The sequence below is a fragment of the Conexibacter sp. S30A1 genome, assembly GCF_023330665.1.
In the GTDB taxonomy this organism is placed as follows: domain Bacteria; phylum Actinomycetota; class Thermoleophilia; order Solirubrobacterales; family Solirubrobacteraceae; genus Palsa-465.
This window is the reverse complement of sequence record NZ_CP097127.1, coordinates 448,709-504,010: the sequence shown is the minus strand read 5'-3', so window position 1 is coordinate 504,010 and position 55,302 is coordinate 448,709. Positions and strand designations below refer to the sequence as shown.

The following is a 55,302-nucleotide window of genomic DNA, read 5'->3' as shown; positions in this document are numbered from 1 at the left end:
AACGCGTGGCGGGCCTTGACCTTGCCGGTCGCGGTCAGCTTGAAGCGCTTCTTAGCGCCGGAATGGGTCTTCATCTTGGGCATGATCGGCCGCTCAGTAAAGCAGATCGCGTCAGTCGCCGCTGGCGCCGTCCAAGCCGCAGCGGTTCAGGCGCGCGCTGAAGGCGTGGCCGACGCGGACTCGCTTTCGGCGGCCATCGCGTCTCGCTGCTGGCGGCGCGGCTTCTTCTCGCCCGCCTCGGCGTGCGCGGTCTCGGCGTGCGCCTCCTCGGCCGCCAGGATGGCCTTGGAGGGCGAGAGCATCATCGTCATGTTGCGCCCGTCCTGCACCGGCGTCTGCTCGACGACCGCCAGCTCCCCGAGCTCCTCGGCCAGGCGGTTCAGGAGCGCCACGCCGCGCTCAGGGTGCGTGACCTCGCGACCGCGAAACATGATCGTCACCTTGACCTTGTCCTTGGCTCGCAGGAAGCGCTCGACATGCCCCTTCTTGGTGTCGTAGTCAGCCTGCGCGATCTTCGGCCGCAACTTGATCTCGCGGATCGTGATCTGCTGCTGATGCTTGCGTGCAGCCTTCTGCTTCTGCGCCTGCTCGTACTTGTACTTCGAGTAGTCGAGCACGCGGCAGACGGGCGGGCGGGCCTCCGGGGCCACCTCGACAAGGTCGAGGTCACGCTCTTGTGCGTAACTGAGCGCCTCGCTGGTCTTGACCACGCCGATCTGTTTCCCGTCGTCGCCGATCAGGCGTACCTCGGGAACGCGGATGCGATCGTTGATCCGTGTCTGGTCACGCTCCGGCATGCGCCGGTCGAACCTGCGTGGAACCGGCACTAGCTGTTGTTGCGGCGCTGCGTCAAGCGGGGCCGGGCCGGTCTCGGTGAAGCTTCTCTATCAACGCCTGCGAAGTATAGCCGCGCCGCGGTCAAGTCAAGCTACGGCTTGTGATCAGATCGTGGACCATGGCGAGGAAATCCTCGATCGGGACCGATCCCTTGTCGCCACCGCGGTGCTCGCGCACGCCAACCTCGCCGGCCTGCTGCTCCCGATCGCCGACGATCAGCATGAACGGGACCTTGCGCAGCTCCCCTTCGCGGATCTTGCGGGCGACCGACTCGCTGCGATCGTCGAGCTCGGCCCGTACGCCGGCGGCGACCAGCCGCTCGCGCACACTCTCGCCGTAGGCGTTGTGGCGGTCTGAGATCGGCAGTACCAGCGCCTGCAGCGGAGCCATCCAAAAGGGCAGCTGACCCCCGAAGTGCTCAAGCAGGATCCCGATGAAACGTTCATATGAGCCCATCAGCGCACGGTGGATCATCACCGGCCGGTGCGCTGCGTTGTCGGCGCCGGTGTAGGTGAGGTCAAAACGCTCCGGGAAGTTGTAGTCGAGCTGACAGGTGCCGAGCTGCCAGGAGCGGCCGAGCGAGTCGGTCATGTGGATATCGATCTTCGGGCCATAGAAGGCACCGTCACCCGGGTTGACCGTGTACTCCAGCCCCAGGCTCGCGAGTGCGTTCTCGAGTGCCAGCTCGCTCCTGTCCCATAGCTCGTCGGAGCCGATCCGCTGATCAGGCCGGGTGGAGAGCTCCAGGCGCAGGTCGAGCCCGAATAGACCGTAGGTTTCGAACGCGAACCGCAGCACAGCGGCGACCTCATCCTGGATCTGGTCCTCGGTGCAGAAGATGTGCGCGTCGTCCTGAGCGAAGTGACGCGCGCGCAGCAGGCCGTGCAGCGTGCCGCTGGGCTCGTTGCGATGCAGCAACCCTGGCTCGGAGTAGCGGATCGGCAGGTCGCGATAGGAGTGCGCCTGCATCAGATACAGCTGGCAGTGGCCGGGGCAGTTCATCGGCTTGATCGCCAGCTGCCGGTCCTCTGACTCCGTGACGAACATCTCCTCGCGGTACTTGTCCCAGTGGCCTGAGGTCTTCCACAGCGAGCTGTCGAACAGCTGCGGCGTCTTGACCTCCGTGTAGCCGCGCGTCAAGCCCATCTCGCGGCTGAGACGGACCAGCTCGTTGTATACGGCGGTGCCGGCCGGAAACCAGAACGCCGAGCCCGGCGCCGTCTCTGAGAAGCCAAACATGCCGAGTTCGCGGCCAAGCTTGCGATGGTCGTTGCGGCGCGCCAGCTCCAGGCGCTCGAGGTGCACGTCAAGGTCCTTGGCGGAGAAGAACGCGGTCCCGTACACGCGCGTCAACATCTTGTTGTGCGAGTCACCGCGCCAATAGGCGCCGGCCACCGATTGCAGCTTGAAGGCTCTGATGCGGCCCGTGCTGGGCGCGTGCGGGCCGCGGCAGAGGTCGACGAAATCGCCGTTGCGATAGAGGCTCACGGTCTCAAGCGGCGCGTCGGCGGGGGCATTCTTCACGAGATCCTCGATCAGCTCCACCTTGTAGGACTGGCCTTCAGCCCGGTAGCGGTCGAGCGCGACCGCTACCGGGACGTCCTCGCGCACGAAGCGCTCGTCCGCAGCTATGTGCTCGCGCATCCGCGCTTCGATCGCGGGCAAGTCCTCCTCCCCCACGCTGACACCGGCCGGCAGCTCGAGGTCGTAATAGAAGCCGTTCTGGATCGGCGGCCCGATCGCGATCTGAACCCCCGGGTAGAGCTCGAGCATCGTCTCGGCGAAGACGTGCGCAGCATCGTGGCGGATCAGCGCCAGGGCGTCATCGCCGCTGCGCTCGGTGATGATCTCGATGCGACGCTCCCCGTCCGTGGGCAGCTCGCGCGCGAGGTCGTAGGTGACACCGTCTACCTTCACGGCCAACGCCGCCCGAGCGAGCCCGGGGCCGATCGCAGCGGCTGCGTCAGCGCCGGTGGCGCCATCGGGCAGGCTAAGCCGGTCGTCATTGGGCAGCACGTATTCCATAGCGCTGGATCGTAGGGGCCAGCGAGCGCCTTCGCGTTACCGCCCAAGCCAGACGCAGTATGGCGCCGATCATTGATCCCGCCGATAGCGACTGCTAACTTCGCGCCGGTGCACATCCCTCCACGCCGCGCCCGTTCACGCGTGTCCCTGGCGAGCGGCGCGCTTGCCGGAGTTGCCGCCCTCGCGATTGCGGGGTGCGGGGCCGCTGCTCACAGCGCTGGTTCCTCTGGCGGTTCAGGCAAGCGCACAAAGCCTGCGGTCACGCCGGCAGCGGCAATCGCGCGTGCCGCCGATATCTCTGGTTCGACCAGCGGGTTCGCGCTGCGCTTTTCCACGGTTGAGAGCATTCCAGGCGCGGGCACCGAGCGGGTCTCTGGCTCGGGTGCGTTCTCAACGCCCAATCACGGAGGCACACTGAACCTGGTCGTCCACGCCGCCGGACAGAGCTACTCGATGCAGGAGATCGTCCGCGGCAAGACGTTCTACTTCAAGCTGCCGAGCGCGCTGTCGGCGCGCATCCCGGGAAGCAAGCCTTGGTGGAAGTTCGATCTCAGCCAGCTCGCCGGCCATTCGCCACTGTCGAGCTTCTCATCGATCACAAACAGCTCGTTCAGCAACCCCGCCGACACGCTGGACTACCTGAAGGGCGAAGCCAGCAGCGTCCAAGACCTCGGGCCGACCACCGTGGACGGGGTAGCGACCACCGAGTACCGGTTGAAGCTCGACCTTCATAAGGCAGGCGTCGGCGAGCCCACAGCAACCCGCGCGGCGCTGCAGCGCGTGCTGGACAGCGCTGCCGGCAAGTTGGTCAACGCCACGTCCATCCCGGCGACAGTGTGGGTGGATGGCGCCCAGCGGGTGCGCAAGCTGACGGTGTCGGTTGCCATCCGGCCACCGGGTAGCGGTCAAGCCATCACGACGACGACCACGCTCGACATCACCGACTACGGCCCACAGCCGGCGCCGGCGGCTCCACCCGCAGGTCAGACCGTCAACCTGCTGTCGCTGTTGCAGTCTGCCTCGAGCACCGCTTCAGGCGCCGTTACGGGCGCCACGCCGGGCGGCTGAGCGGCCGCTGCCGTCTCGACGGGGCGCCGCGCGCCCCGCTGACATCTTGCGGCGCGCGTGGCTATCTCCCGCTACATTTACCGCTCCCAGGGCGATTAGCTCAGCTGGGAGAGCGCCACCTTGACATGGTGGAGGTCACTGGTTCGAGCCCAGTATCGCCCATCGGCGAAGTTCCTGTATATAGGCGCTTTTTGAGCTGCAGTGGCAGCGTCGAGAGGCCAAGATAGGTCCATGGCTACCAAACGCTTCGCGAATCGGGCGGCCGGCGGCGCTGGCTGCTGATCGGTCCTCGCCCATGATCGCCGATACAACCCGACCCAGCGAACTCATCCAGCGGGTCCGGTGCTGCGGGCTGCAATGGCCGTATGACGCGATCCTCCCTTATCTCCACGACCCATCGCCCGCGGGCACCGATCGGCGATTCCGCCAACACAAGTGAAAGACGCGCGCAGGCTCGTGATCAACGCACCCGTGACCACCACCGCCAGCGGTCTGGTGAGCGCCGCACTGAAGCTCGAGACGATCCGCCTCAGACGAGCTGCTGCTCGGCACGATCGCGCTGACGCTGCCGTTCGCGCTCGGGATCACCACCCAGGACGTGCGCGCCCGCCTGCACCGATCGGCGACGGTCCGCGCCGAAGAGCGCCGTCGCGGAGTTGAGAATCGTCGCCAAGGCTCAAGCCCGTCAAGTCAGGGCGCGGTGTGAAAGCGATCATGTGCCCCGGAGCGCGGCCGCCACATCAGAGGCCTTGCGGAACAGGCGTGCGGGTCGACTTGGGGCGGCGCGGAATCCGTGATGCTCGTAGAAGCGCCGTGCGCGTTCGTCGATCGCGTCGACGACGATCAGTCTGCCGCCGGCGATCTCGATCGCGTCCGTGGCTCGGGTGAGTGCATCGAGCAGCAGGCTGGCGCCCAGTCCCTGACCGTGGAGTCGGCGGTCAAGCGCGAGCCGCGCGAGCAGGATCGCTGGGATGCTGCGCAGAGCGCCGTGGCTGAGCTTTGAGGGCAGATCGTCGCGGCGGACCTCATGCGGGCAGAGGCTGAAGTAGCCGATGACCGTGTTCGTCTCTGTCCAAACATAGGTCCGGGCGATTCCCATCGCGTCCGCCGTCAGCGCGGAGCCCGCGAGCCAATGATCGAGCGTTTCATCGCCGCACGCGAAGGCGGCCAGGTCATGCCGCTCCGCGATCCGCTCCGAGAGGTACACGACTGTCTGGTGTGCTCAGGCGCGCCGGAAACGCGGTCGGTCCTGCTCGCGGCGGGCGGCCGCTGCCAGTTCGGGCATCGGCTCCGCGGGCGCATCAAGACTCTCGAGCAGCCGGTCAAAATAGTCGCTGGGGACCGACGTGTAGGCGTGCTCGGCGATCACCCGCTCGGCCTTCTCCGCTGCCGCAGCGACCATGAAGCCACTCACGGACGTGCGCTCGAGCGTGCTTGCGTACCGGATTCGCTCGGCGCTGTCCGGGTCGATCCGCGCCTCGATCCGCTCTGTACGAGAAGCCATACCGGACATTGTACGGCAGTGCCGAATGAGAGGCAAGCCGACCGACAGATGCGGCGACGGATGGTCGCAAACGCGATAGCGGGCCGCCAGCCGTCCGGATCACGAAAGCGACTGTCATGAAGGCGGTGGCTGCAGCGGTTCGGTGAGACATCGGGCCTCCCGCGAAGAATCTGTGCTTCGGCGAGAAGTAATCCTCGAAGGAGGCCTCATGCAGTATGTCGGGATCGATTGGGGCACCCGCAGGGCGGCGAGGTGTGCGTTTGATGAGCGTGGCGAGATGCTCGAGGGAACGGTGTCCGCGAACGTTGACGGGCTTGCTCGCATCGTCCGCGCCGTCGGCCCTGAGGCTTATGGGTGCGTGGAGATGATGAGCGGCGCGGTGCGGGTGCGTGAGCAGCTACGGGCCTGCGGCTGGCGGTTCGCGGTCGCCGACGCACGGAAGGTGAAGGCGATCGCTCCGTTGGCGTGCAAGACCGACAAGGTCGATGCTCGTGTGTTGGCACAGCTCGCAGCGCGTGACTTGGTGGCCGAGCTGTGGGTCCCGTCACTTGGTGATCGCGAGTTGCGTGAGCGCCTGAGACGCCGTGAGCATCTCGTGCACCTGCGCACCTCGGCGCGTAACCGGATGTTCGGGTTGCTGACGCAGTGGGGTTTGCGTGGCAGCCTGACCACGCTGCGCAAGCCCGGTGCGCTTGAGCGCCTGGCGGAGCGTGACGTGCCGGCGGTGTGGATCGGATCGATCCGCACTTTGCTTGAGGTCGTCGACGATCTCGACCGTCAGATCACCCAGATCGCGCTCGAGCTGCGTCCGATTGCTCGCACTGACCCGCGGGTCCGGTTGCTGGTCACAGTCCCCGGGCTCGGCTACCTGCTCGCGCTCACGATCGTCGCGGAGATCGGTGACATCTCACGCTTACCCAGTGCCCGGAAGCTGATCGGCTACGCCGGGCTGGCGCCGACGATCAAGCAGTCCGGGCAGAGCTCATGGGTCGGCCCGATCTCCAAGGCCGGCTCACCGATGCTGCGCTGGGCCGCAGTCGAAGCCGCCCAACACGCATGGCGGCCGACCAACCCTTGGAACCAGCTTTGCATCAAGACCAAGGCCCGGCATGGCAAGGCCAACCCGGCCAAGAGTGCCACGGTGTCACCGGTCCACGATCGTGGGCAGCCCGCTATTGGGCCCACGATCCCGCTACTTGGCGTGTGGGGATGTTGAGGCGGTTGAAGAGGTTGGTCGTGGCGATTGACAGAAGAAGCGCGGCGAGTCCCTTCTCGTCGTAATGCTCGGCGGCGTGCTCCCAGATGGTGTCCGAGACGGGGTCGGCTCGGTCCGCCAGTCGGGTGACGGCTTCGGTGAGAGCCAGCGCGGCCCGTTCGTCGTCGGAGAAGTAGGGTGCGTCTCGCCACGCGGCCACGGTGGCGAGACGGTCCTCGGTCTCGCCCGCCTTTCTGGCTTGCGCGGCACCGGATTGCACGCACGAGCTGCAGCCGTTGATCTGGCTGGCCCGGAGGTGAACGAGGGCCAACGTCGTGGAAGGCACGCCACCCCTGTGAGTGGCGCGAGCCAGTTCCTGAATGGCCGGCATTTCCTCGGGAATGAGTCCGACTGGGTTGTTCATACGTTGCTGCATCATGGTTCCCTCTTGGTGCGGTGAGTGCATGTGGAGATCACCGACCGACATCGCGGGTCGGTGGTGTACTGGCGCTCGGATGGCCGAACCATCGGTCGCCTGCGCCGGATGGGAGGTTGGTTTGTCGGGCTGCCGACCGGCCTCGGACGGCGGAGCGGTTACCGCGCCAGCCCGTCGGCTCCGAGGCCGGGACGCCTGGTCTCGTGTTAGTTGCGCTGAACGAGGCCGAGGATGGTGCCGTCGGGGTCGCTGACGGTCGCGACGAGATTGCCGCCGCCGACGTCTCGCGGCTGATCGACGAGCGTGGCGCCCGCGTCCTGGGCTTGCTCCAGGGCGGCCTGGATGTCAGGGACGCGGATGTGCGCGACCGGCACGGTCGGGCCGTCCTCGGTTCGGGGGGTGAGGCCGATCTCGACGCCGTTCACGTTGAAGCCGACGTAGTAGGGCTGATCGGTGTGCGGCTCGGTGCCGAGCAGCGCGCGGTGGATGGTCTTAGCGGCATTGAGGTCGCTGACCGTGTAGAGGATGTTGTCGAAGGTGTTCATGCCTAGCTGACGTGTGCCGCGGCGTGAATGTGACAGCGGCCGGGTTGTCACATTCCCGGGCTGGCGCACGTCTAAGGTATGTGGACCCCATGAATCCGGCGGATTTCGATGCGCAGCGGCCGCGGCTGGCGGCGATCGCGAGTCGCATCCTCGGCTCCTCCACCGATGCTGAGGACGTGGTGCAGGAAGCGTGGCTGCGCCTGTCGGTGACCGACGGCGTGGAGGACCTTCCGGCCTGGTTGACGACCGTGACCACGCGGCTGTGCTTGGACCATCTCCGTAAGCGACACACCCGAACGAGCGTCGAGGAGCAGGTCTCGGCCGAGGTCGCGACCGCGGACCGCGCCAGCGACCCGGAGGGCGACGCAGTGATCGCCGAGCGGGTCAGCGACGCGATGCAGGTCGTGCTTGACACCCTCGCGCCGGCGGAGCGAGCCGCCTTCGTGCTGCACGACGTCTTCGGGTATCCGTTTGAGGAGATCAGCATCGTGCTGGGACGCTCCGGCGCGGCCGTGCGCCAGATCGCCAGCCGCGCCAGGCGCAAGGTCCAGGGCATGCCCGAGTCCGCGACAGAGCACGTCGCGAGAGCCGAGAGCAGCCAGGTGGTCGAGGCGTTTCTGGACGCGGCGCACGGCGGCGATCTCCCGACCTTGCTGTCCCTGCTGGCACCCGAGGCGATCATGCACACCGACCTGGCCGGCCAGGACCTCGGTGCCAACCCCGTCTACGAGGGCGCGGCCGCGGTGGCGGCCCGCTTCGACGGTGCACAGGGAGCCTCCGCCGTGACCATCGACGGTGAGCGCGCCGGGGCGTGGATCGTTCGCGGTGCGGTCAAAGTCGCCTTCCTGTTCCAGGTCGAAGCAGGCTTGGTGCGGGAGATCGAGCTGATCGCCGATCCCGAAGTGCTCGCCACGTTGGAGATGGCTTCCGTTGCCGGACAGGGATGAGCGGGACGGTCGCGTGATCAGGGTCTCCTGCACCGTCGAGCCGCCCGAACCGATGCGAGGCCTGGAGATCCCCGCCGACCTCGTCGACGCGCTCGGCGCCGGCAAGCGACCGCGCGTGACCGTGACGATCAACCACCATTCGTGGAAGACCAGGGTCGCGATCATGCGCGGCCGGTACCTGATCGGCCTATCCAACGCCAACCGCCGGGCCGCCGGCGTCGCGACCGGCGATGTCATCGAGGCCGAGATCGAGCTCGACACCCAGCCCGCGGTCGTCGTTGAACCGCCTGATCTCGCGGACGCTCTCACCGCCGACCCGGCAGCCCGGGCCGCCTATGACCGCCTCACGCACAGCCGCCGGCGTGCCCTGGTCCATGCGATCGACACCGCCAAAAAGCCCGAGACGCGTCAACGACGGATCGAGCAGACCATCTCCGCCCTACACGCTCCAACGCCTGAGGCACGCTGACGGGCAGCGCTCGCGTCCCAGCCGGAGGCTTCCCTCTGCCTCCCTGCTCGGAGTCAGACCAGCCAGCGTCCCTCCCTCATGAGATCCCGACCGGCGATCTCGTTGGCTTCGCGCCATGCCTGCACCCTGATCGGCCGCAGCACGAACAACACAAATCCGGGGCTCTGGCGCGGATCCCAGTCAGCCTGCACGGCATAGACCGTTCCCAGCGCCTCATCGACCGTGGCGGCGAGCTCGCGCTCACGGACGGCATCCATCATCACCACGTTCCTCGTCGGTCCAAGCCCGAGACGCGCGTTGGGACGATCCCTGAGGTCACGGGCGGTAGCCGAGTTGCTCCGCACCGCGATGACGGCACGCTCGTCGATCCACGCCAGCGACAACGGAACGAGATACGGAGCTCCATCGTCCGAGGCCGTCGCGACCCACACGTCCACGACGGCGCCGCGCAGCATCGTCAGCGTGTCCGTCTTGCGAGCCGCCCGACTGCGAGCCTCCGCCGTCGCTGCGGGCAGCTCTCGGATCCGAACGATGTTGCCCGCAGGATCCAAGAACGCGCAGTCGCGTCCTCCGAACGAGCGCTCGATCAGATACTGCGACTGATCGGAGTCGGTGTTTGGGACACTCGTGCGCGTGGTCAATCAGCCGCCAGCCTTCGCGCGCGACATAGCGACAGGCGACTACTACGAACAGCGCGCCGATGAGTACGACGAGTGGTATCTAGGCGAGGGCCACTTCGCCGCACGTGATCGCCCCGGCTGGCACGAGGAAGTCGGCCACATCGTCCGCCTCGTCGACGATCTGCCAGCAGGTCGCACCCTGGATGCAGCGTGCGGGAGCGGGTTCCTGACGCGTCATCTTCACGGCCTTGTTGTCGGCATCGACCAGAGTCCCGCGATGGTGTCCCTAACGCAATCGCGCTTGGCAAACGGTGTCGCAATGGTCGGTGACGCCCTCAGCCTGCCGTTCGCCGACACGGCCTTTGATCGCGTCCTGACCGGCCACTTCTACGGTCATCTCCCCGATGATGAGCGCGCCGCGTTCCTGTCTGAGGCAAGCCGCGTAGCCAGCGAGCTGATCGTCATCGACTCTGCGATGCGGCCAGGAGTTGCGGCTGAGCAGTGGCAAACCCGAGTTCTCAACGACCGCTCAGAACACCGGATCTTCAAGCGTTACCTCACAGGGTCCCAACTATCCGAAGAGCTCAACGGAGCCGAGATCCTCTTTGACGGGAGCTGGTTCATCGTCGCGCGCACGACGTGGGCGTAAACCGCTTCCGATCGACACCTGCATCGCGCATGAGACAGGCATCCAGGCTGGTTCCTCGAACCACCTGCTTTGCGCGGGATGCGCGTCTCAGCCGCCCCTGCCCGGCAGTCATTCAGGTCTCGAGCGGCCACCGGTCTCGAGCACCGCGCAAGGCAGGGCACTTGTCGATCCCGAGGAGATGCACGGAGGTGGGTAAATGCAGGTCTTTGCCGGTAGCGCTGCGCGACCGAGTTAACGGTTCGTCTTGCTTTCGCCCGACATTGCGGAAACGGGTTCTCCATCTCGGTGCAGTAGCAGGACCCACCGCTCACGGATCGTCATAGACGGCTGTGGCGCGTGAGAGCCTATCTGCCGCCTTGCCGAGCGGCGCGACGGCCATCACTCACCTCGAGGAAGGCGCTGTCCTGCGTCGGGCCAATGCTGATGCTTGGGACGCTTACTGCACTGAGATGGAGGACCCGTTTGCGGAATGCGTTCTCGGTGAGAGCAGGGGTCCGCGCGCGGCCTCCGGTTGGTGCTCGCGGCTGTCGGCCGGTGTTGCTTGCTGACCGCGCCCCAGCGCCTCGGGCAGGCCTGCGCGCGAGCTGATGTTGAGCTTCATGTACACGTGTCCGAGATGCGTCTCGACCGTCTTTCGGGTCACGAACAACGCTTGGGCGATCTCCGTGTTAGACATTCCTTCGGCGGCCATGCGTGCCACCCTCCGTTCGCTCGCCGTCAGCGAATCAAGGCCAGAGACCACGAGCTTGCGCGGTCGAGCGCCGCACGCGAGCAGCTCCTCGCGAGCACGCTCAGCCAGCGGCCTGGCGCCGCAGCGATGCGCTAGGTCCATCCCAGTGGTCAACGGAACGCGGGCCTCCGAGCGGCGATTGGCACGGCGAAGCGCCGAGCCAAATTCGACCAGGGCGTAAGCCAACTCGAGCTTGCGGGGACCCTGGCCGAGTTTGTCGACCGCGGTCCGCAGGTGGTGGAGCCCGTCCTCGCCACCCTTGACGGTACCGAGCACGGTGAGCGCGATGCCCTCAGTACTGGGAAGCTGGAACGAGCGACCGCGGTGGAGCTCGGCTTCAGCGAGCTCAATCGCCCGCTCGCGGTCGCCGGCGGCGTAGATGGCGACGGCGGGACTGAAGCGAAACCCCCGGCCGGGCGCAGCGCCACCGTGGGTGATGTCTCGGCGGATCGCCTCCTCGGCGTCACGGTGGCCATCCTCGCTACGGCCCTGCGCAAGCCGCAGCGCTGAGCGCGCCAGGTGCAGCGCGAGACCCGCCGTTGTGCGCGAGCATGCCGCGCTCGCAACGCCGTAGTCGCAAAGTAGGGCCTCGGCTTCATCGTGCCGACCCTGCTCGACAAGCGCCAGGACAAGGTATGCCAATGCGAGCTCGGTGCTCAGCGTGCGCTCGTGCGGTAGCGGAGCGAGGGCGCTGCGAGCTGCCGACTCCGCCTCGCTGAGGTTGCCGCGCATCTGCTCAAGCCGCGCAGCGACACTCCACGCCCAGGCAGAGGCGACGGGAGATCCGATCTCTCGCGCCTCGGCCAGCATCGCGTCGAGCAAACGGTGCGCTTCGTCGTGTCGTTCTGTGAAGACCAGGCACACCGGGGCGTACGCAGCGCTTAAAGCAGACTCAGCTGCCTGTTCTTTCAGGATCAGCCCGCCGGTGGCGGCGCGTAGGGCCAGGGTGGCAACCTCGGCGGCGGTGCCCCGACCAGAGAGCAGGCGGTGGTATGCCGCGCCCGCCAACAAGAGCCGCTCTCCGGGCGTTTCGCCACAGAGACGCGGCACCAGGGGATCGATCCGCTCGCCGGCGCGGCTCGCCAGCTCGTGGTCATAGACGCTCGCAATGAGCAGGTCAGCCTCGAGCCGGAGCCGGTCTTCGCTCGCGTCGGGAGGTAGCGCCTCAATCGCCCTCTCCAGTACTGCCGCCGCGTGCTTCACGTCTCCGGCCGCGGTCAGTGCGGTGGCCAGCTCTCGCGCAGCCTCCGCGCGTCGCGCGCGTTCGTTGAAGTGCTCGTGCGCCTCATACAGGTACCGGGCCGCGGACGGATCCCCCGCCAGCCTGGCCGCCCGCCCAGTCTCGAGCAGAACGCCGGGGCGGTCTGATTCCGGGGGCGGCTCCGTGAGTGCCCGACGAAGCAGCATCAGCGCCGCACGAGGCGCGCCGCGGCGAAGCGCACGGGCTGCGGCGCACCGGAGGCGCTCGACCACAGAGGGGTCCCCACCGGGCTCTGTCTGAACGAGGTGAACCGCAGCGCGGTCTGGCTCGCCCGCCGCCTCCAGCACCTCCGCCGCCCGACCGTGCTCGAACTGCCTCCGGCCCTTCGCGATGTCCTCATAGACCGCCTGGCGAAGGATCGGGTGGGCGAAACGCAGCGGCCTGCCCGATGCCAGCACGGACGCCGCCGTGAGCGCATCGGCGGCCGCCGCCGCCCGGTCGGGCTCCAGACCCGCGAGCGCGGCCGCATGGCGAAGATCGGTGTCAGTGTCCAACACCGCCACCGCCTGAGCCAGCGACACCGCCTCGGGCCACAACTTGGCCAGACGGCCCATCACGCTGCGGGAGATCGACCGCGGACCCAGCCGACCCACCAGCTCGGCCTCCGCATCAATTGGCCGTGCCCCCTCGACGGCGAGCGCCCGCAGAAGCTCGAAGAGCAAGAACGGGTTGCCGCCGGTAGCCGCATGACAGGCCTGCGCGAACCGATCGCCTGGAATGCCGCTCAGCGCCACCGCAATCAACGCCCGTGTCGCATCCTTCGACAGGGATGCAAGCGAGAGCAGCTCCACCCTGGGCAGATCATGAATGGCATCCAATAACTCAGTCGGGGCGGCAGGCTGGGCGGGCCGCAAACCGAGCGCCACCAGGGCAGGCACCCCCTCCAGCCTCCTGGCCAGGTAATGGAGGAACCGAAGTGTCGCCGGATCGGCCCAATGCGCGTCATCCACCACCAGCACGACCGGGCGTTCCTCCGCCAGGTTCGCCACCAGCCAGTAAAGACCATGGTTGACGGCCAGTTCCGCGTCGGCCCCCACCAACGGCCCGGGAGAGCCCTCACCCAACCCCAACCCGGTTTCCGCCAGCTGCGCCGCCCCGGAGAACGCTCCCTGCCTGCGTTCCGGCGGTTGGCGCAACAGCGGCTCAAACAACTGGCGCACCACCCCATGCGGAAACTCGCGCTCGAGCTCCCCACCCCGTGCGGTCAACACCAGCCATTCCTGTGCCACGGCACAATCCCGAAGCGCATCGAGCAAGGCGGTTTTTCCTATCCCCGCCTCGCCCTGCACCACCACGAGCCGGCCCTCTCCGCTGCTCGCCTCTTTAAGCAGCCGGTCAAACCGCCCGAGCTCCGACTCGCGCTCCAGCAACGCTACGTCACCGCGCCGCGCGCCATCCGACTGCGCCCACACCCCCGATGATTTTGCCCCGGTCACAGCCGCTCCTGTTAGATCGATTCTGACAGATCCCCAGGATTAGGATTTAGGATCTGTCGTGGCGGAAATGAGCTGGAGTGCGCCCGCCCTACACCGCCGGGCTCACGTAGCTCGCTGGCCTTCTCCACGCCCGATCCGGCCGGAGGTCGGCGCTGACGCCGCGGTGGGCTCGATCCCGAACAGCATCTCGCCTGGCTCCCGGTTCGCCCAGCGGATGCCGATCCGCTGCCCACACCAACGCATCGACCAGCCTCGTGCCGCCGAACGGCACCGGTGGACGGCACTCGGGCGTGGACGCTGCCTGCTGGCGGCGAGCCACCCAAGCGGTCGGCCGGGAAATCTCAGGGTGCCACCCCGACGCGAAGCCATCCAGGCTCGTCCGATGATCCCATGATCAAAGCACCGGACAGCCCGTGTACGACAGGCCCGCACCCAAAGGAGATTGATGTTCAACCAGAACCTTCATATGGCCCTCGCCCAGGCGCACCAGGAGGACCTTCGTCGCGCCGCTGAGGCGGCCCAGCGAGCGGCCGGATTGCCACGCCGTAAGCGGTTCACCCGCTTCGGGATCGGCCGGATGCCGTGGATCGGCCGCGTCAGTCCCACCCACCGCGACGGCACGCCGGTTGTCGGCGTGACCACAAACCGATAGCCGGAAGTTTTCGTAGGTTCTGAGCCGGATTGCCTGTCGTTGCGGGCGGTCCGGCTTCTTTGGGCTGGCGGTTGTAGCCAAAGAATAGTTGACCGTAGCGGGATTTGCCGGTAATCTCTGCTTATGCCGAGGCGGTCTGAGGGAGCGATTCATGTAGCCAGGATCAAGTCCAGGTACAAGGATCGGGAGTATGAGTCCCACATCTTGCGGCGCTCCTATCGCGAGGATGGGAAGGTCAAGCACGAGAATCTCGGGAACGTCTCGCACCTTCCGCCTGCCGCGCTTGAGGCGCTGCGTCGCGCGTTGGCTGGGGAGACGCTCGTCTCGGCAGAGGATCGCTTCTGTGTTGAGCGCTCGCTGCCGCACGGGCATGTCCAGGCGGTGCTGGGCACGTTGCGTTCACTTGATCTGGAACGGCTCTTGTCACGCGAGCGCTGCCGGGAGCGGGACTTGTGCGTGGCGATGATCTGTCAGCGGCTGATCGCTGCAGGGTCGAAGCTGTCAGTCACCCGGCTGGTCTCCCAAACGACGCTTGCCTCAGAGCTTGAGCTCGGGACAGTCAGCGAGGCTGAGCTGCTCTCGGCGATGGATTGGCTGCTGGAGCGCCAGGACCGCGTGGAGCGGACCCTCGCGCGCCGGCACCTGAGCCACGCGCACGGCAGTGACATGGACGGCTTTGTGCTCTATGACCTGTCATCAAGCTATCTGGAGGGCCGCCACTGTGAGCTCGGGGCGATCGGGTACTCACGCGACGGGGTGCGCGGCAAGCATCAGATCGTCTACGGGCTCTGCTGCTCACCCGAAGGCCGGCCGGTGTCAGTGCGAGTATTTGAGGGCAACACCGCTGACCCCGCAACGCTCCAAGACGCCGCTGAGCGGGTCAAGGACACCTTCGGGGTCAAGCACGTCGTGTTCGTCGGCGATCGCGGGATGATCACTCACGCGCGGACGGTCGAGCTCAAGCAGCTCGGGGTCGGGTTCCTGTCCTCCCTGCGCGCACCGCAGATCCAGAAACTGACTGTGGCGCCCGGCTATCAGCTCTCGCTGCTGGATGAGACCGGCCTGTGTGAGATCGAGAGCCCGGAGTTTCCCGGCGAACGGCTGATCGTGTGCCGCAACCCCGCCGTCGCGGCCGAACGTGCCCGCAAACGCCAGGCGCTGCTTGAGGGCACCGAGACCGAACTTGCGAAGGTCAAGAACATGGTGCAGAACCCCCGCGGCCGACTGCATGGCGCAGAAGCGGGAAAGATCGGTGAACGTGCCGGACGGATCATCAACCAGAAGAAGATGGCCAAGCACTTCACCCTCACCATCACCGACGGCCAGTTCGCCTACCAACGCAACCAGGCACAGATCGACGAGGAGGCCGCGCTTGACGGGATCTACGTGATCCGCACCGACCAACCCGCCCAACGGCTCGGCGCCAGCGCCGCAGTCCGCGCCTACAAGCAACTCAAAGTCAACGAACGATCGTTCAAACAGATGAAACACACGCTCGAGATCCGCCCGGTCCACCACCGCCTCGCAGAACGCGTTCGTGCGCACGTGTTCCTCTGCATGCTCGCCCGTCACGTCCAGTTCGAACTCGAGCAGCGCCTCGCCCCGATGCTGTTCACCGACCCCGCCCCGCACAGCCCAACGGACCCGACCCGCCCTGCTGAGCGCTCACGCTCCGCGACCCACAAAGCCAGCCGTGCCGGACAGCCCAGCCCCAGCGAGCATCCCGCCCACACGCTCGCTGATCTGCTCTCAAACCTCGCCACGATCTGTGAGAACACGATCCGGATCGGTGACACCAACACGAGGATCGTCAAGCACACCGAACCGACCAGCCTGCAAGCCAAAGCGCTCGAACTGCTCGGCCTCACCACCAACAAGTAGCCAAGCAAAACCCCGCCCGGAACCGCGCGCGCCCAGCGATTCCAGGCGTTTTCACGCCCTGGAACCGAAAACTTCCGGATAGCGAGCGCATGTACAGGTCAGCAGCCTCGGGACCTGTGACCGGATCGTCGGCCTTCCCGCTTGCTGGCGAGCCTATGTCACGAACGCCCGGGCGAGGATTCTTCACATATGCCGATCGCATGTCGTTGATTTGATTTCTCGCGACATCGAATCAGTGCGCAGCGCGCTCGACGCGATAGACGGCCTTACATGAGGTTCCCGGAGGACGTGGTCGTCCCCGGTGACAGCCTCAGGTCGTATGAAAGATTCCCTATCGGGCCAAGCGGTCGCCGGGGAGACACGGAACCGCAAGGCGGGACCAACAACGCCGAGCACATCTGCCGCGGCAAGCTCGGGAGGAGGGCGCAATGATCATTCTCGACGCAATTCTCATGAAGCTGATCGCCACCGGGATCGTCTCGCTCCTGGCGTGGAGCATCTGCACTCAGCTCAGTACCGCCGCGCCGGCTGTGAGCACCTCCGCACCCGCCGTCGTTTGCGGTTCAGCGTGCGGCTCGTGACGCTGGACGACCCCCAGATCGTTCCCAGCGCCAGAATCGCTCTCTAGCTCCATCACGCCTGCCGGGCCAACGGCGGCCATATCTCTCCTTCGGCCGCCTCGGCCCGGCTTGCTTCATCACGGGCCCTGCCCAAAGCAACCTGAGATCGGCCCGCTGCTCCGATCGAGCTGTAGCGGTCAACTCGGCGCTGTCGTGGCCGCTCCTCTCTGGGTGGAGCAGAAGCGACTGGCGTTTGCCCGACAGCCTGCTGACCGCGCTTAGGAGCAATACCGTTAAGTTAAGCCGCTAGGATGGTGATTGAGTCCTCGGGCGGGTTGGTTGGTTGTGGCCGGTCGCGGTGCTCGGGGCGTTTGACTGCCCAGTTGCTCATCTTGCGTTTGATCACGCGCGGGTTGGCGCGCAGGCGTCGTTCGGGGAGCGGCTCGTGGAGGATCTCACTGATCGCTTGCTGTTGGGCGGCGGCGATCGTCTGGGGGGGAAAATCCCGGGTGGGATCTGGTGCTGCGACGGGCGGCGCGGAGGCCTCTGGTGAACGATAAGCGGTCAGGGTCGATGTCGGCTCGGAGCGCGGCGTCGTGCATCAGCCGGCGGATCGCGTAGTGAGTGCACAGGTAGCCGTAGGCTTCTTGGTAGATGCCGGCGGGTTGCTTGGAACGCAGCACGACGCGCGGGCCGCGCTGGTGGGTTTTCAGCTCGTCGAGGGTGCTCTCCAGCTCCCAGCGCTCGCTGTAGAGCGCGGCGAGCTCGGAGGCGGGCGCCCGGTCTGGGTCCTCGATCGTGCACAACAGCCGGTAGCGCTCCTCGGCCTGCGGCACGCCGGGATCATCGATGCCGTACTCCACGACCCGCACCTGTGCGCCGTCGCGATGGGCGTGACGGTCTGAGAAGGAGTACACGGTGGACAGATACGAGCCGTCGGGAAGCGGTCGCTCGCGCGGCAGGACCATGTTCGACTTCACGCGCCAGAGCAGCTGCGCCCCGGCACGTCGGGCGTTTTGGAAGCGCTCGAAGCTGTAGAAGCCACGGTCGGCCAGGCACAGCATTCCGGGTGAAAGCGCCCCCAACAACTGGTCGGTCAGCTCCTGCTCAGAACTGGTGTACGGGCCGAGCGCCGCGCCGGTGATCGCGTGCGTCCCGCATTCGGACAGCGCAACCAGACGCAACTGCGGGAACGCTCCCCCACCCTCGCGCCGTGACGAGCCAGGACGCCCGAACGCCTCGTCATTCGCGGCCGTGTCGGGCACATCCAGACACGTCCCGTCGAGGCTCATCAACCGCAGACCGCGATAGAACGCCCCGCGCGTCGCCGCTGCAGCCAAGGGCGAGCAGGCGGCCCCGAACAACAACTGCAAAGGCTCGGACCCCAGCCGCTTGCGCGCCATGAAGATCGCCGGCTTGCTCGGCACCTCCCACGCCCGCTGCCAGCCCGACTCCCACGCCAACCCCTCGACCAGCAGGCGCATCACCTCCTCATAAGAGGAACCCGAGAACAGCGCCATCGCCAGCACGTAGTAGACAACCACCCGCGCCGGCAGCAACCGCTGCCGGCGCTCCACGCGTCCAGCTTCGGCGACCACCGCGTCAACCAGCTCCGGCGGGAATACCCGCGTCAGAACACCGATAGAGATGTGATCCGAGAGCCGCTGATCACTCGCAGGCTTGACCCAACCAGCACGAGGCACGCGATAACGATAACCCCACCCCCGGACACTAACTTAACGGTATTGCGCTTAGGAGGGCACACCGTAGGGGTCTTTATGCGCAGCTGCGCATAACCCGCCCTGAGGAACGCCGTCCTCGGTGCGATGCAGCCGACCTTGCACAACCACGCCAGCCTTCAGCCATGCCCGGATCATTTCCCTCGCGGGGAACGAGCCGAGCTGGTCGAGGATGTGATCGTGGGCGATCAGGTCGAACGCCGATGCCAGGTCCGCGTCCAGCGCCCACAGCCGCCGCGCGCTCTTGCCCTTGGCGGTCAGGTGGATGGCTTGTACCGCGTCTTGGCATCCGCGGCCCGGCCGGAATCCATAGGACCTCGGCTCAAACCGCGCCTCCCACTCGGGCTCCAACGCGTTGACGACCCGTGCTTGGTGCACGCGATCGACGATCACGGGGATCCGGAGCGGGCGCCGCTTGCCACCCGGCTTGGGGATGTACACCTGCCTGACCGGCATCGCTGTAAACGGCTCGGCGTTCTGCTGAACCCTGTCGACCAGTTGGATCTTGGCCTCCGGGGTCAGCACGACCTCGCCGTCCACGCCTGCCGTCAGACGACCGGCGTTGCGCTCCGTCACCCGCCGCACGCTGATCAGCGTGTTCGCGCGCGAGCGGAGCATCAACTTCTGCAACCGGCGGACCCTCGAAAGGTCCCCCGCCTTCGACGCCGTGAAGATCCGCTGCCGCAACCGCCGTACGTCCGCCTCCGAGCGCCGCCAATCGATCTGGCGCCAGCGCTCGGCGTCGTCCTCTGGTCCACTCACCGTGACCGTGGTCATGGCGTCCAGCTTGTCCTCGGGTTCCGGGATCTCGGTCATCTTTCTCTTCACAGGCTCACCTGACCGCGTCAGCACCCTTTCGAGTCCGGGCACCAGCCCGGTATCCGGCCAGTTATCCGAGACGACTGGCAGAGGGGCCAGCCATTCATGTCCCGGTTTCCTGCTGCCTTTCGGCCACCGGCATTCGCTTCTCGGTCATCCCACTCCCGCCAAGGGGTCGGCTCTCCTCACGGTCGGCCCACCGACCCACACAGGGCCGGACCCGGACGGGGTTACCGCGTTCCGCACGCACGAGCTGCGACCGGGGTGGGTGCCCCCTGTGCCCCGAGGACGACGGTGCTCATCCCGGACTGAGGCGCGTTCTCAGCCGGCGCCTGCCGCTCCACCACGGCTAGTCCCTAAACCCCGCCACAACATCCCACCATGCGAGGCTCCGCTTCACGAGGCATCAAACAGGGGTTCACGTCGTTCACCCGCGCGGTCTTCCCCTCGCCCACGCCACCGGGATGAAACCAGCAACGCTTCGGCTTCCCCCTGAGCTCAGCACCCCGTCGTTACCGGCAGCGCACATCAGGGGCGGGGACAGGCCATCGAGCACGGACCTGGAACTACTCGCTCACATTTCTCTGATCCTCCAGTCCGGGTAGTTCACTCGTGTCGTGCGACTTCGCGTCGCACCGCGCATGGCGGGTCAGCTGGTTCGACGACTGCGATACCCGTCTTGGTGGCAGAGTAGGGCTGGGGGGTCGGCTTCGGCGGGTCAGCGTGGTCGGTAAACGTCGCTGCGGTGCTCGATGCGCAGGACGATGACCTCGCGTGGGTTCTCGCGGATCCGGTAGAGCACGCGATAGCTACCACGTCGCGCTGACCAGATTCCGGCCAGCTCACGACGCAGTTGCTTGCCGACTCTGCGCGGCTCTCTGATCAGGCTGGCGGTGAGGAACTCAATGACGGCTGCTGCTACCGGCTCGGGCAGCTGCTCTGAGATCGCTCTGGCGGCTGGTGGCGTGACGATGAGCTCGTAGTGGCCGTCGGCGCTCACGACTGCAGCGCACGGACCGCGTCGATCCCGCGGAGCACGTCGCCGCTGGCGTATGCGGCGTCGGCCTCGCGGATGTCGGCGAGTGCTGCTGGGTCGCTGAGAACTGAGAGGGTTTCTTCGAGTTCCGCCAGGTCGGCTGCGCTCATCAGCACAGCTGCGTCACGGCCGTTGCGGGTGATCACCACCCGGTCGTGCTCACGTTCGACACGGTCGACGATCTCTGAGAGATGGTCTCGGACGGTTCGCAGAGGTTCAGTGCTCACGCCACAATTGTGGCGCACGATTGCGACCTGGTCAAGCGATGGGCTGGTCCTCGGCGCCTTCCGCGCGAGGTGGGTGCGAGGGCGACGGTCGGCGGCATTCTCGCCAACCAGGAAAGCGAGTGCTGACGACGGTGCTTTCGCTCCTATGACGGCGGTGGCTCCGGCGGTCTTCCGAGAATAGGTAGACCCGTCTACCTAATTGATATGCTTTTTGGCGTGGGACTGGCGAAAGAGAAACTGTTGGAGGCCGCGAGCAGGCGGTTCTATGCCGAGGGGATCGCCGCCACCGGGATCGACGCGATCATCGCGGAGGCGCGGGTGGCGAAGATGAGCCTCTACAACAACTTCGCCTCCAAGGACGAGCTAGTGGTCGCCTATCTCGATCGGCGCCACGCCGAATGGCTGGGTCTGCTCGAGGAACGCACGCGGCGCGCCGGCAGCGCGACAGGGGAAGTGCTGGCGGTCTTCGATGCGTACCTCGATCACGCGGCCCTCGCCTACGTGCAGGGGTTTCGGGGGTGTGGGCTGCTCAACGGGGCGGCCGAGCTTCCCACTGGCCATCCGGGACGCGAGGCGGTTCGCGCCCACAAGGATGAAGTGCGCCGTATCCTCACCGAGCGCTGCGCCGCCGCGGGCGCGACCGATCCCGAGCAACTCGGCGAGCACCTGTTCCTCATCCTGGAGGGAGGCGTAGTGAGCGCCGGCATCGAGGGCAGCCCCGAACGGCTGAAGCGCGCTCGCAGCCTCGCCCGGCTGATCCTGGCCGAGAAATGAACGAGTCCAGCACCGCCGAGTCGGCGATTGCCCGCGCACGCACGCCCGTGGCACGGCGTGCAAGCGCAGAGCGCTCGGCGCCTGCCCTTCGAGCAAACGCGGGCACTTGGTCGGTGCTGGGAGCAGCCGTGCTGTGGGGGACGACTGGAACGGCCGCGACGTTTGCTCCCCGCAGCGCCAGCTCGCTGGCGATCGGCGCCGCGGCGATGGGGATTGGCGGGATCGCTTTGTTCCTGGGTGCACGCCGTGCTGCGCTTCGCCTGATTACCACCCGCGCTGGCGGGCGGGCGCTCTGGCTCGGCGCTGGCTTCGTTGTGGCCTACCCACTGGCCTTCTACACGTCGATGGCGGATGCCGGCGTCGCGGTCGGCGTCACACTCTCAATCGGGGCAGCGCCGATTGCAGCGGCACTGATCGAACGATTCCGCCACGGCCGCCGCCTCACCAGACGATGGGTGGCGACCGTAGCCATCGCGCTCCTCGGGGCGGCGCTGCTCGGGACCGGCCGCGCCGAGCTCGCGCACCACATGCAGCTGCTAGTCGGGGTCATCCTCGCGCTCACCGCGGCCTGCTGCTACGCCGGCTACACGGTCGCCGCCTCAGACATCATCGCCCGCAGCGCCAGCTCCCGCGCGACAGTCGGCGCGTTGTTCGGGCTCGGCTCGTTGGTACTGATTCCGATCCTCCTGATCACCGGCTCGACGCTGCTCACGAGCAGCCGAGGCATTCTCGTCGCCGGGTACCTCGGCCTGATCCCGATGACCATCGGGTACGTCCTGTTCGGTCACGGTCTGCGAACCACCACGGCACGCGACGCGACGCTCCTCAGCCTGCTGGAGCCCGCCGTGGCGGCTGCCCTGGCTGCCCTCGTCGCACACCAACATCTCTCCCCGCTCGGCTGGTTAGGCCTCGGCCTCGTACTCGCCAGCGTGCTCCTTCAAACACGCTCCAACCAGCGCGGCGCCACCAACGCACCTGCCGCTGCCCCTTGACACAGCAGGGCAACCTCCGCCTCCCCGACGTCAGAGCACCGGGTTGAGCGCTCGGCCCTGGGCGAGCCAAAACAGACCTACTCGCGGTGAACCGAAAGCAGCACCGCTGTGTTGAGCGCCGTTGATTTTCGGGACGGTGATGCTTTTGTTCGGCGGCATCGGGGGGTGGGGTACGAAAGAAGAAGTAAGTCCGGGGTGGGGTCCCGGGCTGACGGCTGATCGGCTCGCAATGAAGGGCGGTCAGGGTCGTGGGCTTGCGGTTGCTTGTCGCGCGTTTGTGACCGCTTCGCTTTCGCTTTTGATCGCTCGCCATGAGGTGCTCAGGTTTCTGAGTGACCGGTCTGGTGGCGCGGCCGGGTGCTCGGCGAGCGATTCGACCCACTCGCGCGTGGCGGTAGGCAGCCGGCCGGTTATGTCCCGCTGCTGCTGGCGGCCCAGAGCTGGGCGGGTCGTCCGCCGGTCGGGATCTGGGTGCTGTGGACGCGGTGGGCGGCGTGCAGGGCTTGGAGGGCGTGGTCGATCTGCCCGGCGGGCTGGTTGTGGTTGAGGGTCTGGCTGATTTGGCTGCGGGTCAGTCCGCCGGGATGGTTTGTGAGGATGGTGTGGATCTGTTCGGCGAGTGGCTGACCGGTCGCACCGGTGAGCGCCCATGCTGCGGACCGGGTGGCGTAGTCCTGGAGCGCGAGTGCGGCGCTCAGGTGCGGGCTGCCGATCTGGGTTTTGCCGTCAGCGAGGGCGTAGAGAAGCGCGAGGCGGATGACGTGCGCTTCGGCGCGGGCGGTGATCTGGCCGATAATCCCGGCCTGTGGCTGGGCGAGTGTGCGGTAGGCGTGATGCCACATCTCCCGGGCGTCGGGATCAAGCTTGATCTGGCCGGCTGTGCGTGCTTGGCGTAGCGCCGTGGCGAGCAGGCGATCAAGGCCGGTGCCGGCGAGGGGGTCAGGTTCGCCGCCTTCTGGGAGCAGGCGCTGGCGGCGGCAGCAGACGATCAGGATCCGGTTCAGATACCCGTTGGAGAGCTCTGCCTGGGTTATGTGGCGGCGCAACTCGTGTTGGGTGATGTGACCGATTAGCGTGATGTGCGCGGTGCTGGCGCGCGCCGGCGCGGTGCGGGTCAGGATCGCCAGTGGCCGTCCATCCCACGCTGAGCGCAGAGTTGGTGAGAGTGTCGAGATCTCACGGCTTGCGGCCTTCAATACTGACGCGAATTCTGGTTCGATCACCAGCAGCCGCTGATCAGGGTGACCGGGATCCTGGCCGGCTGGGTCACGGACCGCCCAGATCAACCCCTCGCCACTGGATAGGCCGGTGAGAATCCGTGAGTCGATCGACGTGTCGACACTGACCAGAAGCCGACGGACATGATCCCAAGATGACCCCTTTCTCGCCTTCGCGCTGTCACCGACCAGCAGCATGAACTCGTTGGTGTGATGGCGGGTCGCTTCGACTTGGAACCACGCGCCACGACCGATGGCGGTACCGAACCCGACCAGCAGCTGGGTGAGGATCGCGACCGGGTCAGCCTCGGTGTGCGGGGCGACGCGGCCCACGATCTCGCCGAGCAGCTCGTGGTAGACGGCGGGTGCTGGTGCTTGCGGCCAGCCTGGCGGTGCTGGCAGCAGCCCGCTGTTTGTAGGCTGATCCTCCGGTGGCGGGTCAAGCAGCGACAGGGTGGCGGTCATTCGGCTGAGACCTCTGTGACGGCGACCCGTGCCGAGCTCTCATCCACGATCGCCTTGTTTGCCGCGAACGCGGCAACCAGCGCCGCGACAGCGAGGTTGTTGATCAACCTCGGCAGACCACGGGACGTGGTGTGGATCAGGCTGATCGCATCATCGGAGAACAGGGTGTCCGAGCGGCCCGCGAGCGCCAAATGATGCTGCACATAGCTTCGGGTCTCTTTCAGGTCGAGGCCGTTGATCGTGTAACGCACCGCGATCCTCTGGTCCAGCGCGGTGAACGTGCCGTTGCGCAGCCGACGCCGAAGTGTGGGTTGGCCGAGCAAAAGCAAACAGAACGGGGCGGTCTGGTCCATCCCCATGTTTGACAAACACCGGATCCCCTCCAGGCTCTCCGCGTCAAGCAAATGGGCTTCATCAATGATGATCACGACATGCTTGCCACGCTCCGCGCTCTCGGCGGCGAGCATCTCTTGGGCTTGGGGGATCAGAGCGGCGTGATGGAACCTAGGGGTGGCGCCCAGGGTGTTGATGATCAGCCCGTAGATACCGCGCAACCCGACGCCGGGGGTTCCGAGATAAAGCACCGTGTGCCTTGAGGCATCAAGGCTCGCCACAGCGGCGCGGGCAGCAACAGTTTTGCCGGCGCCGCACTCCCCGCTGATCACACCGATCGCCTGCTCACTGATGCACCACGCCATCCGGGCGACCGCCTCAGCATGCGAGCCATGGGCATGCAACATTCCCGGTGCCAGATCCTTCCCGAACGGCATGCGTGTGAACCCGTAATGGGCGCGCAACCTGTCAATACTCACTGCTCATCCCTCCTGCTTTTGGTTGATGTCACGATCCTTCTCGCCGTCGCCGTCGCCGTTGTTTGTGAGGCTGGCGTAGTCGATCCGCTGACCACCCAGCTCAGCGTCGCGCTGCTCAGCCAGCAGCTTCAGGTAGTCGATCCCTGTGCCGGCCGGTGGTGGCGGCAGCTCCCGCTGGGCTTGTGGGTGGGTGCGGCGGCCGATCACCAAAGGTGTGGCGGTCCCCATCGGGCGATGCTGGTAGCGAACCTCGATCATCGTGAGATCGAACGGGTCGAACACCAACTCGACCTTGCAGCCGGCGAGCGCGGCGTTGACCTCGTATTGGTTGGCGTAAAGCGACACGGTCGCGGTCTTCGTGACCGTCCGTTCCTGACTCCACAGAAACGCTTCGCGCAACAGCGCCGGGGTCGGCAACTGGGGTGCGCCCGCCGCATCAAACCGGGCCAGCGGGGCTTGCTTGGTCTCTGAGTGCACCCGGCGGTGATAAACGACCTCCACCCACGCGGAGAACCGACGGTTCAGCTCCGCCAGCTCGATGCCATCATCGATCTCCACCAGGAACTGGTCGCGCACGGTCCGGAAGAAGCGTTCGATTTTCCCTTTCGTTGTCGCCGCCCTCGGGCTTGCGTGAATCAGCCTCACACCAAGCACCGCACACGCACGAAATAGCTGTGAGGACACGAACGCCGAGCCGCGGTCAACCAAAATCTGGCCGGGCACCCCACGGCTCATCAACCCGGCACGGAGCGCGGCCTCGAGGCGGAACACATCCTCACCGGTCCCCCACCGCCACCCGGTCAGCAGGCGAGAGTGATCGTCGATAAACGCGACGAGCACCGCCCGCGCGGCGGTGCCGGCGAGCCTGGGGCCATGTAACCCGTCCCCAGTCCACAGCTCATTCCGGGCAGCGGCTTCGAACCGGCCATAAACCTTCCCTGCAGTGTGACCATCACCCCTGACGTTCAACCCGGCACGAGCCAGATGCGTCTGCAATGTCCGCAACCCCGGCACGTCCTCACCGTCCTTGACGCTGGCGAGCATGATCTGCCTGACCTGCGCGGCGGTTCGCTCCGGCCGCTCACGTTTCAAAGCGAACGCCAGCTCCAATGTCTCGGCCGGTGTCCTGACCGGGACGACCCGCCGCCGGGGAAGCAAAGCCTCGAACCCGCCGCGGCGATAAGCACGAATCCACTCATCCAGAGTGCCGCGCGCGACCCTGACGAGCTGCCCATCAGGCCCGACATGCTCACGCCCAGCCAGTGACCGAACGAGCCGGCCACGCTCAGCTTTCGACAACCCCTCATCGGCGGCGTCACGAATCAGGGTGTAACGAAACAGGCCGATCTCCCGGCGACGATCCTCATTCACCTCGTTGCTCTCCCGCGCTCTCGTTCATCCGAAGCGCAGGAGCGTCTCAGCTCACGCCGCCCACGGGAAGGCGGGAGCTCGTGTTGCCAACAGCACCCCGCCAGACAACCTGGACACAACCGGCCACGGATCCACCGGACCGAACCTCAAAACCCACGCCCTGGCCGTGACTGCGATCGCTTCCAACGCGTCCGCGACCACGCTCCCAGCCGGCATGATCGGCCCGAGCTCCGGGTCCAGCACGATCGCGCACCGCGTGAAATGCTCCCGAATCACATCCGCCCGCGCAGCGAACCGGCTCAACCAGCCCCGGACCGTGTCCGCCGGCAACCCCAACCACCCAGCGATCCGGCGATACCCCTGCCCAGCAACGCTCGCCTCAACCGCCGCGCCGATCACAGCCACCTCGTCCCGACGACGCAACAACCCGATATCAGGCAACAGCACATGGGTCCCCAGACACCCCCGGCACCTGGCCCGCCTGGGCACCAGCCGCCGGTCAGCACCCCGACAGCGCAACACCCGCTCCCGGCCATGACCCCACGGCCCCAACACCGCCCGGCATAACGGACACAACAACCCGCCAGCCAACAACTCAGCCTCGACCACGGCAGGCTCTGCACATACGATCAACATCGGGGTGCCACCTCCGGCATCCAAGAGAGCCCTCCCGGCAACCGCCAAGCTGACGGGAGGGCTCTCGCGCGTTCACAAACGCGCCAAGCCTGCCACCATCGCAGCAAACATGCCGCCGATGAACGGCGCCACCCACACCGCGCGTGCCGGATTCAAACGGCGCTCAACACCGCTGGCCCGGACCACCGACGCACCCGGCACTCGCCAATACACCGCATCTTGAGGACGACGAATCGTCGCCGATGCGATCGTCAGGGCGGTGCCAGCGCGTCAGCGAAAGCGCTACTGCTGCTGAGCCTGCGCATAGACTCGGGACTGTGTCTGTGCACCTCTTCGCGGGCCTACGGGTGCGCAACTATGTGGCCGCGCTGAGGTGGTAGGAGAAGCTTCTCGGGCCGCCGACGTTCTTCCCGCACGAGACTGAGGCGGTATGGACGGTCGCTGAGGATCAGTCCGTCAAGGATCACGAGATCTCCCCAGGTGTGATCATGGTTTTTCCCCACCTGTGATCGCGGGTCGGAGTGCGTTGATGGCGTCGCGGTGTATCGCGATCCCGACGGCAACGAGTTCTGTTGCGGCGCAGCTGCCTAACCGCCCACGCGACACCGGCCGCGATGTCTGCCAAAGCTCAAGCTTGGCGTGTTGTCGACGCTGAACGCGAAAGGCAATGCTCAGGTGGCGTCCGGCGCCCCTGGCCCCTCAGGGACTAAGCGGCTACGGTGCCAGCGATGTGGTGGGGCGCTGGCAATCCGAGACCACGCTCGGAGAGATCCTCGGCGTAGGCGGCCAGAGCCTCCTCGATGCCAGCCGCTACCTCCTCGCGCGTCGCGCCAAGCGCAACGACCCCAGGAACGTCCGGGAGGTAAGCCCCCCACTCGCCGTCCTCGGCCTGCTCGTAGATGACCACGTACTCGCTCAACGCAAATGCTCGGGGCCGGTTGCCTTCCTGATGCTACCGAGCGTCCCAACCGGCACCGTCGCACTGCCCTTGCCCGCGACGACGATCCGCTCGGGCCGCTGCGGATGCGCCCACACCTCGTGCGAGCCACGCTCGTGGACAACCTCCCAGCCGGCTTCCTGCAGCGCAGCACGAACCTCTCGGTACTTCTTCGGCACCCATCCAGACCGTACGCGCCGATCCGGACACGGCTCGCGCTGAGCCGCAGGCACCGAACGTCGCCAGACCAATCGCTAACGGTTGAGAGGTTCGCAGGTGGAAGCGATCGTCTGTGCCCCTGGCTCTGGTCGAGGTACGCCTCAGACTCCGGTCGGTGCTGCGTTACCGTTCTGCAGATGAGCGCGCTGAAGTTCAACGTGGTCTACGAGGACGCGGGCGCGGGCTGGGTGTATGCGCACGTGCCCGAACTGCCCGAGGTTCAGACTCAGGGCGAAGACCTCGAACAGGCACGGTCGATGGTGCTTGATGCGATCTCGATGGTGCTTGACGAGCGTCGTGCCCGCGGCGAGAGCATCCCGCAGCCGGGGTGGGCGCTGGTCGAGTCCGTTGAGATTGCTGCGTGAAAAAGCGCGACCTCGAGCGACCCCTCCAGGACCACGGTTGCCGGCTCCTTCGAGAGGGCGCCAACCACGAGCTGTGGGAGAACCCCACCACCGGGGATCGCTCGATTGTTCCGCACCACCGTGAGATCAAGGCTCCGACCGCTCGCGGGATCTGCCGCCAACTATCGATCCCGCTTCCACCGGCCCGATGATCAGCGAGTCGCCGTGTCCTGGGCTCGGCATGGCGGCGAACGGAATCACCACCCTACCGAGCCCGAGGTTTGCGGTGCCGTGGCCAAGCGATAGCGACGACTCGACGTCCTCCTACGAGTCCTATCCGGGCCAAGGAATCGTCAGCCCCGGAGCGCACGGAGCGCTTCTACGTCGCTGATGCACTCGCGGTTCGGAATCTAGCTCCACGATGAAAGGGATAGCGAACCGTGCCGGGTGTTACCGGACGAGCGCTTGGTCGAGATCGTCCGGAACTGCCCGAAGACGCGGCGAGCCTTTGCGCATGACGTTTAAGCGGATCACGGTTGAACCGGGCCAGATGGATGGTGTTCCTTGCATCCGGGGTATGCGGATCGCGGTCGCGACCGTGGTTGGGATGGTTGCGGAGGGCATGACTGAGACTGAGATCGTGGAGGCCTACCCGGACCTCGAGGCGACAGACGTCCGAGAAGCGCTGCGCTATGCCGCCGAAACGGCTCGCGAGCGTGAGCTTCCGCTCGCAGGCTGAGGTTTCTGATCGATAACGCGCTCTCGCCTGCGGTTGGCGAAGCGCGCGCTGCTGCCGGGCATGACGCCGTGCACGTCCGTTCGCTGCGGATGCACGCCGCCCGCAACGAAGAGATCTTCGACTTGGCGGCTCGTGAGGGCCGCGTCGTCGTGTCGGCGGACACCGATTTGACACCCTGCTCACAGCCCGAAAGAGCGCCTCGCCGTCCGTGCTCCTGTCCCGCCACGGCAGTCAGCACCGTCCCGCCGATCAGGCGGCGCTGCTCGAGGCCAACCTGGCGCAACTTGTTGCGGCTTTGGCCACACACACGCCGAGGAGATCTACCTCATCCTCCACGGCAGCGGCAACGCCAAGCTCGCAGACGACATCATCCCGGTCCGACCGTTCGACGCCATACGCGTCGACGCGCAGGTCGCACGCGCTTTCGAAGCCGGGCCTGACGGCCTCGAGTTCGTCGCTCTCGGTGCCCACTACGTCGGTGGCGGAGAGCCAGTCGAGGAGCCCTGGGTCAAGTAGCACGGGCTCGCCATGCGCCTCTGAGAGATCCGCTCATCGCAGGCGCGCGTCGTCACCTCGCACAGCTACCGATCGTCAGGCGCAACCGCGCGACGGGCGCCCTCGGGCTCTCGCGTTGCAGTCAGGGCGAGATGAGATGGGTGCCGGGGATGTAGCGCGCGATGCGGGTGGGGTCTCGTGTAAGCAACGGGCGGCCCGTCACGGCTGCATGAGCACCGATCAAGAAGTCGGGCAGAATCGCCTGACGGCTACCGCCTGCGCGGCGGTACTCGGCGTGAGCATGACCGGCCAGGAAGCTGGCAGCCAGTGGGATCTCTTCGATGACGCACATCGACGGCAGTGCGTCGCGCAGTCGCTCGACACGCGAGAAGCGCGGAGCGATCTCGGCGAGCACGACGGCGTTGAGCACCAGCGCCCCACGCCCTGCGGCCTCGCTCAATCGCGCTTGTGACCACGCAAGCCAGGTCTCATCCTCGGTGAACACGTCCAGCAGAACGCTGCTGTCCACCACCGTGCCTGCGGTCGCGCTCACCCGCGAGTCAGCGCAAGGATCGCGTCAGTGCTCAGCTCGATGTCGCCGGCGCCGCGGATACGGGCTATCTCTTCCGCGGCTCGTTCACGGTCGGGAACCAGCCTGGCAGTGCCGTCGTCAAGTTCGAAGCGAACCTCGGTCCCCGGTGCGATCCCGAGCGCGCGACGAACCTCAAGCGGGATCGTGACCTGCCCTTTTTGAGTGACTCTCACGTCAGTAATACTAGCGAGTCTTACCAGCCCCGGAGGCTGGCCCCCTTGGTCGGCTATCGCCTTTGCGAATCCACACCGTTCAACCACGCGATCGCATTGGCGAGGAGCCGGAGAAGATGGTGTTGGGGTCGGGTCGCCGGCTGCTCCTCGCCCCGAGTGGCAGGCGACGCGGCCGTCTCAGCGCTGTTGCTCAAGCTCGGCCAGGAACTGCTCTGGTGTGAGAATCGGGAGATCTTCGACGAGGACCAGCAGGTCTCGGTCGCCGGTGACCAGGTAGGCCCGACGGTCGATCGCGAGGGCAAGCAGATAGTCATCATCGGGATCGCGGGAGCTCACCGAGGGTTGGCTGGTGGGGTCCTCGGCGAATGTCCCGTGGTCGCGCACCCAGCTGATGTACGCAGCAGCCTGCTCGCGAGAAATGTGCTTGCGCAGCTTCGGGTACGCGAGTGTTCGCTGCAGCTCCTCGAGCAGCGCCTCGGAGATCACCAGCTCAAACTGACCATCGCGGCAGGCGCGGAGGATCTCGGCCGGCTGCCCCTTGGCAGACAGCACTCCGGAGATCAAGACATTTACGTCAACGACCGCGCGCACCAGGTGTCCGTCGGCGCGGCCTGGTCGCGTGTTGGGCCTCAAGAGCCAGTTCGGATGCCTGGGCCTGCGACATCGTCGCGTTTGCCCACAGCTCGTCGAGGACGTCGAGCTTCAGATCGCGCCGGAGCGACTCCTCGATCACCGCACTGTCAGAGACGCCTGTGCGCGCCGCACGAATCTTGACCCACCTAAGCACGTCTTCATCGATCGTGAGTGTGGTACGCACCTTTGACATCACCGCATCATATCATCACGATGCTGTTACGTATCACGGGAGGGCGGGCTCCTGTCTGGCACGCCACTAGCGCTTCCACTCCGCAGGCCAGTCAGCGTTCGCTACCGCGTTTGCGACCAAGCGCGCGTCGAGTCGATCTTGGTTTTGGCGAAAAGCAGGTGCGCGGACCCGACGCGTGGCGAGACCCGCTTCCGTGCGCCCGCGGGTCTCGATCCGGCGCCGCTTTCGTGGCCAAGGTTTATTTGAGAGCAGAAGCCATCGTGGGCTCGCGAGCGCTGACGTGAGAGTGCCGGTTCGTCGTTGGCAGCCGCCTCGCCGGCTGCCAACGACGACTGCCGGCGCTAGGCTTCAATCATTGATCAAGGGAGCGGAGCTGCTGGCGAGCTCAACAGGTACCGTGCGCACCGGCGAGGGCTGGTTCGTGCTCAACGCGCGGGAGGCCCGTTGGAGTCACGCCCTTGGTCGCAGTGCGGTGTGCGAGTTTGAGGGCGAGGTCCCGTTCGAGCAGATCGGGATCAACCTTAGCTCGTTGAACCCGGGCGAGGCGATGGCTCAGTACCACTGGGAGGCTGACCAAGAGGACTTTCTGGTCCTCGCAGGCGAGGCGCTGCTGATCATTGAGGGTGAGGAACATCCAATCAAGGCGTGGGACTTTGTCCATTGCCCACCCGGCGCCAGCCACGTCATCGTTGGTGCGGGCAACCGTCGCTGCGTTGTGCTCGCCATGGGTGCTCGAGACCGATCAACCGGAGACGATTGGGGGGCCTACCCGGTCGATCCCGTCGCGCTCAGACACGGCGCGGGCGTCGATCGAGAGACCAGCATCCCTGCTGAGGCCTATGCCGGGCTGCCCCGGCGCAGACCGGCGGCATTCGAGCCCTCTTGGCTCCCCGAGTAGGCGGCTGCACTAGCTGCTGTGTCATCGTCGCCGCGGCAGGTATCCACCGCACCGCTGCTCTTCGCATACGGAAGAGTCCCCGCGCCCAACGTGGCCGCTGAAGGCGTGAACTGGCGGCGCGGTCGGCGACCGCCGGGACCTGCTCTGCGACTGCCACGGGCACCGGGCAGCCACGGCCGACAGCCCGCAACGTGCGGGAAGGTGGAACCGGCGCCCGATGTTGGTGCCGAAGTTGACCTTATCTTGCGGGTTGTCGCTGGGTTAGCGGTGTCGCGCGACGTATTCGTCTAGCGCTTCGCGGCTGACGTCCGCCAACCGACGACCCTGTTGGTGGGCGATCTCTTCAAGGGCCGAGCGGACATCGGGCCGGACACGCACAGTAAGCGGCGGGGTATGTGCGCTACCGCCGATCAGCGACGGACGACCGGCCCGCCGCTGCTCGAGCACGCGCTCGGCGAGCTGCTCGGCGCCCGCTTCGGTCAGACGAGAGCCGTCGGGCAGGCGGACCTCTTCCTCGTCGAGGTCGATGTCAGGACCGATAGGCCCGATCTGTCGTGTCATCGGTTGCGTGAGAACGACGACTTCGCTTGGCCCCACCGTGACGGGGCGAGTTCCAGCCAACGTCGCAACAGTTGACAGGTCAACCCCACAGGCTGGATTGCCTGCGCCCGTTCCGCCGGGCGGCTTTCTACTTATCGGGGTCGGTAGTCAGTGCTCCTTTGCGCGCACCCTGTGGCGGTTAGCCTGACTTAATCGGTGATGACGTGTCACTCCCCGCTGCCGACCCATCTCGAACCGGAGCCACTGCTCAGCCTGGCGCGTCCATCACGGACGGCAGCCGCTCGGCGCCCATGCACTCGCTTGACCGTGAGGCGCTCACCCGCTACGTGCTCGACCGTCAGACCCCGACGGGCGGTTTCTGCTTCTACCGCACGCCCGAATGGGGTGTTGATGAGCCGAACGCGCCCGACACTCTGGCTGCACTCGAGTCGTTGCGGCTGGTCGGCCGCGAGGTCCCGGCCCCCGAGCTGACCGCTGCGTGGCTGCGAACGCTGCAGCAGGATGATGGTGGCTTTGCGACGCTGCGGATCGGTTGGGCGACGTTGCGCGCGTTGGAGATGCTCGAGGTCGAGCCAACACGGTCAGCGCACGCATGGGCTGCTGGTCTGCTCCGCCGCGTGCTGCAGGCGCCGCCGATCCGTGAGTGGCGATCAGCACTGCTTGAGTTCCTCGAACTGGTCGAGCTGTTGCCGGCCGTTCACATCGAGCTGGACCAGCAACAGCGCGGCGCCCTGAGAGGACTGCTTCAAGCTGCCCGTATGCCGGGCAGCGGATGGACCTGCGCCGGGATCGAACTGGAGAGCACAGCTGTGGCGGTGCGCGTACTGCAGCTCGCCCGGCTGCCGATCGAACAGCCCGACACTCTGCGGAGACTTGTTACTGAATGCGGTGACCGCGTGCTGGGACTTCGCATCTCGCCTCAGGCGGGAGCAACCTCGGCAGCCACGCTCCATGCTGGCCTCGTCCTCGCCAGTGCACTCGGGATCCAGCCGACTTACCCGGAAGCGATCGCGTCAAACATCGCCCTGCTGCAACGTCGCGACGGCGGACTCGGACGGCGGGATAAGGCGATCTCGACCCTGCAAGACACCTGGCTCGGGCTTGCCGCCGAGCAGCTGCTTCACGAACTTCGCCCGGCGGGATGATGAGGCTCCTCCACGTTGAGGGTGGGTAGCGTCCGATCTGGCTGATTGCCTGACCGGTTTCTGATCGTCGATGATGGGAACCGCCAGTATGCAAGCGCAGGATCTTTCTCTGTTCCAGGCCGCGTTGGGGTTGAGCGACCCGTGGCAGGTCACTGGCGTCGAGTTCGATGCGGATGCCAAGCGGCTGGATCTGCGGGTCGATTTCGAGAAGGGCGCACGGCTTCCGTGCCCGGAGTGCGATCGGGCGGGGCTGAAGGTGCACGACACCGAGGAGAAGACGTGGCGGCATCTGGACTTCTTTCAGCATCAGGCGTACTTGACGGCGCGGGTGCCGCGGGTGGAGTGCCCGGAGCACAAGGTGCGGCTTGTGGCGGTGCCGTGGGCGAGGCCGCGGTCGGGGTTCACGCTGTTGTTCGAGGCTTTGGTGATGGCGATGGTCCGCGAGATGCCGGTCGCGACGCTCGCGGGTCTGGTCGGCGAGTCGGACATGCGGATCTGGCGGATCGTGCATCACTATGTCGATCTCGCGGTCGATGCGCAGAACCTCGAAGGCGTCAGCAGGGTCGGGATCGATGAGACCTCGAGCCGGCGCGGGCAGGACTACGTGACGGTGTTCGCCGATCTGGACGAGCGGCGCGGGGTGTTCGTGGTCGAGGGCCGCGATCACGAGACGGTGCAGGCGTTCTCGCTGTTCTTGGAGACGCACGGCGGCGACCCGCCCCGGGTCAGCGAGGTGTGCCAGGACATGTCCGAGGCGTTCCTCAAAGGGACGCTGAGCTACCTCCCGAAGGCCGAGATCACGTTCGATCGCTACCACGTGAAGTCGCACCTCTCAGCGGCTGTCGATGAGGTCCGCCGCGAAGAGGCCAAGCACCACAAGGATCTACTTCGCAATACCCGGTACATGTGGCTCAAGCGACCGGCGAACCTGACTGGCCGCCAGCGCGATCTGCTGGATGAGCTCCTCACTCAGCCGCTGGATACGGTCCGCGCGTACACGCTCGCTCAGCAGTCAGGCAGCTTCTACGAACTGGCCGATCCGGACACGGCCGAGGAGTACCTGCGCCGCTGGATCACCGAGGTCGACGCCACCGACCTGGAACCACTGCACAAGTTCGCCAGGATGCTCGAGGATCACTGGCTCGGGGTGATCCGCTGGCATCACAGCCGGGTCAGCAACGGGCTGCTCGAAGGCCTCAACTCACTGATCCAGGCCGCGAAACGCCGCGCCCGCGGGTACCGCTCCAACCGCAACTTCATCGCGATGATCTACCTCATCGTCGGCAAGCTCAACGCCGGCCCGGTCACCGCCTAACCCACCCAAATCGTGGATGAGCCGATGATGACCTGCCCCAAGTATGGGCGTAGCTTCGAAGCGCTTGGGATCGGTGAAAGGCCGCTGGCGGGCAGCAAGAACACGTCGCTCGGCGATCCGTACCGCACTCTGTCAGTCGACGGCATCCGCATCCCCAATGGCTGCGCGATCGCGACCGAGCTCGAGGAGTACAGCGCCGCGGCCAATGCAAGCCGCCGCTCTCACCTGGCCGTTCCTGGGGAGAGGACGTGGAGGCGAACGATAGACACCAACGGCCGCCCACAGCCCAGGCGAACACCTCGGCAACCGCGCGTCCAAGCGCTCAGCGGCTAACCACGGCGCACCCATCGACACAGCCGCAAGCAGAGCCATCGAGTGCGGCGTGGGTCGATCACGTGAACCGGTCAGCGTTGCATGCGTGACTGGCACACCAGCAAGCGACCTGGGCCCGCCCGAGACCCGCGACCCGATGCCAGATCACCACCAGGCATTCGCCTGGTGGTGGCGCCTCAAAGACCTGTGATCAAACAGGTGTCCCACTCTGCGACAGCGCGTCGCGGTCGACGGTTCGTGAAACCAACAGGATCTGGAGCAGGGCGTTTGCCAGGAGCAGCCGGAACGGCGTCCGCCCGCCCAGGCGTTGGCCAGCGAGCAGCGTCACGCCGCTTACCGCGCATGACGCTCCGAAGGTGCCCACGGCCTGCCGGGAAAGCCCACCGGCCCCGAACGCGATGGTCCCGCTAGCACCGAGCAACAGTGCCGTCGCCAGGGCGAGGGAGGCCTCAGGTGGCAGGCGCTGAGGTACGCCCAGCACCCCCAGTTCGCGATCGGCGTCGCGATCAGGGAGCACGTTCACCAGATGCGCGGACATGCCCAGCAGCGCACCAGCCGCAATTGCCCATCCGGGCGTCGCTTCCTCGCGGGGATGAGCATCGTGTGCGACTACCGGCAGGAGCCCGAATGAAACCGCGTAGGTGAAGATTGACAGGACGGTGCGCTTCAGCCCGGCGTTGTAGGAGCCGGCACTCGCCAAGGCGACGAGGTGTGCCAGGGCGCTCCGCCTGCCCAGGGCCGCTGATGCCGGGATGCAGGCCAGGCCAGCGACGACGGCTGCGTTTCTGACTGTGCCCCCTCCGATGAGGTCAGAGACGATCGGCTTGTCCGGGCGGGCCGCCTGGCGATCCCGGTCGGCGTCGATCCAGTCGTTCTGCCAGCCGATCGCCAGCTGGCCGACAAGCACCGCAGCCCCAACCCGAAGGACCTCGCACCGGCGTCCGCCGAAAAGCCGGGTCAGACCTACGGCGGAGGCCGTTACCGCCGCCACCGGCCCTGGATGACAGGCCCTTGCCAGACCGCACGTGGTGGGCCCGAGCCTGCTCGCGTCACTCACCGCCACACAGCATCGCCGCAGCCATCGTGAGCCTCGGACCACCGACCGTGTCACGATGGCACGGCGCCCGTCGTGCTTGGGCGCAGAGCCGCGCGACGGCTCTGATCGCGGCCCGACAGACGTTGTCCTTGACTCGTGGGCACGTGCGCGCGGGCTCGGGCCATTGAACGCGAGCATGACTCCTGAACGCCCTGTATGTGTAGCTGCCATCCGGGATCACGTCATGCCACACTGCCCGGGCGCGGCGCTGCGTACACGCCGAAGGCGGGTAGCCGGTTGGATGTCCTGGAAGCGGCTCGATCCGTGTGATCGTCCCGCGGCGGCTGACACCAAAGCTCACCACGCCGCGATAGTAGCCCTGCAGACCAACACGCGGGGTCGCGCTGCGACGCGCTAGCGCACGATGAACGAGCCGCCGGCGCGCTTGCCGGCACAGCTGACCACTAGGCCCACGCGCCCAGCGTGGAAGTTGCGCGGCATCGTCACCTGAATCCAGCCGTAGGGCATCAGATGCGAAAACTTGCGCCGAGCGATGTCCACGGTGAGTATGCACCGCTCGCGCGGGCTGGTGGTGATCGTCACGCGGCCACCGATTGGGATCCGACGTGGTGTCACTGCGATCCTAAAGTTGGGCGCCGCAACAGCCGCGCCTGCGAAAACCGTTGAGAGCAAGACGGCAACTAGCGAGAGCACGACCATCGCGCTGCGCAACCGGCCCCAGCGGCTATGGCGACGTGTGCTCCTCATCGTCACTCCATCTTACGGGCGAAGCGGTGCTCGCGTCAAGACGACCGTCAGATCGGTGGAACGCCGGGACGCGGGGGCGCCGACGGACCGTGCCATCCCCGCCCTCTGCGTCCGCCCTACGCGCGCTCGGCCGCGGGTCGACGCGCACGCAAAAGCGCATCCAGCGCCACGCGTTCGCCGTCCTCGGTGGCAACCGGTCGCTTCACCTGCTCGGCGCGCTCGACCAGGAGCCCACTTCCATCCAGGTCGCCGACCAGGTCCTCGGCGGAGTAGAGCACCGCTGGGTTGGGCGGCCCGCCGTAACCCCTTTCGAGGTTGTCGCTGTCGTGAGCGACGAGCAGAAGGACGCCGCCGGGAGCGACAGCAGCGGCCGCAGCGCGAACCACGGGCGTGCGCCGCTCGGCCGCGACCTGCAGGTAGAACATCACGACGAGGTCGTAGGCGTTGGGCTCTGGCTGGTAGGCAAAGAGGTCGGCGACAACCCACTCTGCCTCCACACCGCGAGCCTCAGCCAGACGCCGCGCCTTCTCGAGCGCCACGGCCGAGAAGTCAACGCCTGTCATGCGCCAGCCGCGTTCGGCCAGCCAGACCGCGTTGCGGCCCTCGCCACAGGCCAGGTCAAGGCCACGCGCAGGCGCGAGCGCCTCGGCTTCGGCGACCAGAAAGCGATTCGGCTGCGCCGTCCAGACTAACTCTGTCCCGCTATAGCGGCGATCCCACTCCTGGCTGCTCATGGTTGCGCTCACTGGACGTGACCTCCTGAAAGGCGTCGGGTTGATCGGCAATCCGCAACCGGGCTCTGGCCGGAGGTCTGGATACCACCAATCAGTGTGACACGGTCCGCCGGCCGGCTCGCAGCGCCATTCCCGCACATTGGATGTGGCATTGAGGTCGGCATTTCCCTCCGTTGACGGACCGACACGGGTGCATACGGCCCTCACCTCTGGCGATCGGCAGCCGCTCAGCCCAAGATCGCCTCAGCGCCAACGACGATCACTGCGAGGACGACGACCGCCCAGAAGGCGACCCGCCAAGCTTGATCGAACCTGATTCCGCCGTGCACGTTCACTCCTCCCATGCCTGACGTTAGTGCGGCTGTGCGTAGGTCTCGTTAGGCGCCGGTTCGAATGCCGTTGCCCGACAGCGTGCGTCTGCAGATGAAGGACCGCCGAAGGGAGTCCAGGTCAGGCGAGAGCCAGAGCAGCGAACTGAGCGGGAGGCCGAGCCCCGGCCCCGACGCGAGCTCAGGCAAGCTGCGCCAGGCGATGGATCTCCTCCTCGCTGGTCCAGGCGCCCACCGACGCGCGCACCAAGCCCGCCGCGGGGATGCTGCGCACGATCACGCCTTCGGCGAGCAACCGACTGACCTCGGCATCAGCATCCTCGGTCGCCCACGACACAAGCGTCGAACGGCCACGTGGCGCGACCGCGTGGCCGCGTGCGCGCAGCAGCTCGGCCAGCAGCGCGGCACCCGCGGCGGCGCGTTCGTGGATCCAGCTCCAGCCGGCGCCGGCGAGCACCTCCATCGAGGCGAGCGCCCAGGTGCTGCGCAGCGCACTGGGGAAGCCGTCGTCCAGGCGCGCGGTGCCAGGAGCCAGCTCGGACTCCAGCGGACTCGCATGGTCGGCGACGCTCGAGAAACCTGGGAACGGCGGCTCGAGCTCGTCCAGCCGGTCGGGGCGCACGTACAGCGCGCCGCTGCCCTCGGGGCCGCACATCCACTTCTGGCCTGAGCCGGCGTAGAAGTCGACCCCCAACTCGTGGACGTCGACCGTGATGGCCCCCAGCGCCTGCGCGGCGTCAAGCAGGATTGGAGCGCCGGCGGCGCGCAGGGCAGCCACATCCATCACCTCGCCGCCGATCCACGAGACGTGAGAGCAGGCCACCAGCCGTGTCCTTGGCCGCACCTCGCCCGGCAGATCCGCAAACGGGACGACCCGCACGTTGACGCGCTGCGCCAGCTGAGCACGACGCAGCGGCACGAGCACGCCCGGGTGTTCCTGGTCGCTTGTGAGAATCTCGTCGCCCGCTGACAGGCGCAGGCCCGCGAGCACCGTGTTCACGCCGTAGGTGGTGGAGCTCGTCAGCGCCACCTCGCCGGGTTCGGCACCCATGGCAGTCGCATAGCCGACCCGCGCGCGTTCGGCAAGGTCCATCAGCTCAGTGAAGTAGGCGCGCCCGACGCGTCCCTCGGTCAGGTCCAGCCGCAGGCGTGCGCGCACAGCGTCCTCGACCGCCTGTGGCACAGGACCCTCCGTGCCCGCATTTAGATAGACGCGGCGTTCCAGGACCGGAAACTGCTCTCGGAAGCTTGGCGCGCTCGGCGGAGAGCTCATCGCGGGCATGGCCTCGTCCATCCGAACCGACTTAACCACATCGGGCCCTGGAGCGCCAGCCCTGGGAGCGGCAAGAAGTGTGTCCGCAGCGTCGGTTGATCTATCAACTACAATAGTTTGACATGGCAGTGTCGACACCCAGCTCGCGTCTAGATGGAGCCGCACTCGGAGCTTGGCGCGGCTACTTGCAGAGCCACGCCGGGATCGTGCGCGAGCTCGACGCCGATCTGATCGCGCACCACGGCTTGACGGTCCGCGACTACGAGGTCCTGCTCTACCTCGCCCAGGCCGACGAGCGCCAACTGCCGATGTCGGCGCTGTCAGAGCGCACGATGCTGACCCGCTCAGGGATCACGCGCCTGGTCGACGGCCTGGTCGACCAGGGCATGATCGAGCGCATTTCGTGCGAGCGTGATGCCCGCGTGTCCTATGCCCGGCTGACCGATGCGGGCCACAGCAAACTGCGCGAGGCCGGACGGACTCACGTCGCGGGGATCGAACGGCTGTTTCTCTCGAACTTCACCGCCACAGAGCTGGAGCAGCTCGCTGAGCTGCTCGGTCGCCTGCCCGGGGCCACAGGCGTAGCCCAGTGCACAGCCGGCGACGAAGCCCCCGCTGCAAGGCCAAGCAGCCGCTGCAGCGTCGACTGACAGAGCCTCGGCTCTCCTCGAAGAGTTGGGATGCGGCGCGAGTGGTGGTGGCACTCGCGCGCCCGGCTATGCGCAAAGTCGTCGGTACGGCGGGCGCGACGGCGGTACTTGATACCTCAACTAGATCTGCTAAGCTAATTGTTGTCGGATCAATCATCGATCACACAACCAGTTCGGGAGAACCATATGTCAACCATCACCCCAGAGGCGATTCAGGCCGGGACCTACAACGTCGATCCGTCTCACTCCAACGTCGGCTTCGCCGTGCGGCACATGGGCATCGCCACCGTACGCGGCAACTTCAAGAAGTTCGAGGGCAAGGTTGAAGCCGGCGCGAACGGGCTGACCCTGTCGGGCACCGTTGAGGCTGCCTCCGTGGACACCGGCGACCAGAACCGTGACGGCCACCTGCAGTCACCCGAGTTCTTCGACGCAGCCCAGTTCCCGCAGATCACCTTCAGCTCGACCGGCGCCGAGCCGGCCGCCGACGGCAAGATCAAGCTCACCGGCGACATCACCATCAAGGGCGTCACGAAGCCGATCGAGCTCGTGGGCGAGCTTGCCGAGAACGGTCAGGACCCCTGGGGCAACGAACGCATCGGCTTCGAGGTGGCGGGCAAGGTCGACCGTCGCGAGTTCGGCCTCGAGTGGAACCAGACCCTCCCCAACGGCAACCTGCTGGTCGCCAACGATGTCAAGCTGATCGTCAGCGTCTCGGCCGTCAAGGCCTGATCGAGATAGAGGTTTGGTGATGATCACGATCCTCGCCATATCCGGCAGCCTGCGGGCAGGCTCGTATAACACGAGCCTGCTGCGCACGGCCGCAGCCCATGCTCCAGCTGAAGTAGAGGTTGAAATCTACGAGAACCTCGAGGACCTCGCGCCCTACAACGAGGACCGCGAAGACGACCCGCCGGCAAGCGTGACCGAGCTGATGACGAAGATCAGGGCAGCCGACGCACTGCTGCTCTCCACGCCTGAGTTCAACACCACCTTGCCAGGACAGATGAAGCACCTGGTCGACTGGGGCTCGCGTCCCTACGGCCCCGACGCCGCGTTGTACGGCAAGCCGGTCGCGGTGATCGGCGCGAGCCAGACAGACTACGGCGCCATGTGGGCGCAGGACACGCTGCGCAAGGCGCTCGGAATCGCGGGCGCCCGCGTCGCCGATGTCGAGCTGTCGGTCGCCCGCGCACAGGACAAGTTCGATGCCAATGGCACACTGACCGACGAGGACACGCTCGAGCAGCTTGAGCACGTCCTGCGCGGGCTGGCCGAGCATCATCGCGCTACCGTCGCCTTAAGCTGAGCGGGCAAGCCATGACGGACACCCTGACAGAACCGCGACTCGCCGCCGAGACCACGCTCGGCCAGGTGCAGCTGACGATCACAGACCTCGGGCGTTCGCTCGACTTCTACGAGCGGGCGCTCGGCCTGGTCGCTGAGCGCCCGACCGACGGATCGGTTCTGTTGGGAGGGGCGGCCCGCTGGCCGCCCCTCCTCTCGCTCACCGCCGACCCGGCCGCGCCACCCCGCAACCCGAGCAACACCGGCCTCTACCACTTCGCGATCCTGGTGCCCAGCCGGCTCGACCTGGCCGCGGCGCTGGTGCGCCTCGCACGCGCCGGCTGGCGGCTCGACGGCGCCGCCGATCACCTCGTCAGCGAGGCGCTCTACCTGAGCGACCCCGATGGCAACGGCATCGAGATCTACCGCGACCGGCCCCGGGACGAGTGGCCACACGACCGTGACGGCGCGCTCCAGATGGCGACGCTTCCCCTCGACCTTGACGCCCTGGTTGGAGAGCTGCCCCAGGCTGACACAGCCGCGCTCGTCCAGGCACCGATGCCAGCCGGCACACGGATCGGCCACGTCCACCTGCAGGTCTCCGAGCTGGCACGGACGGAGGCGTTCTACAGCGGCGTGATCGGCTTTGACGTGATGGTCCGCGCTTACCCCGGTGCACTGTTCGTGGCCGCAGGCGGCTACCACCACCATCTTGGCCTCAACACCTGGCACAGCCGCGGCGGCCACAGCCCCACACCTGGGTCGGTTGGACTGAGAGCCTTTGAGCTGCGGCTGCCAGACCAGCGATCGCTGGATGCGCTGCTCACCCGCATCGAAGCGGCCGGCGTCAGCACCGAGGCGGCCGCCGAGGACGCGACGCTGGTCCGCGACCCGAGCGGCAACGGCCTGTTGCTCACGCTCTGAGCTAACCTAGCGCCTGCTCCTGGCGACGTGGGAGAGCGGCTATCCAGCGGCCTGCAAAGCCGTTTACACCGGTTCGAGTCCGGTCGTCGCCTCTCAGAAAAGCCCTGCTAACGCGGGGTTTCTCTGTTTTGGGATCTGGCCACGTGTCCCCAGCGTGTCCCCACGAAACGCGCGAACCTGCCCGCGGGTGGCACCGCCGAGGCGTGGGGTACGATGTGCGTGGGTGACGAATCGGCACCCTGGGAAGCTCATACTCATGCGCGGCGACGCCGTCCTCCGGGGCGGCGTTTCTGCGTCTAATGGTTCCGTCCGACCGGTGCGATACAACCTTCCGCGCATGAGTAATCCACGCTCCCCTCACTGTGTCTGATCGGTACTTCGTCTCGGACCCGCGCGACGAGTACGACCGCTACCTCGACCAGATCGAGGACGAGGAGGACGACGCGTTCCGCCGGGAGCTAGATTCCCAGGTGGACGGGTTCGACTACGTGCCCGACGACGACGACTACGAGCCGACCGACCACGACCGCGAGCTCCTGTTCGACGCCGCCCACGCCTACCGCGAGTCCACCGCGCCGCACGAGCGCTCGGCCGGCGGCCTACGCGACGCGCTCGCAGACGAGTGGCGGCAGATCCGCCGAGTGCGAGACGAGGAGCGTCAAGCTGTCTGCCCGCGGCCGCCAGCGGCGGCGCGCCCGTCGCGCCAACGACGGCCGTGCGCCAGGCCGCGCGGACGCCGTGCACGGCGCGCCAGGCGTGCTGCATCACGCGCCCCCGCCGGCGGCGACTCAGACAGCGACGGGCCAGGGGAAGCCTGGCCCGCTCGCGATGTTGATCTTCCTGAGCTGGGCGGCCCTCATGGCCGCGCCCGTGCGCGAGTAGCGCACGACCACCCCACCCCGGCGCGACCGCCAATCGCGTCTCGAACAGGGGTCGCCGCGATCCCGCGAGCACCGGAGAACCAGGTGCCACAAGAAACACACAGGGCCATAATCCGGTCCGGTTACGGCCACGTTCTGGTTGATAACCAGAGCATCGAAGGACACGTTACCGTTGACGAGAGCGGCGCGGTCCACATTGACCACGCAAAGCTGCGCATCCGCGACTCCTCGCGCCCCGACGGCATCAGGCGGCAGCCGCTCCTGCCCCGGACGTTCGGGCCGCAACCGTATGAGGTTCGCTGGATGCGTCCACGGCCCGAGGGCGCCGGCGACGAGGCGCAGCGATGAGCGCCTCGACCGACCCGCGCCTGCTGACGGCCGAGGAGCTGGCCGAGCGGTGGCAGGTGAGCAAGGCGCAGATCTATCGGCTGGCACGCGAGGGTCGCATCCCGGTCGTGATGATCGGCAGATATCAGCGCTTCAGGGTCGCGGCCGTCGAGGCCTGGGAGCGGGACCGGGAAGCGCAGGCGCTTCGATGAGAGCGTCACAGGTGGAGCCGCGCCGCGTGGAGTGGTTCCTTCATCCCTACCTGCCGGCTGGCAAGATCTCGGTCGTCGCGGGGCAGATGGGCCAGGCCAAGTCCCTGCTGACTGCCTGGCTGGCTGCCTACGCGACAAGTCAAGGCCGCAGTGCGATCATGCTCAGCGCGGAGGATGACCCCGAAGATACCATCCGCCCGCGGCTGGAGGCCGCTGGCGCGGTTCTGGAGCGGGTGGAGATCGCGACCACCACCACCTTGAACAGCGTGGAGCTGGCCAAGTTGTGTGACGAACTGGGCGACGTAGCGGTCATCACGGTGGACCCCGTCGCCGCCTACATGCCCGCTGCGGTCAACTCCTGGAAGAGTCAAGATGTGCGTCTCGCACTTGAGCCGCTCCGGCAGCTCGCGATGGCGCGCGGGATCGCGGTAGTACTTGTGCAGCATGTCAACCGGCGTGCGGACGGTGATCCGCTCGCGCGGATCGCGGATAGTCAAGGCATCCCTCAACTCGCGAGATCGGTGATGATCTGGGGGCCCGACCCGTCAGACCCCGACGGTGACCACGGGCGGTCGAAGGTGCTTGTCCGGGCGAAGGGGAACCTGGCGCCGAACAACGGCACCAGCGCCACCTTCACCATCGTGGAACGCAGCGTGACCGGCGGGATCGCCGCGCCGGCGCTTGTCAAGGGTGCTGACGCCCAGATCTCCGCTGACGACGTGGTGGCAGACCAGGAGACGAGGACCGCACGCGACGAGGCGGCCGAATGGCTTGCCGCGCTCCTGGCAGATGGTCCGGTGGCCGCCAAGGATGCTCAGCGTCGAGCCCGTGACGAGGGCATCGCGGAGCGCACGCTGAGGCGCGCAAAGGCGGCGCTCAAGGTGGTTTCGGCTCCGTGCCGGGAGGGCGAGAACATCGCCGGTTGGACGTGGTCACTGCCTGATTCCTCGATATATACCTCTGGCCATCTTGGACATGTAGGCCATCTTGGCCATCTAGGTAGCAAGGCGGCCAAGGAGGCCAACAAGGCCAAGGTGTCCACCCATATAGATGCAGCCCAGCGCCCAGGCGAGACGTTTGAGCAGTGGGAGGCGCGCCTCGAGGTAGAGATCGGCGGTGCCGCGTGACCGACCAGGAGCGGGCCCAGCTCCCAGGCTACGAGCCGGGGGCGCGCCGACTGCTCGAGGCGCTGATCCAGTCCGGGCTCGACGCTGAGGCGCTCACCGCCGCCGCAGCGCTCTGCATCGCACTGGACGAAGGCCCGCGCGGGCGCACGCCGACCACGCGCGTGCAGGACACCGACGAGCCCGACGAGATCCGCTCCTTCCGGGTGATGTTGGCGGAGGCGATGAACCCGTGAGCACCACCAGCACACAACCTAATGCTTACGTCAGGTTCACGAGATCTAATGCTCAGCTTGACGTTGAGCTCTCAGAGGTCGCTCGGGCGCTGGGCGTTGTGCAGCGCCTGGCGGCAGCCCGATCACGGGCGTGGTGCTCAGGACAACCCACGGGTGACCTGACGGCCAGGTTGGAGGTCGCCTGGGAGCAAGTCAGGGTGGCGCGAGCGGTGATCTCGCCGCACCGGCCACCAGGTAGAACGCCTACTACCTGGTGGCCGATCGCACATCCTCGTCACCGCGTAGATGATGATCCCGTAGACGGATTCCTGCGAGACCGTGTACGGCATGATGCCCGGTCGCGTGTGGCGCTACCGGACCTGGCGCGGCGGATGCGCGAGTACGTGGCTGACCCGGACGAGGCGCGCGACCTGCCCGAGAAGTGGGCCCTTGCGCGATGCCTGCGCGAGCGCGGGATCACCACCACCAGGCGCGGGGGCGTCGTTTACGCGGAGGGCATCGGACTACTGGACCAGGACAGATTGGCCTATTCGCCGATCACAGACTCAGACTCAACCAGACGGTCAGACTCCACCAGGGAGCGGCCAAGCGACACGGCGATGAGCCAAAGGAGGGGCAGGTAATGGGCACCATCACAGCACCAACGGACAAGGGCTATCGGGACGCCTACCGCATCTGGAGCGGTCTCAGCGGTGGGCCGTGGGTCGGACGGTCGGTGACGCTCGCCGAGGATCCGCTGCTGGTCGAGATCCACTCGGTCAGGTTCGCCGGCGAGGACCGCAAGGTTTATGACATGGGCTTCGCGCTGTTGCTGCGCACGGCGCTGGAGCGCGGCGGGTTCATCCACCGCGAGCCGGCCGAGCATGGGTGGGTCAGGTGGACGAAGGCCGAGGCCGCGCCCGAGCCTGACAGGCGCTCGTATGTCGAGAAGGAGCAGGAGCAGCTCGACCTCGCCGCGCGGCGTGAGCGTGAACGCTTGGACCGTGAAGCCGGGTTCGCCCGCTCGCTCGCTGAACAGCAGGCCGCGCTCGATCCGCAGTTAGGCCAGGTAGCCGCCGTCTTGCGGCGCTTGAACGTGACAGACCGAGAGGGCACGCAGCAGATCGTCGCCGACGCCATCGCGCCGCTCGGCCAGCAGCTCGCCGAACTACGCCAGGAAGTCGCCGCCATCGCCGAGCAGCTCGCCGAGGCCCGCCAGGCCGACCAGACCACCGAGACTCCGCGCCGCTTCGGTCGGCGTGGCAACTGACACGGCCGACGAGGCCAGAAAGCAGGTAACGACATGGGCAAGGACAAGAAGGTCATCGCGGCCACCGACATCGCGCTCACCGCGCCGGCCGCCAACGACGATCGCGTGCTTGAGTTCGTGGACGCCGCAACGGTACTCGACGAGCGGGCGCGGGTGCGTGCCGACGAGATCTCGGCGATCCGGTCGAAGCTGGCGTCGAGCAGCGACGGGCACATTTCGCGCGCGGCAGACGTGCTCCTCGGGTCAGGCGGACTGCACGGCCGCATGGACGACCAGAGCTACCGCACCTTCAAGGGCTCGGTGACGGCCGCGCGCGAAGCGCTGGCCGCCGACCGCGACCTCAAGGTGCTTGAACGCGCGTACAGGGCCAAGATCAAGGTGCAGGGCGAGCGTGATCCCTACAGCAGCGGCTCGCCGTTCTCGTGGATCGCGGACACGCTGCATGAGACAAGCGGCTCGCAGACGCTCACACGCGACGACGAGGCAGCCGACCGGCGCGACCGGCTCGCGCGCCACGGCGCCAGGGTGCAGCGAGCCATCGAGCGCGACACGCCTTACGGGCAGATGATCCGCAAGGAGATCGAGGCACGCAACCGCCCGCAGGTAGCTGACGCAGGCCATCCCGCGGCCGTGGGTGCGCGCCAGCGTGTCGCAGACGAGCTGCGCGCGCTGACGACCTCGGGCGGTATCACCGCGACCGCACCAGGCGGTGCAGCGGCGTTCGTCCCGCCGAGCACGCTCGTGAAGCAGTTCGCGGTCTACAGGTCACCATTCGCGGCGTTCGTGTCACAGCTCAACGACACTATCGACCTGCCAGCCTACGGTCTGCAAGTCGCGGTACCAGCGTTCACAAGCGCAACCGATGTCACAGCCACGTCTGAGGGTAACTCGGTCGCTGACGCTGATCCAACAGCTACGCTGAACACGGTCGCAGTCAACAGCACCTCGGGCAAGGTGACACTGAGCCAGGCTTGGCTTGACCGTGCTGGCGGTGTTGGCATCAGCGGCGACAAGTTCGTGATGACACAGTTGCGAGCACAGCTCGACGCCAACAATGACACATATGCGGTCACTACGGCGCTCGCAGGAGCTCAGACGGTCGCAGGTATCAGCACATTCACCCTCACCGGCACAAGCGGCGTCGGTGGTCTGTACGGCGACTTGCAGAAGGCTCGCAGCGCACTGACCACCACGCCGGGTATCTACATCCGGCCTACGGCGTACTTCGCTCCAGATCCGCTGCTCGACTACGCGAGCGCATGGGCAGACGCCAACGGTCGCCCAGTAGCGCTGCCGAGCCTCGATCAGAACGCCAAGAAGATCGGCGGCCTTGGTTACTCAGGGCTCAACTTCGCAGGACTGAGAGCGTTCGCAGACCTGAACATTCCAACGGTCGGCACAGGATCGCAGTATCAGATCATTGTCTGCGATCCAAGTAACGTGCTGTGGATGGCAGGGCAGCCGATCTTCTCACTCATGCCATCGGGCGGCGTCGCAGGCAACCTCGAAGCATGGGTCACGGTCAGGCAGTACGTCGCTTGCTTCCCGATCTGGCCGCAAGGCATCGCCAGCATAACCGGAGCTGGATACGACTCAGCCAACTTCGCCTAACAGTCACAGACACACTGACAGGTAAGTGTCATGGTCAGCACACACGAAGGGGGCGCAGGGTATCCAAAGCGGTTACTGTTTGTGGACGGCTTGCCCATAATCAAACTTTCTCCGCTTCGCCATAAAGGCGAAAAGCCGGGCCAGCGCTTGCGCAGCCACGCTCGCGTGCGCGCAAGCGCCGTCCTGGCGGGCGATCTGGTGGTGTGTGATGGCGCGTGAGCGGGGCGACCATCAGCGGGCAAGCGCGGGCCAGCGCGGGCCAGATCCATCTTGCGAGGAGCTGCGCGCGTTCTTGGCGGATCACTCGCAGCGCCAGGCCGCCGAGCACTTCGGCGTGTCACGGCAGCGAGTGCAACGTCTCCTCAAGGCCGGTGCAGATCATCGTGGAGCGACTGAGCAGAGCGTCGGCGAGCTGGTGAGCGGGTGGGGGCATGATCCATCGACGGCAGTGAAGGCGGCGCTGCTCGTGGCGTTGGCGCGTGTGGTGGATCGGTCCTCAGCCAGCTCGACGGCGGCGGCAGCGATGGCCGCCACGGCTGCCGCGGCAGAGTTGCGTAAGGCGCTCGAAGCGGTTGAGCAGGCCGGCAAGGCTGACCGTGAGTGGCTGCTCTCGGTCTTTGCGCCGTCTGACACCTTCGACATGGGTGGGGGTGACTCGTGAGCGCCTACCGCGATGCGTGCGAGGCGCTCTCCAAGATCGCAGAGCAGGCTCGCCACGCGGTCACTGCGGACGCCGTCGAGCAATTGGACCCCGCGGCGTATCTGTTCATCGTTGAGGCGCTGGGGGCGTACTCGGTGGCGGTTCACCTAGCGACGCAGGAGGCTACCGCCAACGCCGTCGAGGGCGTAGATGAGATCGAGGTCGTGGCGCGCTGGGAAGCACGTCTAGCAGCCGCGCAGGCTCGTCTGAGTGACGCCGTGGGCGCGGCGGTGGTGCTGGGCGCCGTGGGTGGTGGTGAGCTGTGACCGTCACGCCGGGCATCTGCTGGCAGACCATCCGGGCCGTGATCGGCTCCGAGGTCGAGGCGAACCTCTGGACGAACCCGACGTTTGCGGTCGGGGCGCCGGCCGGGATCACCCTCGCGCATACTGACGCGCTGCGCTGCTTTGTGCTCGTCGTCGGCGACCCGAGTAACGACGTGATCGCGTTCACGGCGTCATGCCCTGCGGGCGGCAGCGTCTTTAGCGTCGCATCCGGGCTCGCTGACCTCGAGGTCGGCCAGGCGGTCGTGTGCGCCACGTCGGGCATCCTGCCGGGTGGGCTCCAGGTGATCGGCATAGACCAGCCGAGCGGCTCTGACGTGGTGCTCGGAGGCGGCGCCGGACCGTGGGCGTATCCCGCTAATCCGTGGATCTTCTCCATGCCCGCGACGGTGGCGCTCACGACCTCAGACCAGCTCTACGCGATAGACAGCTACCCGGTCGGCACGCTGGCCGTGACCGTCTCACCCTCGACGGGCGTCACGGTCGCCGATTGGAACATGGACGGCAGCTACACGCAGCCGGACCCGACAGGCGGCGACGGCACTTCGATGTCTAACAGCGGCGGCCAGGCGATGGGCTTGTTCCAGGTCACGTTCCCTGCTGCGGGCGCCTACACGGTCGAAGTGACCTACAGCCCGGTAAATCCGACACTGCTCAACCCGGACGACCCGGTCTACTCGGCCACGCAAAGCACGCTCACGGTCGAGGTCACATGAGCGCCCGACTGAGACCTTCGACGGAATCACCTACAGCCTGCTTTAGGAGGTGCTGAGGTATGTCTGAGCAGCACGCAGGCCTTGATAATCGCACTACAAAGCCGCTAGCGGCGTTTGACGGGGAGTGATCGCATGCCTTCAGGTGTTGTCAGCGTCGGCGTATTGGCCGACTTCGCGCAACTGATCGAGCAGTCCGACCAGGCGGGTCTGTCTATCGAGGCGTTCTCCGGCAAGGTCGTCACATCGTCGCGGCAGGCAGCGCGCGCGATGGTCGATCTGATGAAGTCCAACGGCGCGTCGATGGACGAGATGGAGGCCGCCGCCGCGCGTGTGACGGAGGCTTACGACGCCACCTACGGCTCGATGTCGCGCGGCGCGAAGCAGCAGGCGGAGGCCGCTGCGATGGCTGCGCGCCAGAACGGCGCGAGCGCGGACGAGATCACGGCAGCCTACGCGCGGCAAGCCGAAGCGGCGATGAAGAGCGAGGCGGCAGCGAAGGCTGCTGCCGACGCGCAGGTCCGCGCGGCCGAGGAGGCGGCGGCTGCCACGAAGATGCTCGCGGCCCGGCAGGCGGATGCTGCGGCATCGGCGGATCTGCTCTCGAACAAGTTCGGGTCGCTGGGCGAGAAAACGGCTGGGATGGCGGCGGAGATCACGAAGCTCGGTTCGATCGGCTTCGGCGCGTCCATCGCCGGGATGGCTGACCTGGCGGCCAAGTACCAGTCGGCCACGCACACGATCGCAGCGAACGCGGGTACGTCCGCAGCGGCGGCCACGAAGATCGGGACCGCGTTTCTGGGCACGTCGGGCCAGTCGATCTTCAGCGCGAAGGACATGGTTGTGTCGTTCGCGTCGGTCGCGGGCCAGTTGAAGGCGACCGAGGGGCAGGCGCTGAACGCCGGTCAGGCGATGAAGGTGATGAGCGCCGCCGGGAATCTGGCGGAGGCGACGAACAGCACGCTTACCACTTCGACCTCGGCACTCGCGACCGTGATGCAGGGCTATCACCTGAGCGTCAGTCAGGCGGCGGCTGCGTCGGACATGCTTTTCAACGCGAGCCGCGCCGTGAACCTGCCGCTTGACACGGTGGCGCAGGCGGTGGACCGCTTGCACAGCCGTCTTGGAACGTTCGCGCCGTCGCTCGGTGACGTTGGCGGCCTGATGATGAGCTTGGCCAATCAGGGCGTCACCGGGTCGCGTGGCCTGCGGGTGATGACCTCGGCGCTTCAGACGCTGGCAGGCAACACGCAGCCGGTGCAGGACGTGCTGAGGGCGCTCGGCGTTCACATCTTCAATGCTCAGGGCAAGTTCGTTGGGCTTGAGTCGGCCATCAAGCAGTTGCAGCCCGCCTTCGCTGGTCTGACGCAGCAGAGCCAAGATCTCGCGGCCAGCACGCTGTTTGGCACGTCGGCGTCTCAGACGATGCTCGGGGTGATTCAGCGCGGTCCCGCGGCGTTTCAGAAGTCCGCTGCCGCCGCACAGCAGCTCGGGTCTGCGCAGCGCGCCGCGACCGAGCAGAACAAGACGCTCGGTAAGCAGTTTGACATTCTCCGCGCGACCGTTGAGAACGCGGCCACGTCCCTCGGCCTGAAGTTTCTCCCGGCGATCACGGACATGGTGAAGGGCATCGAGTCGGGTGTCATGTGGCTCGATCACAACAAGGCTGCCGCCGAGGCGCTGGCGATCGCGGTCGGTGGAGTGCTGGCTACGGCGCTCGGCGTGTTCGTGTCTCAGAAGATCGCGGGTTACGTCAAGGGCGTCACCACGATGGGCAAGGCGACCACGAACTTCGGCGCGAAGCTGCTGGGCATGGACCCGGTGTTCACCTCCACGCAGACGGAGACTCAGAAGCTCGCGGGCGCGATCGACCAGTTGACGGCGGCGCTGACCCCGACGGCGGACAGCGCCGATGTGGCGGCGACGGCGGTGGCGGATCTGGGTGCGCGTGCTGACGCGACGGTCGGTCAGCTCGCGGCGCTTGATGGTGGCTTGGATGGCACGGTCGCTCAGCTTGAGGCGGTTACGGCGGCGGCTGACACGGCGGCGTCGTCGCTGGGCGCGGTTGATGCGGCGTCCATCGGCGCTGACGCGGCTGGCGCGGGCGGTCTGATGGCTGGCGGCGCGGCACTTGCTCCCGAGACGATGGGCCTGTCTCTGCTCGTGGCTGGCGGCCTTACGGCGGCAACGATGTTCGGCGGCAAGCGCTACACGGGCCTTGCATCGAAGGTGCCGGGACTGGTCGGCCATCAGGGCATTGGCGGCAAGGGCGGCGTCATGGGGCTCGGCAATGAGCACGCCGCAGGATCGTCGCAGGCAAGCATCGGGCTGCAACGGCTGCGCAATGAGCTTGACGGCGTGACGATCGCCACACAGCGCGGCGCGAAACAGTGGCAGCAGTACGGCCAGCAGGTGAAGGCCCTGCTCGCCAACCCGGACGTGACAGCGGGCCAGCGCAAGGGCCTTGAGGCCGTCGGCCGGGCGATCTCAACCGCACAAGCGCAGCTCAAGAGTCGGCAGGTCGCGCTGCCGGGCGTCTCAGGCTCGGCGACGACGGCCAACCCGGACCAGATGCTCACGTTCCTTCAGAAGTCGCTCGGGCTGACTCGCGCGCAGGCTGCCGGGATCGTTGGCAACATCGGCGGCGGCGAGGACACGACCTTCCAGGCTGGGCGCGTTCAAGGACCCGGCGATCAGCTCGCACGGAATCTCGGCAGCTCGGCGGCCAGCGGCGGCCGCGCAGGCTACGGGCTTGTTCAGTGGACTTCGGCGGGGCGCCAGCAGGGCCTTGAGGCAATGGCGCAGCACATGGGTCTCTCGACGGACTCGGTGAAGGTTCAAGAGGCGTACATGGTGCAGGAGCTCAAGACCGGGTTTGTCGGGGTGCTTCAGCAGTTGAAGGGCGCAACCTCCGCTTCGCAGGCGGCCCGGATCGTGGAGCTTGGCTACGAGAGTCCCGCGAACCCGAACGCGTCGATGGCATCACGCGAGGCGTACGCGACCGCGCTTGCTCACGGCCACGTGCCGGGTGTCGGGGGCGGCTCAGGCGGCGGCTCGACTATCGCTACGCATGGCACGCGCAACCTGAACAACACGATCATGAACCTGACGAGCGGCGGCAAGCTGCCCGCAGCGGTGCTCGCCGGTGCGTACCAGAATCAGGCGACCCAGCTTCAGGATCTGGCGACCAAGACGCAGGCGGTCGGACAGGCGCAGGTGACCCGGCTCCAGGCGATCAATCAGGCGATCCAGGACAAGGGCACCCAGCAGGTGCAGCGCATGACCGACGTGCAGACCTCCGTGAACGATCGCGCGGCGCAGCAGGTGACGATCATGAAGGCGCGGGAGACGGTGGACGCTCAGCGTTCCGCGATGCAGGTGTCTGCGGTGAAGGATCAGACGGCCGTGATTCAGGCGCAGGGCGCTTTGCAGGTCGCGGCGATCACTGGCATGGCAACCCGGATCGCTGACGCTCTGGCCGCTCAGGCGACCCAGATCACCGACAACGCGCAGACGACCGCCGACACGCTGGGCGAGCGTGGCCTGTTCGGGCTGAACTTGGTCGCTCAGCAGTTGCAGGTGACCGCCGACAAGACCAAAGCCTATTGGGATAAGCAGATCGCCACCGACCAGGAGAGACTCGCCGCCGACCAGATGCAGGCGAATGTCGCCAACGCGCAGCAGGCGCTCAATGTCGCGCGGGTCACCTCGGCGATGGACCGCAAGACGCTCGCGGCTCAGCAGAACGCGAACCTTGTCACGCTGCATCAGGATCAGCGCGAGGCGATCGCACAGGCGCACCTGAACGCGGTGACGCTGCTGAACAACATGCGCGCCGACTCCGCGAAGGCGCACTACGACGCGATCCAGGTTGCGCAGGACACGCGCATCCTGCGGGCGACACAGCACGCCGACGCGATGCAGCTCTCCGTGGACACGACGCAGATCGGCCCTGCTCAGATCGCGCTTGACATGCACGCGAACTCGTCGAAGGCGACCCAGGCGAAGTATCAGGCGCAGTTGAGCTTGGCGACCGGCAAGGGTGATGTGGCGATCAACGCGGCGCAGGTGCAGTTGGCGCGTGTGACCGCTTCGGCTGACACGGTGATCGCGGGAGCGCAGAACGCTTACCAGGTCGTGCAGAACACGGCGAACGTCGCGATCCAGTCGGCGACGGGCCAATACCAGAAGGTGCAGGACTCCGCGAACCTGGCGATGCAGAAGGCGTCGGACGCCTACCAGACGATTCAGGATCAGGCGAACCTGGCGATCGCGCAGGCGACCAAGACGCAGACGATGACCTCGAGCTACTACGCGACGCTCGTGGCTCGCGCGCAGAGCGGCCTGACCACCACTCAGGGCCGAGCGGGAGTGGCTGAGGCCAGTGCGCAGGGAGCGGTCACGACCGAGCAGGCGCTCGCCTCCACACAGTTCGCCGGGTCGGGCCTCGTGGTGAACATGTACGGGATGGACCTCAATAACGCTGGGATGGTCAGCAACGAGATGAGCTGGGCAGCCAGGGCACAGGGAATCGCGACATTGTGAGTGTCCAGACGGTCCCAAGATGTTGAGCGCCGTTTGAATCCGGCACGCGCGGTGTGGGTGGCGCCGTTCATCGGCGGCATGTTTGCTGCGATGGTGGCAGGCTTGGCGCGTTTGTGAACGCGCGAGAGCCCTCCCGTCAGCTTGGCGGTTGCCGGGAGGGCTCTCTTGGATGCCGGAGGTGGCACCCCGATGTTGATCGTATGTGCAGAGCCTGCCGTGGTCGAGGCTGAGTTGTTGGCTGGCGGGTTGTTGTGTCCGTTATGCCGGGCGGTGTTGGGGCCGTGGGGTCATGGCCGGGAGCGGGTGTTGCGCTGTCGGGGTGCTGACCGGCGGCTGGTGCCCAGGCGGGCCAGGTGCCGGGGGTGTCTGGGGACCCATGTGCTGTTGCCTGATATCGGGTTGTTGCGTCGTCGGGACGAGGTGGCTGTGATCGGCGCGGCGGTTGAGGCGAGCGTTGCTGGGCAGGGGTATCGCCGGATCGCTGGGTGGTTGGGGTTGCCGGCGGACACGGTCCGGGGCTGGTTGAGCCGGTTCGCTGCGCGGGCGGATGTGATTCGGGAGCATTTCACGCGGTGCGCGATCGTGCTGGACCCGGAGCTCGGGCCGATCATGCCGGCTGGGAGCGTGGTCGCGGACGCGTTGGAAGCGATCGCAGTCACGGCCAGGGCGTGGGTTTTGAGGTTCGGTCCGGTGGATCCGTGGCCGGTTGTGTCCAGGTTGTCTGGCGGGGTGCTGTTGGCAACACGAGCTCCCGCCTTCCCGTGGGCGGCGTGAGCTGAGACGCTCCTGCGCTTCGGATGAACGAGAGCGCGGGAGAGCAACGAGGTGAATGAGGATCGTCGCCGGGAGATCGGCCTGTTTCGTTACACCCTGATTCGTGACGCCGCCGATGAGGGGTTGTCGAAAGCTGAGCGTGGCCGGCTCGTTCGGTCACTGGCT

Annotated in this window: 62 protein-coding genes, 2 tRNA genes and 1 pseudogene (2 of these 65 only partly in view); 34 read left to right on the top strand and 31 right to left on the bottom strand. The window is 66.7% G+C overall.

Annotated elements, in window-relative coordinates:
• The 3 genes from rpmI to thrS all read right to left on the bottom strand — a co-directional run.
• Window positions 1–83, bottom strand: the beginning of a protein-coding gene (gene rpmI, locus M3M54_RS02540) for a 50S ribosomal protein L35 (RefSeq protein ID WP_249020612.1). It extends 121 nt beyond the left edge of the window; only the first 83 of its 204 coding nucleotides appear in the window; it begins with the start codon at window positions 81–83; its stop codon lies off the left edge, out of view.
• Window positions 84–146: 63 nt separating this feature from the next.
• On the bottom strand, window positions 147–797 hold the full coding sequence (gene infC / locus M3M54_RS02535; protein ID WP_249020611.1) for a translation initiation factor IF-3: 651 nt from the start codon (window positions 795–797) through the stop codon (window positions 147–149).
• A 121-nt stretch (window positions 798–918) separates the two neighbouring features.
• A complete protein-coding gene (gene thrS / locus M3M54_RS02530) occupies window positions 919–2,862 on the bottom strand; it encodes a threonine--tRNA ligase (RefSeq protein WP_249020610.1) in 1,944 nt (647 codons plus the stop codon).
• 108 nt (window positions 2,863–2,970) lie between these two features.
• Here thrS and M3M54_RS02525 point away from each other — a divergent pair, with 108 nt between their 5' ends.
• Window positions 2,971–3,930: a hypothetical protein gene (locus M3M54_RS02525; RefSeq protein ID WP_249020609.1), complete on the top strand. Its 960-nt coding sequence runs from the start codon at window positions 2,971–2,973 to the stop codon at window positions 3,928–3,930.
• Window positions 3,931–4,019: 89 nt separating this feature from the next.
• Window positions 4,020–4,092, top strand: a tRNA-Val gene (locus M3M54_RS02520).
• Between the two features lie 367 nt (window positions 4,093–4,459).
• Here M3M54_RS02520 and M3M54_RS02515 read toward each other — a convergent pair.
• From M3M54_RS02515 to M3M54_RS02505, 3 genes are read right to left on the bottom strand one after another with little or no spacing between them, the layout of a single operon-like run.
• The gene (locus tag M3M54_RS02515) at window positions 4,460–4,603 is read right to left on the bottom strand and encodes a hypothetical protein (RefSeq protein ID WP_249020608.1); all 144 of its coding nucleotides are present in this window, start codon (window positions 4,601–4,603) and stop codon (window positions 4,460–4,462) included.
• 39 nt (window positions 4,604–4,642) lie between these two features.
• Window positions 4,643–5,137 (bottom strand): GNAT family N-acetyltransferase, encoded by a 495-nt coding sequence (locus M3M54_RS02510; RefSeq protein WP_249020607.1) that lies wholly within the window; start codon window positions 5,135–5,137, stop codon window positions 4,643–4,645.
• A 15-nt stretch (window positions 5,138–5,152) separates the two neighbouring features.
• Window positions 5,153–5,434, bottom strand: coding sequence for a DUF1778 domain-containing protein (locus tag M3M54_RS02505; RefSeq protein WP_249020606.1), 282 nt, complete (start codon window positions 5,432–5,434; stop codon window positions 5,153–5,155).
• A gap of 208 nt (window positions 5,435–5,642) precedes the next feature.
• On the opposite strand from M3M54_RS02505, the gene M3M54_RS02500 reads away from it, so the two are divergent.
• Window positions 5,643–6,650 (top strand): IS110 family transposase, encoded by a 1,008-nt coding sequence (locus tag M3M54_RS02500; protein WP_249020605.1) that lies wholly within the window; start codon window positions 5,643–5,645, stop codon window positions 6,648–6,650.
• Here the strand turns inward: M3M54_RS02500 and M3M54_RS02495 are convergent.
• Both M3M54_RS02495 and M3M54_RS02490 read right to left on the bottom strand, forming a co-directional pair.
• Complete coding sequence (locus M3M54_RS02495) at window positions 6,607–7,065, bottom strand: carboxymuconolactone decarboxylase family protein (RefSeq protein ID WP_249020604.1); 459 nt, start codon at window positions 7,063–7,065, stop codon at window positions 6,607–6,609. The genes M3M54_RS02500 and M3M54_RS02495 overlap by 44 nt on opposite strands.
• A gap of 206 nt (window positions 7,066–7,271) precedes the next feature.
• Window positions 7,272–7,610, bottom strand: a complete 339-nt coding sequence (locus M3M54_RS02490) for a VOC family protein (protein WP_249020603.1) — start codon at window positions 7,608–7,610, stop codon at window positions 7,272–7,274.
• A gap of 89 nt (window positions 7,611–7,699) precedes the next feature.
• Between M3M54_RS02490 and M3M54_RS02485 the strand changes: the two genes are divergently transcribed.
• Window positions 7,700–8,557, top strand: a complete 858-nt coding sequence (locus M3M54_RS02485; protein ID WP_249020602.1) for a sigma-70 family RNA polymerase sigma factor — start codon at window positions 7,700–7,702, stop codon at window positions 8,555–8,557.
• Window positions 8,558–8,609: 52 nt separating this feature from the next.
• Window positions 8,610–9,026: a YdeI family protein gene (locus M3M54_RS02480; protein WP_371878636.1), complete on the top strand. Its 417-nt coding sequence runs from the start codon at window positions 8,610–8,612 to the stop codon at window positions 9,024–9,026.
• Between the two features lie 53 nt (window positions 9,027–9,079).
• Here M3M54_RS02480 and M3M54_RS02475 read toward each other — a convergent pair whose 3' ends face one another.
• Window positions 9,080–9,667 (bottom strand): pyridoxamine 5'-phosphate oxidase family protein, encoded by a 588-nt coding sequence (locus tag M3M54_RS02475; RefSeq protein ID WP_249020600.1) that lies wholly within the window; start codon window positions 9,665–9,667, stop codon window positions 9,080–9,082.
• Here M3M54_RS02475 and M3M54_RS02470 point away from each other — a divergent pair.
• Complete coding sequence (locus M3M54_RS02470; RefSeq protein ID WP_249020599.1) at window positions 9,660–10,295, top strand: class I SAM-dependent methyltransferase; 636 nt, start codon at window positions 9,660–9,662, stop codon at window positions 10,293–10,295. The two genes, M3M54_RS02475 and M3M54_RS02470, sit on opposite strands and share 8 nt — an antisense overlap.
• Before the next feature lie 436 nt (window positions 10,296–10,731).
• Here M3M54_RS02470 and M3M54_RS02465 read toward each other — a convergent pair whose 3' ends face one another.
• Window positions 10,732–13,722, bottom strand: coding sequence for a LuxR family transcriptional regulator (locus M3M54_RS02465; protein ID WP_249020598.1), 2,991 nt, complete (start codon window positions 13,720–13,722; stop codon window positions 10,732–10,734).
• Between the two features lie 394 nt (window positions 13,723–14,116).
• Complete coding sequence (locus M3M54_RS02460) at window positions 14,117–14,455, bottom strand: hypothetical protein (protein ID WP_249020597.1); 339 nt, start codon at window positions 14,453–14,455, stop codon at window positions 14,117–14,119.
• 42 nt (window positions 14,456–14,497) lie between these two features.
• On the opposite strand from M3M54_RS02460, the gene M3M54_RS02455 reads away from it, so the two are divergent.
• Window positions 14,498–16,255 carry an IS1634 family transposase gene (locus M3M54_RS02455; protein ID WP_249019039.1) on the top strand — a complete coding sequence of 586 codons (1,758 nt, stop codon included), beginning with the start codon at window positions 14,498–14,500 and terminating at the stop codon, window positions 16,253–16,255.
• Window positions 16,256–16,683: 428 nt separating this feature from the next.
• Window positions 16,684–16,836 (top strand): hypothetical protein, encoded by a 153-nt coding sequence (locus M3M54_RS02450; protein ID WP_249020596.1) that lies wholly within the window; start codon window positions 16,684–16,686, stop codon window positions 16,834–16,836.
• 434 nt (window positions 16,837–17,270) lie between these two features.
• On the opposite strand, the gene M3M54_RS02445 is transcribed toward M3M54_RS02450, so the two are convergent.
• The 4 genes from M3M54_RS02445 to M3M54_RS02430 form a co-directional block, all read right to left on the bottom strand.
• A complete protein-coding gene (locus M3M54_RS02445) occupies window positions 17,271–18,518 on the bottom strand; it encodes an IS4 family transposase (RefSeq protein ID WP_249018978.1) in 1,248 nt (415 codons plus the stop codon).
• A 48-nt stretch (window positions 18,519–18,566) separates the two neighbouring features.
• Window positions 18,567–19,382: a reverse transcriptase N-terminal domain-containing protein gene (locus M3M54_RS02440; RefSeq protein WP_249020595.1), complete on the bottom strand. Its 816-nt coding sequence runs from the start codon at window positions 19,380–19,382 to the stop codon at window positions 18,567–18,569.
• 709 nt (window positions 19,383–20,091) lie between these two features.
• Window positions 20,092–20,373 carry a type II toxin-antitoxin system RelE/ParE family toxin gene (locus tag M3M54_RS02435; RefSeq protein WP_249020594.1) on the bottom strand — a complete coding sequence of 94 codons (282 nt, stop codon included), beginning with the start codon at window positions 20,371–20,373 and terminating at the stop codon, window positions 20,092–20,094.
• On the bottom strand, window positions 20,370–20,636 hold the full coding sequence (locus M3M54_RS02430) for a type II toxin-antitoxin system Phd/YefM family antitoxin (RefSeq protein ID WP_249020593.1): 267 nt from the start codon (window positions 20,634–20,636) through the stop codon (window positions 20,370–20,372). The genes M3M54_RS02435 and M3M54_RS02430 overlap by 4 nt, the downstream gene beginning before the upstream one ends.
• A gap of 204 nt (window positions 20,637–20,840) precedes the next feature.
• Between M3M54_RS02430 and M3M54_RS02425 the strand changes: the two genes are divergently transcribed.
• Together M3M54_RS02425 and M3M54_RS02420 are read left to right on the top strand one after the other, a co-directional pair.
• Window positions 20,841–21,410 (top strand): TetR/AcrR family transcriptional regulator, encoded by a 570-nt coding sequence (locus M3M54_RS02425; protein WP_249020592.1) that lies wholly within the window; start codon window positions 20,841–20,843, stop codon window positions 21,408–21,410.
• Window positions 21,407–22,402, top strand: coding sequence for a DMT family transporter (locus M3M54_RS02420; protein ID WP_249020591.1), 996 nt, complete (start codon window positions 21,407–21,409; stop codon window positions 22,400–22,402). The genes M3M54_RS02425 and M3M54_RS02420 overlap by 4 nt, the downstream gene beginning before the upstream one ends.
• 410 nt (window positions 22,403–22,812) lie before the next feature.
• On the opposite strand, the gene M3M54_RS02415 is transcribed toward M3M54_RS02420, so the two are convergent.
• From M3M54_RS02415 to M3M54_RS02390, 6 genes are all read right to left on the bottom strand, one after another.
• Window positions 22,813–24,084, bottom strand: coding sequence for a YfjI family protein (locus tag M3M54_RS02415; protein ID WP_249019416.1), 1,272 nt, complete (start codon window positions 24,082–24,084; stop codon window positions 22,813–22,815).
• Window positions 24,081–24,896, bottom strand: a complete 816-nt coding sequence (locus M3M54_RS02410; protein ID WP_249019415.1) for an ExeA family protein — start codon at window positions 24,894–24,896, stop codon at window positions 24,081–24,083. The genes M3M54_RS02415 and M3M54_RS02410 overlap by 4 nt, the downstream gene beginning before the upstream one ends.
• A 3-nt stretch (window positions 24,897–24,899) precedes the next feature.
• Window positions 24,900–26,267 carry a DDE-type integrase/transposase/recombinase gene (locus M3M54_RS02405; protein WP_249019757.1) on the bottom strand — a complete coding sequence of 456 codons (1,368 nt, stop codon included), beginning with the start codon at window positions 26,265–26,267 and terminating at the stop codon, window positions 24,900–24,902.
• A 51-nt stretch (window positions 26,268–26,318) separates the two neighbouring features.
• Window positions 26,319–26,714 (bottom strand): helix-turn-helix domain-containing protein, encoded by a 396-nt coding sequence (locus M3M54_RS02400; RefSeq protein ID WP_371878586.1) that lies wholly within the window; start codon window positions 26,712–26,714, stop codon window positions 26,319–26,321.
• A gap of 895 nt (window positions 26,715–27,609) precedes the next feature.
• On the bottom strand, window positions 27,610–27,822 hold the full coding sequence (locus tag M3M54_RS02395) for a type II toxin-antitoxin system HicB family antitoxin (RefSeq protein ID WP_249020590.1): 213 nt from the start codon (window positions 27,820–27,822) through the stop codon (window positions 27,610–27,612).
• Window positions 27,819–28,019, bottom strand: coding sequence for a type II toxin-antitoxin system HicA family toxin (locus M3M54_RS02390; protein WP_249020589.1), 201 nt, complete (start codon window positions 28,017–28,019; stop codon window positions 27,819–27,821). Before M3M54_RS02390 ends, M3M54_RS02395 begins: the two co-directional genes overlap by 4 nt.
• Before the next feature lie 177 nt (window positions 28,020–28,196).
• Here M3M54_RS02390 and M3M54_RS02385 point away from each other — a divergent pair, with 177 nt between their 5' ends.
• From M3M54_RS02385 to M3M54_RS16875, 4 genes and pseudogenes are all read left to right on the top strand, one after another.
• Window positions 28,197–28,424: a type II toxin-antitoxin system HicB family antitoxin gene (locus M3M54_RS02385; protein WP_249020588.1), complete on the top strand. Its 228-nt coding sequence runs from the start codon at window positions 28,197–28,199 to the stop codon at window positions 28,422–28,424.
• A complete protein-coding gene (locus M3M54_RS16880; RefSeq protein ID WP_371878615.1) occupies window positions 28,421–28,615 on the top strand; it encodes a type II toxin-antitoxin system HicA family toxin in 195 nt (64 codons plus the stop codon). The genes M3M54_RS02385 and M3M54_RS16880 overlap by 4 nt, the downstream gene beginning before the upstream one ends.
• Before the next feature lie 209 nt (window positions 28,616–28,824).
• Window positions 28,825–29,142: a DUF433 domain-containing protein gene (locus tag M3M54_RS02380; protein WP_371878614.1), complete on the top strand. Its 318-nt coding sequence runs from the start codon at window positions 28,825–28,827 to the stop codon at window positions 29,140–29,142.
• Window positions 29,139–29,300, top strand: a pseudogene (locus tag M3M54_RS16875) (DUF5615 family PIN-like protein); the annotation flags it as partial. The gene M3M54_RS02380 and the pseudogene M3M54_RS16875, both read left to right, overlap by 4 nt.
• Window positions 29,301–29,391: 91 nt before the next feature.
• Here the strand turns inward: M3M54_RS16875 and M3M54_RS02375 are convergent.
• The 5 genes from M3M54_RS02375 to M3M54_RS02355 form a co-directional block, all read right to left on the bottom strand.
• Window positions 29,392–29,661, bottom strand: coding sequence for a hypothetical protein (locus tag M3M54_RS02375; protein WP_249020586.1), 270 nt, complete (start codon window positions 29,659–29,661; stop codon window positions 29,392–29,394).
• A 118-nt stretch (window positions 29,662–29,779) separates the two neighbouring features.
• Window positions 29,780–30,190: a type II toxin-antitoxin system VapC family toxin gene (locus tag M3M54_RS02370; protein WP_249020585.1), complete on the bottom strand. Its 411-nt coding sequence runs from the start codon at window positions 30,188–30,190 to the stop codon at window positions 29,780–29,782.
• Window positions 30,187–30,402, bottom strand: coding sequence for an AbrB/MazE/SpoVT family DNA-binding domain-containing protein (locus tag M3M54_RS02365; protein WP_249020584.1), 216 nt, complete (start codon window positions 30,400–30,402; stop codon window positions 30,187–30,189). The genes M3M54_RS02370 and M3M54_RS02365 overlap by 4 nt, the downstream gene beginning before the upstream one ends.
• A gap of 177 nt (window positions 30,403–30,579) precedes the next feature.
• The gene (locus M3M54_RS02360; RefSeq protein WP_249020583.1) at window positions 30,580–30,993 is read right to left on the bottom strand and encodes a putative toxin-antitoxin system toxin component, PIN family; all 414 of its coding nucleotides are present in this window, start codon (window positions 30,991–30,993) and stop codon (window positions 30,580–30,582) included.
• Window positions 30,977–31,228 (bottom strand): ribbon-helix-helix protein, CopG family, encoded by a 252-nt coding sequence (locus tag M3M54_RS02355; RefSeq protein WP_249020582.1) that lies wholly within the window; start codon window positions 31,226–31,228, stop codon window positions 30,977–30,979. The genes M3M54_RS02360 and M3M54_RS02355 overlap by 17 nt, the downstream gene beginning before the upstream one ends.
• A 355-nt stretch (window positions 31,229–31,583) precedes the next feature.
• On the opposite strand from M3M54_RS02355, the gene M3M54_RS02350 reads away from it, so the two are divergent.
• Window positions 31,584–32,126 (top strand): cupin domain-containing protein, encoded by a 543-nt coding sequence (locus M3M54_RS02350; protein WP_249020581.1) that lies wholly within the window; start codon window positions 31,584–31,586, stop codon window positions 32,124–32,126.
• Window positions 32,127–32,387: 261 nt separating this feature from the next.
• On the opposite strand, the gene M3M54_RS02345 is transcribed toward M3M54_RS02350, so the two are convergent.
• Window positions 32,388–32,687: a hypothetical protein gene (locus M3M54_RS02345; RefSeq protein WP_249020580.1), complete on the bottom strand. Its 300-nt coding sequence runs from the start codon at window positions 32,685–32,687 to the stop codon at window positions 32,388–32,390.
• Between the two features lie 290 nt (window positions 32,688–32,977).
• On the opposite strand from M3M54_RS02345, the gene M3M54_RS02340 reads away from it, so the two are divergent.
• Window positions 32,978–33,832 carry a prenyltransferase/squalene oxidase repeat-containing protein gene (locus M3M54_RS02340; protein WP_249020579.1) on the top strand — a complete coding sequence of 285 codons (855 nt, stop codon included), beginning with the start codon at window positions 32,978–32,980 and terminating at the stop codon, window positions 33,830–33,832.
• Between the two features lie 73 nt (window positions 33,833–33,905).
• Window positions 33,906–35,147: an ISL3 family transposase gene (locus tag M3M54_RS02335; RefSeq protein ID WP_371878613.1), complete on the top strand. Its 1,242-nt coding sequence runs from the start codon at window positions 33,906–33,908 to the stop codon at window positions 35,145–35,147.
• A gap of 523 nt (window positions 35,148–35,670) precedes the next feature.
• Here M3M54_RS02335 and M3M54_RS02330 read toward each other — a convergent pair.
• The 4 genes from M3M54_RS02330 to M3M54_RS02315 all read right to left on the bottom strand — a co-directional run bounded on the left by M3M54_RS02330 (window position 35,671) and on the right by M3M54_RS02315 (window position 39,620).
• Window positions 35,671–36,714 (bottom strand): UbiA family prenyltransferase, encoded by a 1,044-nt coding sequence (locus M3M54_RS02330; protein WP_256465808.1) that lies wholly within the window; start codon window positions 36,712–36,714, stop codon window positions 35,671–35,673.
• Between the two features lie 216 nt (window positions 36,715–36,930).
• Window positions 36,931–37,119 (bottom strand): hypothetical protein, encoded by a 189-nt coding sequence (locus tag M3M54_RS02325; protein WP_249020577.1) that lies wholly within the window; start codon window positions 37,117–37,119, stop codon window positions 36,931–36,933.
• Between the two features lie 281 nt (window positions 37,120–37,400).
• On the bottom strand, window positions 37,401–38,030 hold the full coding sequence (locus M3M54_RS02320; RefSeq protein WP_249020576.1) for a bifunctional 2-polyprenyl-6-hydroxyphenol methylase/3-demethylubiquinol 3-O-methyltransferase UbiG: 630 nt from the start codon (window positions 38,028–38,030) through the stop codon (window positions 37,401–37,403).
• A gap of 498 nt (window positions 38,031–38,528) precedes the next feature.
• On the bottom strand, window positions 38,529–39,620 hold the full coding sequence (locus tag M3M54_RS02315; protein WP_249020575.1) for an aminotransferase class V-fold PLP-dependent enzyme: 1,092 nt from the start codon (window positions 39,618–39,620) through the stop codon (window positions 38,529–38,531).
• A gap of 122 nt (window positions 39,621–39,742) precedes the next feature.
• Between M3M54_RS02315 and M3M54_RS02310 the strand changes: the two genes are divergently transcribed.
• The 17 genes from M3M54_RS02310 to M3M54_RS02230 form a co-directional block, all read left to right on the top strand.
• Window positions 39,743–40,270: a MarR family winged helix-turn-helix transcriptional regulator gene (locus tag M3M54_RS02310; protein ID WP_249020574.1), complete on the top strand. Its 528-nt coding sequence runs from the start codon at window positions 39,743–39,745 to the stop codon at window positions 40,268–40,270.
• Window positions 40,271–40,456: 186 nt separating this feature from the next.
• On the top strand, window positions 40,457–41,002 hold the full coding sequence (locus M3M54_RS02305; protein ID WP_249020573.1) for a YceI family protein: 546 nt from the start codon (window positions 40,457–40,459) through the stop codon (window positions 41,000–41,002).
• 19 nt (window positions 41,003–41,021) lie between these two features.
• Window positions 41,022–41,579, top strand: a complete 558-nt coding sequence (locus M3M54_RS02300) for an NADPH-dependent FMN reductase (RefSeq protein WP_249020572.1) — start codon at window positions 41,022–41,024, stop codon at window positions 41,577–41,579.
• Between the two features lie 11 nt (window positions 41,580–41,590).
• On the top strand, window positions 41,591–42,481 hold the full coding sequence (locus tag M3M54_RS02295) for a VOC family protein (protein WP_249020571.1): 891 nt from the start codon (window positions 41,591–41,593) through the stop codon (window positions 42,479–42,481).
• Between the two features lie 21 nt (window positions 42,482–42,502).
• A tRNA-Cys gene (locus tag M3M54_RS02290) sits at window positions 42,503–42,573 on the top strand.
• A gap of 270 nt (window positions 42,574–42,843) precedes the next feature.
• Window positions 42,844–43,710 (top strand): hypothetical protein, encoded by an 867-nt coding sequence (locus tag M3M54_RS02285; protein WP_249020570.1) that lies wholly within the window; start codon window positions 42,844–42,846, stop codon window positions 43,708–43,710.
• A complete protein-coding gene (locus M3M54_RS02280; protein WP_249020569.1) occupies window positions 43,707–43,901 on the top strand; it encodes a helix-turn-helix domain-containing protein in 195 nt (64 codons plus the stop codon). The genes M3M54_RS02285 and M3M54_RS02280 overlap by 4 nt, the downstream gene beginning before the upstream one ends.
• The gene (locus tag M3M54_RS02275) at window positions 43,898–45,028 is read left to right on the top strand and encodes an AAA family ATPase (protein ID WP_249020568.1); all 1,131 of its coding nucleotides are present in this window, start codon (window positions 43,898–43,900) and stop codon (window positions 45,026–45,028) included. Before M3M54_RS02280 ends, M3M54_RS02275 begins: the two co-directional genes overlap by 4 nt.
• On the top strand, window positions 45,025–45,261 hold the full coding sequence (locus tag M3M54_RS02270) for a hypothetical protein (protein WP_249020567.1): 237 nt from the start codon (window positions 45,025–45,027) through the stop codon (window positions 45,259–45,261). The genes M3M54_RS02275 and M3M54_RS02270 overlap by 4 nt, the downstream gene beginning before the upstream one ends.
• 622 nt (window positions 45,262–45,883) lie before the next feature.
• Window positions 45,884–46,510, top strand: coding sequence for a hypothetical protein (locus tag M3M54_RS02265; RefSeq protein WP_249020566.1), 627 nt, complete (start codon window positions 45,884–45,886; stop codon window positions 46,508–46,510).
• A 33-nt stretch (window positions 46,511–46,543) separates the two neighbouring features.
• Window positions 46,544–48,121: a hypothetical protein gene (locus M3M54_RS02260; RefSeq protein WP_249020565.1), complete on the top strand. Its 1,578-nt coding sequence runs from the start codon at window positions 46,544–46,546 to the stop codon at window positions 48,119–48,121.
• A 208-nt stretch (window positions 48,122–48,329) separates the two neighbouring features.
• Entirely contained in the window at window positions 48,330–48,782 is a 453-nt protein-coding gene (locus M3M54_RS02255; protein WP_249020564.1) for a helix-turn-helix domain containing protein, read from the top strand.
• Entirely contained in the window at window positions 48,779–49,087 is a 309-nt protein-coding gene (locus M3M54_RS02250; protein WP_249020563.1) for a hypothetical protein, read from the top strand. Before M3M54_RS02255 ends, M3M54_RS02250 begins: the two co-directional genes overlap by 4 nt.
• Complete coding sequence (locus tag M3M54_RS02245) at window positions 49,084–49,821, top strand: hypothetical protein (RefSeq protein WP_249020562.1); 738 nt, start codon at window positions 49,084–49,086, stop codon at window positions 49,819–49,821. Before M3M54_RS02250 ends, M3M54_RS02245 begins: the two co-directional genes overlap by 4 nt.
• Before the next feature lie 132 nt (window positions 49,822–49,953).
• The gene (locus M3M54_RS02240) at window positions 49,954–54,363 is read left to right on the top strand and encodes a phage tail tip lysozyme (RefSeq protein ID WP_249020561.1); all 4,410 of its coding nucleotides are present in this window, start codon (window positions 49,954–49,956) and stop codon (window positions 54,361–54,363) included.
• Window positions 54,364–54,741: 378 nt separating this feature from the next.
• Window positions 54,742–55,137: a helix-turn-helix domain-containing protein gene (locus tag M3M54_RS02235; protein ID WP_371878586.1), complete on the top strand. Its 396-nt coding sequence runs from the start codon at window positions 54,742–54,744 to the stop codon at window positions 55,135–55,137.
• Window positions 55,138–55,188: 51 nt separating this feature from the next.
• Window positions 55,189–55,302, top strand: partial view of a DDE-type integrase/transposase/recombinase gene (locus M3M54_RS02230; RefSeq protein WP_249019757.1) — the 5' portion only. It continues 1,254 nt past the right edge of the window; the window shows 114 of its 1,368 coding nt (coding positions 1–114); its start codon is at window positions 55,189–55,191; its stop codon lies off the right edge, out of view.

What these genes read in the sequence shown, in the direction of transcription:
- infC (WP_249020611.1), bottom strand. Translation starts at nt 797, where the DNA reads ATGCCGGAGCGTGACCAGACACGGATCAACGATCGCATCCGCGTTCCC.
- thrS (WP_249020610.1), bottom strand. Translation starts at nt 2,862, where the DNA reads ATGGAATACGTGCTGCCCAATGACGACCGGCTTAGCCTGCCCGATGGC.
- M3M54_RS02505 (WP_249020606.1), bottom strand. Translation starts at nt 5,434, where the DNA reads ATGGCTTCTCGTACAGAGCGGATCGAGGCGCGGATCGACCCGGACAGC.
- M3M54_RS02500 (WP_249020605.1), top strand. Translation starts at nt 5,643, where the DNA reads ATGCAGTATGTCGGGATCGATTGGGGCACCCGCAGGGCGGCGAGGTGT.
- M3M54_RS02495 (WP_249020604.1), bottom strand. Translation starts at nt 7,065, where the DNA reads ATGCAGCAACGTATGAACAACCCAGTCGGACTCATTCCCGAGGAAATG.
- M3M54_RS02490 (WP_249020603.1), bottom strand. Translation starts at nt 7,610, where the DNA reads ATGAACACCTTCGACAACATCCTCTACACGGTCAGCGACCTCAATGCC.
- M3M54_RS02485 (WP_249020602.1), top strand. Translation starts at nt 7,700, where the DNA reads ATGAATCCGGCGGATTTCGATGCGCAGCGGCCGCGGCTGGCGGCGATC.
- M3M54_RS02480 (WP_371878636.1), top strand. Translation starts at nt 8,610, where the DNA reads ATGCGAGGCCTGGAGATCCCCGCCGACCTCGTCGACGCGCTCGGCGCC.
- M3M54_RS02455 (WP_249019039.1), top strand. Translation starts at nt 14,498, where the DNA reads ATGCCGAGGCGGTCTGAGGGAGCGATTCATGTAGCCAGGATCAAGTCC.
- M3M54_RS02450 (WP_249020596.1), top strand. Translation starts at nt 16,684, where the DNA reads ATGATCATTCTCGACGCAATTCTCATGAAGCTGATCGCCACCGGGATC.
- M3M54_RS02425 (WP_249020592.1), top strand. Translation starts at nt 20,841, where the DNA reads ATGCTTTTTGGCGTGGGACTGGCGAAAGAGAAACTGTTGGAGGCCGCG.
- M3M54_RS02420 (WP_249020591.1), top strand. Translation starts at nt 21,407, where the DNA reads ATGAACGAGTCCAGCACCGCCGAGTCGGCGATTGCCCGCGCACGCACG.
- M3M54_RS02415 (WP_249019416.1), bottom strand. Translation starts at nt 24,084, where the DNA reads ATGACCGCCACCCTGTCGCTGCTTGACCCGCCACCGGAGGATCAGCCT.
- M3M54_RS02385 (WP_249020588.1), top strand. Translation starts at nt 28,197, where the DNA reads ATGAGCGCGCTGAAGTTCAACGTGGTCTACGAGGACGCGGGCGCGGGC.
- M3M54_RS02380 (WP_371878614.1), top strand. Translation starts at nt 28,825, where the DNA reads ATGAAAGGGATAGCGAACCGTGCCGGGTGTTACCGGACGAGCGCTTGG.
- M3M54_RS02355 (WP_249020582.1), bottom strand. Translation starts at nt 31,228, where the DNA reads ATGTCAAAGGTGCGTACCACACTCACGATCGATGAAGACGTGCTTAGG.
- M3M54_RS02345 (WP_249020580.1), bottom strand. Translation starts at nt 32,687, where the DNA reads ATGACACGACAGATCGGGCCTATCGGTCCTGACATCGACCTCGACGAG.
- M3M54_RS02340 (WP_249020579.1), top strand. Translation starts at nt 32,978, where the DNA reads ATGCACTCGCTTGACCGTGAGGCGCTCACCCGCTACGTGCTCGACCGT.
- M3M54_RS02335 (WP_371878613.1), top strand. Translation starts at nt 33,906, where the DNA reads ATGGGAACCGCCAGTATGCAAGCGCAGGATCTTTCTCTGTTCCAGGCC.
- M3M54_RS02330 (WP_256465808.1), bottom strand. Translation starts at nt 36,714, where the DNA reads ATGCTCGCGTTCAATGGCCCGAGCCCGCGCGCACGTGCCCACGAGTCA.
- M3M54_RS02315 (WP_249020575.1), bottom strand. Translation starts at nt 39,620, where the DNA reads ATGAGCTCTCCGCCGAGCGCGCCAAGCTTCCGAGAGCAGTTTCCGGTC.
- M3M54_RS02310 (WP_249020574.1), top strand. Translation starts at nt 39,743, where the DNA reads ATGGCAGTGTCGACACCCAGCTCGCGTCTAGATGGAGCCGCACTCGGA.
- M3M54_RS02305 (WP_249020573.1), top strand. Translation starts at nt 40,457, where the DNA reads ATGTCAACCATCACCCCAGAGGCGATTCAGGCCGGGACCTACAACGTC.
- M3M54_RS02300 (WP_249020572.1), top strand. Translation starts at nt 41,022, where the DNA reads ATGATCACGATCCTCGCCATATCCGGCAGCCTGCGGGCAGGCTCGTAT.
- M3M54_RS02295 (WP_249020571.1), top strand. Translation starts at nt 41,591, where the DNA reads ATGACGGACACCCTGACAGAACCGCGACTCGCCGCCGAGACCACGCTC.
- M3M54_RS02280 (WP_249020569.1), top strand. Translation starts at nt 43,707, where the DNA reads ATGAGCGCCTCGACCGACCCGCGCCTGCTGACGGCCGAGGAGCTGGCC.
- M3M54_RS02275 (WP_249020568.1), top strand. Translation starts at nt 43,898, where the DNA reads ATGAGAGCGTCACAGGTGGAGCCGCGCCGCGTGGAGTGGTTCCTTCAT.
- M3M54_RS02265 (WP_249020566.1), top strand. Translation starts at nt 45,884, where the DNA reads ATGGGCACCATCACAGCACCAACGGACAAGGGCTATCGGGACGCCTAC.
- M3M54_RS02260 (WP_249020565.1), top strand. Translation starts at nt 46,544, where the DNA reads ATGGGCAAGGACAAGAAGGTCATCGCGGCCACCGACATCGCGCTCACC.
- M3M54_RS02255 (WP_249020564.1), top strand. Translation starts at nt 48,330, where the DNA reads ATGGCGCGTGAGCGGGGCGACCATCAGCGGGCAAGCGCGGGCCAGCGC.
- M3M54_RS02240 (WP_249020561.1), top strand. Translation starts at nt 49,954, where the DNA reads ATGCCTTCAGGTGTTGTCAGCGTCGGCGTATTGGCCGACTTCGCGCAA.